Source organism: Ligilactobacillus pabuli (genome assembly GCF_022836475.1).
GTDB classification, from domain to species: Bacteria; Bacillota; Bacilli; order Lactobacillales; family Lactobacillaceae; genus Ligilactobacillus; species Ligilactobacillus pabuli.
This window is the reverse complement of the sequence record NZ_BQXH01000010.1, coordinates 57,672-100,748: the sequence shown is the minus strand read 5'-3', so window position 1 is coordinate 100,748 and position 43,077 is coordinate 57,672. Positions and strand designations below refer to the sequence as shown.

Below are 43,077 nucleotides of genomic sequence, written 5' to 3'. Positions count from 1 at the left end.
GATATCGTCCTCTCATGTTTTGTGTGGTAACTAATATGATAAACGATATTTCGCCACTATGGCGTTTTTTGTGTTAATTTTTTTAACTGGCTAACTTCATTTTAAAATTTCCCTCCCTTTTTTTATTGTGTTTCCCCTTAATTATTTCTTATTTCGCTGATAAATACAACTGTAATCCACTAAATTAACGCATTTTCACCAGACAATTTTTTGCAACATTAATTACTGTATTTGTTAGTTCCCCTAGTAATTTATTTGCCTTATCTTTTGGCCTAAAACTCTTGCTTTTTTTCAGTAAAGATGGTTATTATTATCAATGAAAAGGAGCTATCGGGTGTCGCCGATAACTCCTACCGCAATTCAGAAAAGGTCTAGAATCAGTTAACTAATTTCTAGACCTTTTTAATTAAGCTACTCAAAACAGTTTCTTCCGCCTATCAACACTCGGTCTTCAATATCTAAAACGCATTAAGGGCCAGTTCGCGATTATGCTCATCTCTTAAACGTCTCACTTTACTCTGTTATTTTGCCACCGCTTTAGTCCCCACACTAAGACCCCGACTACAATTACACCTGCAAGAATTACATAGAGCCACTCATCAACCACAACTAACATGTGGCGCCAAGCTTTGCCTGCATAATGCCCAACATTGATCAAAACGAAGTTCCAAATTAACGTTCCAACTAGTGTTAATAGGCTAAATTTGCCCAAGGGATATCTAGTCATGCCAGCCGGGATCGAAATCAAGCTTCTGATAACCGGTAAACACCGCCCTCCTAAAATAGTCCAGCCTCCATATTTGTTAAAGAAAGTGGCAGTTTTATCAATATCACTGGCTTTAATTCGCAAAATTCTGCCACCCTTGCTGGCTGCAAAACGCTTCAACTGGTCAACATTTAAACACCGTCCCACCGCATATAAAATTAATGCTCCTAGATAAGCACCAACTGTGGCCGCAATCGTGGCTCCAATCAGACTAAGGTTCGTCTGTAAAGTTGAGTAGCCCGCAAAAACCAGCACGACTTCGGATGGAATCGGGGGAAAAACATTCTCTAATGCAATCAAGAAGGCGATGCCAACGTAGCCATACTGCTCGATTGCTGCGGTAATCATTTCTGTTTCCAAATGGTTGCCTCATTTCCAAGTTATTTAGTTCAAGCATACCAAGTGCACAGACTGCACGGCAACTTTAACCAGCCAATGCTAGAAATTTTTAAATTTTCTGCTCCAAATCAGCTAGGCCACCCCTCAGTGTACTTTACTGAAACCAAAAAAAGGCCCTGACTCTTTCACTGGAGCCAGGGCCTTAGATTTACAAGATTTCGAGCACGTATTTTTTACCACAATTGGGCTAAGCTAACTTTTCACCTGTACAACCCGCTAGTTAAGGTCAGCAATTGTTTGCTCGCCGTACATTGACTGCCAATCCTTTTTAAAATCGTGAACTGCAGCTGCGATCATTGGTGCATTTAAGCCAGCCGCAATGACATCAGTCCCGATCGTCACTGCCTGTGCACCATTTTTCAGGGCAGAAGTAACTTGGGCAACGTTATGTAAACTGGCAGCTAAAATCTTAGTTTGACTATGACTCATTTCAATGGCTTGGGCCAGTTCAGCAATTACGCTCGCCGCGTCAATGTTCATGTTCATCATCCGGTTATAGTAAGGAGCTAAATAATCTGCCCCCGCCGCAATCGCTAGTTCTCCTTGGAAAACAGTATAAATAGCGGTCGCCGTAATGTGCACATTCTCCTTTTTCAGCTGTTTCATCGCTTCCAGTCCAGCCGGATCAGTTGGGATTTTAATATATACATCGTGATCAATTTCTTGCAAAACTCGGTGTGCATCTGCCACGATTTCTGCCGTGGTCTCACCAACAGCTTGCACATGCAGCGTTTTGTCAGGTCCAATGATCTGTCGAATTGCACGCAAATGTTCAAAGAAATCCACGTGCCCCTCTTTTTTGATAATTGTGGGATTTGACGTTACTCCACTCAGGTTTAACATTTGATGGTACTTTTTGATTTCAGCTAAGTTTACTGTATCAACTAAAATTTCCATTAGGTCAACAACTCCATTTCTAAATGCTTTGTTCCGTTCTTTCAATAATGTCATCCTGGGTTTCTTTGGATAATCCCACGAAGAAGGCCGAATAACCTGCGACTCTAACGATCAAATCTCAATGCTTATCAGGATGCTCTTGCGCATCAACTAATGTTTTTCTATCAACCACGTTGTATTGCACATGATAGCCATGCAGACGATTAAAGAAGGTGCGTAACAACAGAACTAATTTTTCACAGTTAGCAGGACTTCTGAGTAATTGCGGTGACATTTTCTGATTCAACAACACTCCACCCGTGATCGCCTTGGTGTTTAACTTAGAAACACTCTTGAAGACAGCCGTTGGTCCATCGGTATCCATCGAATGCGATGGAGAGCAGCCTTCAGACAATGGTGTTCGCGCAAATCTGCCGTCTGGAGTTGCCAACGTACTATGTCCCTGACCAACATTAGCGGAAATTGAAGACGTTCCTGCATACCGCGTCCCGCCGATTGGTCCTCTGCCATAACGAGTATTCTTATATTTAGAAATTTCATCAATATATGGTTCGTAAGCTTGAACGATCAATTGATCGACTTCATCGTTGTCGTTACCATACTTAGGCGCGTCATTCACTAACATTTGGCGCAGCTTTTCTTGACCTGGTCCCTGGAAATTGTCCGTTAGAGCTTGCCATAATTCCTGTTGGGTGATCTTCTTTTCTTCAAAGACTAGCTTTTTAATAGCAGCTAGCGAGTCTGCCAAATTAGCAATTCCGACCTGTAACCCACTGATAAAGTCGTAAATCGTACCGCCTTCTTTGATCGTCTTACCTCGACCAATACAATCTTCAGTTAGTACCGAACATAAAATATCTGGGTAGTTTTGTTCCAAAGCTAAGTCACAGGTATTTTCGATGATCACACTCTGACGCGTGATTTCCCGCAGCGACTGATCCCAGGCAGTGAACAATTCGTCATAGGACTTCATTTCTGTGAAATGCCCGTAATTTGGCAAAAGTTGCTTGCCGGATTCAGGATCACGCCCGCCATTCATCACGATCAATAGCGTCCGTGGGAAGTTAATAAAACTCATTCCGGTACAACGGTAGCCCCATTTGCCAGGAACTGCGGTTTCGACACAGCCGATCGCACTATAATTATAGGCGTCTTCTTTTTTAACCCCTCTAGCGATGAAGGATGGAATAATGACCTCATCATTATTAAAAGCCGGCATCCCTAAACCTTCTTTAATTACTTCGACACATTGACGCATAAAGTGGTCGCTTAAGCCATGATGATAACGAACGGTCAAGTTTGGCTGCGGCAAGTGAGCCTGGGCGATCGCAGTTAAAATTAAGTAAGACATTGGATTGACCGCATCCTTGCCGTCCTTTGTTTGACCGCCGATCGTAATATTTTGGTAGAGTGGACTTCCTGCAGAAAACTCAGTGTGTGCCCAAGAACGAACTTTGTTGATGGTCAAAGTCTTCATGCACAAATTAGTCAGCAATTCCGTCGCTTTTTCAGCAGTGATCTTCCCTGCTTGTACATCATTTTCATAAAATGAGTTCAAATACTGGTCTAAACGTCCGTAAGAAACTGAGTGTCCGTTAGATTCAATTTGTAAGATCAAATGAACAAACCAGACAGCTTGAATTGCTTCGTAAAATGAGTCGGCTGGCTGATATGGAACTTTCCGCATGATCCGTGCAATTTCTAACAGCTCATCTTTTCTTTGCTGGTCGGTTGCATCTGCTGCTTCTTTTTCGGCTAGTTGAGCATAGCGATCGGCAAAGTCATGGACTGCCTTAATAACGATCAAACCTGCCTGGTAGAAATAAAGTTGTTTCTGCTGGTTAATATCTGTCAGGTCAAGCTGATCCATTTGTTCTTTGATCCGTTTCTCGTAGGAAACCAGACCGTATTTAATGACTGTCTCGTAGTTGACTGCAATATGCCCATCGCCAGAAGTAATATTGCCATCTGCCCCGATCAATCCTAAATCATAAAACAGTCGACTCTTTTCTGGAAATGCCGCATACCCGCGGTCTTCCAAGGTGTTGTGCTGCCAAAATGGCGCGATCTTTCTCAGCTGTTCTTTAGCCTCGTCAGTAATATAAAAGACGTCACCAGAACGTTTTTCAAAAGTATCCAGTTCATCGATCACCCAGTTCATTGAATATTCAGGAAAGACTGGTGCCCACCGGTTATGCTGTGCCTGATTACCAACCAGCAGTGTGTCTTTTTCAATGAAGATCGTCATCTTCTGTAAGATATGTTCCAACACCCGGGCCCGCAAAATGTCCACTTGCTGGTCTTGATATTGCTGATACGCTTCTGTCGTTAATAGCGCTCTTTCTGGGTCAACATAGGGTTTCGCATCAAAAATTTCTTCACGGTAACGTTGCATTTTTGCAGTTAATTTACCAAAATTACCAACAGTTTTTTTAGGTGCAACTTTTGTCATTACCATTTAAATAACCTCCTAAGGTTAAAACAAAACTACAGCAGTAAATTTTCTGTCTTTACCAGCCATTGATCTGTGCAGTGATCCCCGCATCTTGCAGTATTTTTTGATAGTTCAATAAATCTTCGCTATGGAGTTGGGCAACATCTTTCATTTGATATTCCCTGCCCAGATCAGCATACTTTTTTAAACCAAACTGGTGAAATGGCAGCAGTTCGACCCGCTTGACTCCCATTTTGCCAAAAAGTTCGCCAAAATGCTGGGCATCGTTATCCGTGTAATTAAACCCAGGGATCACTGGGATCCGAATACAATATTTTTTGCCTGAATCGATCACCGTTTGCATATTTTTTAAAATCATTTCATTAGTTCCGCCGGTCCCCTGCCGATGCAGCAGCGGACTCCACTGTTTACAATCAAAATAGATCAGGTCCATGTACGGATAAAATTCATTGAAAGTTTCTGGTTTAGTATAGCCAGTCGTTTCACAAGCAAGGTGAATGCCCTTTTCTTTGATGGCTTGTGCAAGTTTGATTGCAAAGGGCGCTTGGAACAAAACTTCCCCGCCAGAAAGCGTGACTCCGCCGCCTGATTCTTCATAAAAATCATAGTCTTGCATGATCACATCCATGATCTCTGCCACCGTCCGATACTCGCCGACCATGATCTGACAACCCTTAGCCTCGTCGTACATTTTCTCTGGCCGACGGGCTTGCGACTCAGGATTAGCACACCAGGCACACTTTAAGGGGCAACCCTTAAAAAATACGACAGTACGAATTCCTGGACCATCATTTAGACTAAATTTTTGAATGTTAAAGATCAAACCCTTGTCGTCATGATTAATTTTTCTTTTAGTTGACATCTTTTACACCTCATTTGGTTGGAACCGTTGCCTTTGACAAATGAATTATATCACATACAATGATAAGAGAACGGAAAAACTGACACTACCGGTTCAATGTAAACTGAATTTACACTTTGCATTTTAAATGGAGAATTAACTATGAAAGAAGATAAACGTGAGCTATTAGTCAGGATCTCTTATCTTTATTACATCAAAGGCTATACTCAACAACAAATCACTCAGGAACTAAATATTTATCGCACGACGATCAGCCGCTTTTTAAAGGAAGCTCAACAAGAACAAATTGTTTCCATTCAAATCGTGGGTTATGATCCCAAGCTGTTTGAATTAGAGTTGCGTATCAAAGCCTTAACAACTCTAAAGAAAGTAGTGATCGTCCCTAATTTTCCAACAGAAACTGAAAAACAAAAGGATGAGAATCTGTCAAAAAAGGCTGCGCAATACTTAAAAAGTACGATCAAGCCTCATTCTACCGTAGGCTTTGCCTGGGGAAAAAATCTAGCTGGGATGGTCGGACAGTTACGAAGTTTCAAAAATACCAATTCCTTATTTGTTCCTTTAGTTGGCGGGCCTAGCCGTTTTAATGCCGGTTACCACCCCAACAGTATTGTTTATAACTTTGCGCATCAGCTAGGCGGCCAGAGTTTATTTATTAACGAAACTGCGATTCAGCCCACTGCTTATCAACGCACTCAGCTGTATGAATCATTGGCTTTCAAAAAAATCTTTCGCGCCTGGGAACAACTGGACATCGCCTTTGTCGGCATTGGCGGCTCCTTGAAATCGAAGGGTAGCCACTGGCGCGACCTATTAACGGCCAAAGACATTGCCGAACTTACTGAGCGTGGCGCAGTTGGCGATTGTTGTTGTACTTTTTTTGATAAGAATGGCGAAGTTTTAAGCGGTCAGCTCTTAAATCGGACCGTCAGCATCCCCATTCAGATGTTGCGAAAAGTTCCCACTGTGGTTGGCGTCGCCCGTTCACTTGATAAAGTTAACTCGCTTGCTGCCATCTTGAAAATGAATTTGTTAGATGTCTTGATCATTGACGAGTTGACCGCTCAAAAACTTGTCACGCTCCTAGCCGACCGCTAACTTGCAACTTTCAGGGGAACTGATTCGCTTTTCGTTCCCTGCTCCTTAAATATACGAAATTCTGCTAGACCATTACAATTCAATCGGGAAATTTAATTTTAAGTTGTTAACAACCCAGGTCACTGAAACCGCGCTGTTACGGGCGCTAATTATCTTTTAGAATTTAAGCGTTGTTAAAAAAGCAGCACATTTGTGCACTTTCCAAAATTTTTAGGACGCAAAAAAATCCCTAACTCCGCAAAAAGAGTCAGGGATTTTTCTTAGTCGAGCTCCGTGTTTCAGATTCTTTTGCTTAACCAACAAAAGGACTACATCGCTAAAAGCTGCGATCTAGTCCTTTTGTCCGTTAATGCTCGGAATCTACCGAAACACTCCGCTCTGTTATTAATTAAAGTTTTTCTTTGTTAATGACGTTTAACTTGTCATCCAAGTCATAGACAACTGGTTGACCTGTAGCCATTTCCAAGTTGATGATATCGTCGTCTGAGATACCTTCAAGATACTTGGTCAAGGCACGTAATGAGTTACCATGAGCTGCGATGATGACATTCTTACCTGCTAAGAGGTCTGGGGCAATGTGGTCTTCCCAGAATGGCATAACACGTTCCAAAGTAACCTTCAAGTTTTCGCCGCCTGGAACAACATGTGGGTCCAAGTTAGCGTAACGACGTTCGTTCAATGCTGAACCTTCGTCATCTGACTTCAAAAGTGGTGGCAAAACATCATAAGAACGGCGCCATGTATGAACTTGTTCTTCACCAAATTTTTCAGCGGCTTCTTTTTTGTTTTGGCCTTGCAATGCACCATAATGACGTTCGTTCAAACGCCAGGTCTTGGTTTCAGGGATCCAGAGTTGGTCGCTTTCTTCCAAGGCAATATGCAATGTCTTGATGGCACGGGTTAAAACTGAAGTATAAGCTTGATCAAATTCGATCCCAGCTTCTTTAAGTTTCTTACCTGCTTCTGTAGCTTCCTGTACACCTTGTTCGCTTAGGTTAACATCAACCCAACCAGTAAAAAGGTTCTTTAAGTTCCATTCACTTTGTCCATGACGGATGAATACTAATTTTGGCATTTAGTACAGACCTCTTTCTTTAATGTATTTATTTTACCTCTTCATTTTACAATGAAATTTGAAAAATTAACAGTCTTTTGTGAAAATTTAAGCTTGATTTTCTTGCAGAGTTTTCACCAATGATGAAACTGCTGCTTGTAGATTTTCAGGTGTTGTCGCTAAATTGACCCGAATGTGCCCCGCACCGCTTTTGCCAAACATTTCACCAAAGTTCACTGCTAAGTGCGCTTCGTCTTGCACAATGTGCTTGAGCTGTCCTGGTTTGACTACTGTTGATAAATCGACCCAGGCCAAATAAGTCCCTTCCTGCTCTGTAAGTTTGATTGTTGGAAAAGCTGCTTGCAGATGTATTTTCAAATATTCGTAGTTAAAGCGGACCAAGTCTAAGAGTCCCTCCAACCAGTCAGCGCCATCGCGATAGGCGGCTTGCCCAGCAACCATTCCCAACAAGTTGCCCGCTGGTGCATGCAACAGATTTTGTTGCTGGTCATAGCGGTCACGTAACTGTGGATTAGGGATCACCACATGGCTGATCAATAAACTTGCCATGTTGAAAGTCTTTGAAGGTGAATCCACCATAATCAGATTATCCCGGTAAAAACCATCCTTGATCGACAGCGCCGACACGAACTTCTTCCCCGTTGGTAATAGGTCATGGTGAATTTCATCGCTGATCACCAGCACTTGTTCTTTGCGACACAATTCCAACAAGTCTGTCAGTTCTTCTTCGCTCCAAACACGCGCGACCGGATTATGCGGACTGCACAACATCAGTAATTTGACGTCGTTAGCGATGATTTCTTCTTCCATTTTATCCAGGTCCATCCGGTATTCATCTTCGATCTCGACCAGCTGATTAGCAACGACCTTGCGTCCTTGATCTTCAATCACGTGTCTAAACGGATGATAAACTGGTTCCATCAACATGATAGCATCCCCTGGTGCCGTCAAAAATTGCACCAAAGTACTCAAAGACTGGACAACGCCGGTCCCAAACCGAAGCCACTCCTTGTGCAATTCGATCCCATAACGCTCTTTTTGCCACTTAAAGTAGGCATCATAATAACCGTCTGGCGTGATCGAATAGCCAAAGGCCCCGTGAGCAACGCGTTTTTGTAAAGCTTGCACCGCACTTTCAGGAAGCTTGAATTCCGTATCAGCGATCCACAGCGGATAAAAGTCAGCTGATCCAAATTCAACTTCCATTCCGTCCCATTTGACAGAGTTTGTATTCCGGCGTTCCACCGCATATTTGGCAAGAAATTCATCCTTATTCATGTACTTTTAACTTCCTTTTCTTCCGTTTTTCCTTAGAACCGGTCTTGATCGATTTAATTCCTAACACCTCTAATAAGAAGATAAAGATCGGAATGCCGACGATCAGGCCCCAGGTCCCAAAAAGATGTTCCGAAACGAACAGCACCACAAAGGTATAAAAAATCGGCAAGTCCGTTTTGCTAGACATCAGCTTGGGATTCAAAACATATGATTCTAGGGTATGAATCAATAATAACATCAATAAAACGTAGGCGACCAGTTTCAAGCCTCCATCGCTATAAGCAATCAGTGCCATCGGAACCGCCGAAATGATTACCCCAGCGACGGGGATCATACTCAAGATAAAGACCATCACGACTAAACTGTCTAGCTGCGGCATCTTCATCAAACTCAGCCCCAGCAAGGTCAAGACCGTGTTGGCGATCGCAATCAAAAACTGTGCTTCTAAAACGACCCCAAAGGTATTCACAAAAATTTTGGCAAAATAATTGATGTCCTGAAAGAACCAGGCATATGGTCCACTTAAGAAATTGCGCGAAAATGAAAACATGCGGTCTTTTTCAATGGTAAAGAAAAAGCTCAATAACAGGGCCACCAACAACGAAACTCCAAATGAACCCAAGGTTGTCAGCGACTGAAGAATGATTCCTGCCCCATTTTTTAACTGGGTGGTGATATCATATTTGCTGAGAAAATCACTAATATATTCAATGACATCATTCGCTCCTTGCGGCGGATGTTGGTAAAAGGTGATCACTGATTTGACCGTTTCTTCAAACTGACCGATGATTTTCGGCGCATACTTGGTGATCACAAAGTAAATGCCGGATAATATCAAGGCGTACACCACCAAAACAATGGCGAGCCCAGGGATCTTGACCTTCCTTTGAATCGCGTTGATCAATCGGACTATCAAAAAGGTAAAGACAAAGGTTAATAAGATAGTGTTCATTAAACCTCTAAACAGGTACAAAACACCAATCACCAGTGCTAAAACAACGGCCCGCCTTAAACGGACATTATTAATAAATTTCTCCCAAATCGTCATTGATCTCTCTCCTCTTTTCTATGGCTGCTCTTATGCTGTAATTTTTAAACAAGCAGTCTCCCTCTCTCACGGACACTGCTCGGGTTTGAAGCTTAGTCGTGCTACTTCCGACTGGCTCCACTCTGTGTTTTTAGTCGAGCTACTCAAACCAGAAGATTCCGCTTAACCTGCTTTCAGTCACGATGCCAAAAGCGCATCATGCCTGGAAGCTTGTTAATGCTCATCCTCTAACCGGGTTAATCCGCTCTGTGTTTAAATTTCTAACAATTGCGCTGGCTGCTCCAACAAATAGTTTGGTTGTTCTGCCTTAATCGCCTGCATGTCATAAGCACCCCAACCTGCTGCAGCTGTCTGGACCCCTGCTCGTTTGCCCATTTGCAAATCAAAAATCGCATCACCAACCATCACTGACTTTTTCTGATTGAAATGATACTTTTCAACCAATTGCAAAATCCCATCGGGTGCCGGTTTGAAATGTTCCACTAAATCCGAGCCAATCAAATCTGTAAAGTACTGGTCGATCCCTAACTGCTCCAGATTTCGTGCTAACGGTTGTGAAGACTTACTGGAGACCACGTACAAGTGATTTCCAGCCTCCTTTAACCCTCGCAAAGCCTGTTCAATTCCTGGAAAGAGGCTCGTATTTTGTTCTTCAATTTCCGCATAGTAATTCCGAAAATTTTCATACATCTGTTCTAATTGCAGGTCATTGTCTTGCAAATTAGCCCAAACTGGGAAAGAAGTCTCAATTGGTAAGCCCATTTCAGTAAAAATCATTTCCCGTGTAGGAATCGTCAAACCGGCATCCGCAAACACCTTCTGGACTGCCAAAATCGAAGTCTCGCCTGAGTTAGCTAACGTATTATCAAAATCAAACAAAAAAGTTTCCATCTATTTCTCCATTCCTTATCTATGCGCTAAGTTCTTAATAGTTAGATTTTAACATTTTCAGCTCTTAAATGTGCAGCAGAATTAAACTTAAGTCAAAAAGACTCCCAACTTCCTAACACCACGTTTCTATGATTAATCTTCATAAGCATCTTTTTTCTCATCACGCACTTTTTATAATACAATTGAGCTAAACGTAAAAACAATTCACGGAGGCGATCAAGTGAGTACAAACGAAAACAAACAAAGTTATCCTTATGTCATTATCGGTGGAGGAATGGTTGCAGGGTATGCAATCAAAGGAATTCGACAAGAAGATCCTACTGGTGCAATTTTTGTCATTTCACAAGAAGCAGACGTTCCCTACGAAAGACCTGCTTTAAGTAAAAAATTGTGGTTAGATGATGAGTTCACAGAAGAAAACATCCGAATTGGTGCGGAAGATTACGCAGATGTGACTTTTAAGTTTAAAACAACCGTTACTAAAATTAACCGTGAGGACCATACCATTGAGTTGAATGATCACACCACGGTGCATTATGATCAATTACTGCTCGCAACCGGGGGCGAACCGCGCAAGATCAAAGGGCCAGAAGATCCACACGTTTTGACCTTCAGAAACTGGTCTGATTACCGCAAGCTCCGCAAATTCAGCGGCAAACAACAGCAGATCGTCATTATTGGCGGCGGCTTTGTCGGGACCGAATTGGCATCATCATTAACTCAAAATAATACTAAGGTCACGATGGTCTTCCCTGAAGAAAACCTTGGAGCTGGCAAGTTCCCAGAAGAAATTCGGGCCGAATATGAAGCAACCTTCAAAAAGAATGGTGTCAAGATTTTGAGTGGTCAACTAGTTGATGGTTACGAACGCGTTGATGATCATTTAGTCGTCACAACCGCCGATGGAACAAAGCTAGAAGCAGATACAATTTTAATTGGCTTAGGTGTCACACCACGCATTGAATTAGCGGAAGACAGTGATTTGGAATTAGCTGATCGTGGAGTTAAGGTTAATGAAAAATTACAAACAAGCGATCCTGCCATTTGGTCTGCGGGTGACATTGCTTCTTATCCTGACCAAATTTTGGGACGACAACGGATCGAACACGTTGACCATGCCCGACTTTCAGGTGAACTGGTGGGTCGTAACATGGCAGGTGCCAACGCCGCTTATACCCACACTCCTTATTTCTACTCGATGATTTTCGATATTTCCTGGCAAGCTGTGGGTAACATTAACCCTAGCTTGACACAAGTCTTTGACAAACGAGCAAGCGGCACGATCGTTTATTTCTTAGATAACGACAAATTAGCCGGCGTGTTAGTCTGGAACGTCACAGTTGACCTAAATGATGTACGCCAGTTATTAGCTAACCCACCTGCAAATGATGCGTTAGTTGGTTCACTTGCAGAAAAATAATAGTTAATCGCTCAGGCCAGTCTCTGTTAATAGGGGCTGGTTTTTTGGTGGTTAGACTAACCCGATAAATTTTTGGGAGACTTTTTTTCGAGCCTAATTTTGAGCGACTTTGGTCCACAAATTCTTTTCTGGACCAAACTTCGAGATACTTCGGTCCACAAATTGATTCCTGGACCAAATTTTGAGATACTTCGGTCCACAAATTGATTCCTGGACCAAACTTCGAGATATTTTGGTCCACAAATTCATTTGCCCGCACAAGTCCATCCAACTTCCATTTGTCAACGCCAGTCTCACTAATTCAAAGACGCAAAAAGCAGCTGCGACCCACCCAACAGGTGAACCGCAGCTGCTTGTTATTTAAACTTTATTTTTGTTCAAATTCAAAGGTAATATGGTAAGTTTTCTTTTCGTTTTTCTTTAAGACAACGTCGCCAAAGTTTTCATTGTTGATCGCATCTGGTAATTGTTGTGCTTCTAAGGCAACCCCTTCACACGGCACAGCGTCTAAGCCATGGTCACGTGAAAGCTTGATTCCATCGTCAATTTCTGGCATGGTGTACATCACTAAGCCAGTTCCTTCACTCTTCAAGGTCAACTGACGTCCACTTTCGTTATCGCGCAAAACTGCGACCGGCTTCGTGGCCATCCCAGGACCGTTCACAACGAAAGCATCGTCAAAGCCTTCATTAGCATCGATGGATTGTTGCAGATTGGTAAACTTCCGGAAATCATAAGGGGTCTCATCTACTTGTAAGACCCGGCCAGTAGGGATCAGTTCATCATCAAGCTGCAAATATTCGTTACTATTGATCATCAAGGAATGCGAAGACAAGTCACGTTTGTCGCTTAAGTTAAAGTAAGCGTGGCAAGTTGGATTAAAGAGCGTTTCACTTTCCCTATTTAAAGCACTATATGAAATGGTGACCCGGTTAGCATTATCTAAAGTATAGATAATGGTTGCTAAATAGTTGCCAGGGAAACCATCGCGACTTTCTTTAATATGTTTCTGGAAAATGACACTGACACTGTTGGCACTCCGGGAAGTGGTGTAACCCCAGTTCAAGAACCGGTAACTGCCTGGGCCGCCATGCAGCGTATTCCCATTTTCGTTGGTTGGCACCTGGTATTGTTTGCCATCGAGAGTAAATTGACCGTTCTTGATTCGCCCGGCAACTCGTCCAATCGACTGACAACAACACAGAGAGTTATCATAGTACCCTTTCGCTGTGTCAAAACTTAGCAATAAGTTATGGTGACCGCCGTCTTCAGTTGGCACCAAGAATTCGTTCCAAGTTGCTCCCATCGTGAGACAAGAAATTTCCGTTCCATTATCATTGACGAGTCTGATCTTAGTGACGACATGTCCTTCAAAGTTTTCTATGACGCTCCGAAATATATCCATTAGATTCCCTCTTCTTTCTGACCTTTTTTATGATTTTCCATCTTCAGTGTACCGCATTTCGCTTCACTTTTAAAGCGGTTACATCAATGTAAATGATTTTGTTTACCATGGTACAAATTGGTATAGTTATTTAAAAATAATCATTTTAATTACTTTAATTTACTGAATAATCCTTACAAATTCGAGATTGCCTAGTTTAAAAGGCTTTTGTTTTAAGCATTATTGATTATTTAACTATTTAATAGCTAAAAAAACTTGCTTTTTACAAATTTATAGAGTATGGTATATTCATCAACGAGAAAAGATAATTGCATTGGAGGACTTAGAATGAATAATACTGTTGTAGAAAAAACAGAAGCACGTCAGGATAAAGATAAAGAATGGACAATTTCAAATGAAGATGGACATTTTCTTCGCGTGACTTTTTCTGTAGCCTTGGAAAATAACATGAAGAACCTGCGGAACTTCTCATTCAACAGATTTGAATCAGAACAGCTGAACAATCTTTCTCCACTTGTTCCAAGCTTGACCGATGATTATGAATTGATCATTGATGATTCTGTGATCGGCAATGCCTTTTTGCCACTCGATGCACAAAAAGCAGAACCACTTTTCAAAAAAGTTAACTAATTATCCCTACGCTATTTAACTAGCGTTTCGGGTCACTAATAATTGAAGCCAAACCGTACTCACTGAATGGGGTACGGTTTTTTCATGCGCTCAAACTAGGCGTGTTCCTCCAGCCCAAACGTCAGACGCGAGCTGCTGAAGTGCGCGGCACACTTCTGCTTGTTTCCCAGCAAAAAAGACACCGCCATCTCGTGACCGTGTCTTTCCTGTTTATCTTTTTTCTGCGATATCAACCAAGGCATCCTTGATATCATCAAGGTCCGTCTTGATTCCTCGCAAAACGTTTGCTGGTTCAACTTGTTCGGGGCGATATTTAACTTCGCCTAAAACTACCCCAGCCTGCCTTTTTTTCGTATGTGGGCGATGTGTCTTGGCGCGACTGGCCAAATGAACTCCTGTCTGAACTAACCCAGCGGCTGCCACTCCGCTTAAAAAAGCTGCTTGATTTAAGTGCTCATGTAATTGACGTCCCATCACTGTTCACCCCTCCTGAGATTTACCTTCATCATAAGTTAAGCTCGCCTTTTTAGCAAGCCAAACGCCTGTTATGCTTCCTTTACTTTCTTAGCAACCATTTACTTTTTGCCTAACTTAAAAAATGGTGAATATGGTGGGTGCTAGTGAAACTAGGTGCTGCAAGTATTTCACCATCTATGTACCCTGAAACGACCCCGTATGAGTTATTCCGAAACAATTTCAGCCACAAAATCAGTACATCACCGGTTCCATTTAAAGGAATGATTTCATTTTTAATCCCAGCTTTGTCAAATAGCCCACTCAAATAGTTCGTGACTTGAACACTCTCACAATTAACAAACTTAATTTTAATTAAATTTCTTAAGGTTTCTAGTTTCTATTCTTTTCCATGATTACTTCGCATCTACTATCTTTAATTATGGTAGATATGAGTTTATTATGTCCGGATTTTACACAGAAAAATAGCTAATAGTCAGTACACACCAGAACAATTATTAGGTTTTATCAATTAGCTTTACTAAAACTTCTAAGACAATTATATGTGGAACAATTCTTCTTTATAATATCTTATGTTTTATATTACCATAGCCTATTGCTTAACGTAATGTAACCGATTACAATAAGGGCGTAAATATTTATGTTAACTATTCCTTTATTGTCATTGGTATTTTTGTTGCTCAATCCACATGTCATCCGGGTTTTAACACTGTTTAAAAATAACGAGGAGTGTATTTCTATGAAAGCGGGAAAATATATTGGTAAAGGTCACGGTTTTGCAGAAGATTTAGAATTTGAGGTTTCAGTTGACGAAGATAAAATTATTGAAATTAAGTTTCTCAGACAAATTCCGGCTAGTGATAATCCCTCACAGATGCAAGAAGTCGCTGTTACAAAACTGTCAAAAAATATTATCGTCGCACAATCGCTAGCTGTCGATGCTATTTCTGGAGCGACTGCCTCTAGCAACGCTGTTAAAGAAGCGGTTAAAGATGCTGTCATACAAGCTGGCGGTGATCCAGCAAAATTTGAAAAATCTGTTACTACAACAAAAGAAATTGAAGTTAAAAATACTACGCCTAGTCTCTCAAAATTACCGGACAAATGGGACGTTACGTATGACGTTGTAACAATTGGCGGTGGTTTTGCATGTTTAGCTGCAGCTCATCGGGCAGCCCAACTTGGAGCTTCGACCGTGGTTGTTGAAAAGATGCCAATGATTGGTGGTAACTCGCAAATCAATGGTGGGGTCTACGCCGCTTATACCAGTAAGTTAGCAGCCGGATTACAGAAAAATTTAAATCTCAAGCCAGATACTGCTGAAAAACACATTAAAGACACTTTAGCAGGTGGTGATTTCATGGGAGATCCTAAATTAGTCAAGAATCTCGTGTATGGTTCACCATTTTACTTGAACCTCCTGTTAGATAATGGCTTAGAAGTTCGCCCATCCTTGACTCGTCCAGGTGGACACTACGGTTATCGAACTTATACCATGAAGCATGGTGTTGGCTCAGATATTGTTAAAATTCAGAAAAAACTTGCTGAAGAAGCTGGCGCTCAAATACTAGTCAACACTAAACTAACTCAAATCTACCGTGAGCCAAACGGTAAAGGTGCTGTAGTAGGCATCCGTGTTGATACTGAAGATGGTCCCAAGACAATTCGTGCACGAAAAGGCGTCATTCTCGCAACTGGTGGTTTTAGTGCCAATGTTGCAATGCGTACCAAACAGGTCCCGTATTTAACTGCAGATTTACCAACAACAAATCACGTTGGTGCTACCGGTGAAGGATTAACGATTGCTCAAGAAATAGGTGCAAACACCATGCAAATGTCTTATATCCAGTTATTCCCATTTGCCGATCCAAACAATGGTGTACTGGACGCATACGCTGTTATTCCTTTCTCTGGTCCGAGCTCCGGGATCATCTATGTCGATATCAATGGTAAACGTTACGTTAATGAGGGTGAACGCCGGGATGTTTGTTCAAAGGCCGCACAAGATAGTGCCGGTTTCCCAACATTTAGTATTTTCGGGCAAAAAATCGTTGATAATGACGGCTTTATTGCTCCTGAGCAGCTAAAAGATGGACTAGCTGCCGATCGTATTTTCAAAGCGGATACCATCAAAGAACTAGTGGACATTATTAATGAACACACGTACAAAGGTCATTCGGTATCAATGAATGCTGATGATTTAAATGCCACCATCAAGCAACACAACGGTTATATTGAACAAGGGCAAGATCCTGATTTTGGTAAAGTTATTGACAAAGAAATTATGATCAAGATCGAAGAAGGACCTTATTATGCAATTCCTCAGTGGCCATCGATCCATCATACGATGGGTGGTATCACTATCAATGAAAAAACAGAGGTTGAAGATATTTGGGGTAAAGTGATTCCTCACTTCTACGCAGCAGGAGAAGTTACTGGCGGTGTGCATGGTACGAATCGTTTGGGTTCAAATGCTATTCCAGACTGTTGTGTTCATGGCTATATCGCTGGTCAAATGGCAACGAACGGTACTTTACCAGATTTTATTCCTCGAGACTAAATAAAAAGATTAGAATCGGGTAGGAGATATTCACCCTGTCGCCCCCACACCACCGTATGTACGGGTCTGTATACGGCGATTCAACAACTTAAGCTTTTAATTGAATAGACTGGTACAGTTTTGACAGATTTATTAGTCCACGCTGTGCCAGTTTTCCATTTGTTATGACTACACATAGTGTCTTACCGTGTGTTGTGCCGGTATTCTTTACGAGTATTGACATAGATTTTCGCTGCTTTAGGCTTCATTCCTAACTGAATCAATACCTTATAACGAGTTCCAATCAATATTCTTCCATTATTTCCAATTGACGAATACGCGAGCGTAGCCAAGCATCTAAATGAAGCCATTTTTTCAATAGGATATTGCTAAATCTCGTCCTACATTTTCTGTTTAGTTTCTTTGAGAATTTCACCTAGGCTACGGCCGCAATTTTTCTTAGTAATTCTCTTCAAGTTCCTGTTTAACTCTTTGTCTTTATTTCCGATGTGGAGTATATAAGCTCCATTACGTCCAACACTCAATAAGAAGCCCAAAAGCTTTAATCTCAATGGCGAGCCGCATTATGTCTTTTTACACCCCCGCTCGCAAGCACTTTACGCAAACGCCTAAATAAAAAAGCAGCCTTTCTGCGGGCTGCTTTTTCTTGCTTAATTAGTCTTGGTCTGCATAACCTTGTGGATGAGTTTCATGCCAGTTCCAAGCAGTTTGAATAATTTTATGAATATCGTCAAATTGCGGCTTCCAGCCCAGGATCTCGCGAGCTTTGTCTGAAGCAGCAATCAATGTATCTGGATCACCGCCGCGACGTGGTGCCATTTCGGCTGGAATCTCTTTGCCAGTTACTTCACGGGCAGCTTCAAGGATCTGCTTGTTAGAAAAGCCGGTCGATGAGCCCAAGTTAAAGGCGTTAGAATCATTGTCGGCCAACAGATATTTGACTGCCAAAATATGCGCGTCAGCTAAATCAGTTGGGTGGACATAATCCCGGACGTTCGTGCCATCTGGTGTATTGTAATCATCACCGAAGATCTTGAGTTGATCACGTTTGCCCATGGCAACTTGCAAAACAATCGGTAACAAGTGAGTTTCAGGATGATGGTCTTCACCGATCGAGCCGTCTTCTTTAGCACCGGCAACGTTGAAGTAGCGCAAAGCGACAAATTTAATGCCGTAAGCTTTGTCAGACCAGCGCATGATTTTTTCCATCATTAACTTGCTTTCACCATAAGGGTTGATTGGCTTTTGCGGGTCGCTTTCCTTAATTGGCATTGTTTCAGGAATACCATAAGTTGCGGCTGTTGATGAAAAGACGATCTTTTTAACACCAACTTCGTTCATGACTTCCAACAGCTTGATCATACCAGCTGTATTGTTGTCAAAATATTTCAATGGATCTGTCATTGATTCTGCGACCAATGAGAATGCGGCAAAGTGGATCACTGCTTGAATGGCCGGATTTTCCGCAAAAACTTTGCGCATAAAATCTTGGTCAGACAAGTCTCCTTGATAGAACTTGGCCTGTGAGTTAACAGCGGCACGATGACCTGTGACCAAACTATCAACAACGACGACTTCTTCACCTTTTTGGATCAAACGATCAACGGTGTGTGAGCCGATATATCCTGCTCCACCTAATACTAATACTGCCATGCAACGATTCCTCCTACATCAATTCTGCTATTTTTGACCAGCGGGCATTTGGAAACGCTTTTAAAAATTTAGCCCGTGATCGCTCATAATTACTTCATTTTCATTCTACCAGTTTTTTAGGTAAATTGAAAAGTAAACTTGAACAAAAATCACAGAGCGAAGTGAGGCGTTTAAAAGACGAACATTATCGTGAACAGGACTTTAATGCGTTTTCGGCATTGAAGGTCTGGTTAGGATAAGCGGAATCTCTTGCCTCACGTAGCTCGACTAATAAAGTGCTGAGCTCCCGGGCCCGTTTAGATACTAACCAATTGTTTTTTGTACTAAACTTTCCAATAGTTTGGTACGTAAGCTAAGGTTTTGTACTAAACTTTGTCACAGTTTGGTACACATTAGTTTGCGATAGTTATGTCTACAGCAGGTTCTGTAGACAGAAGTTTGCGATAGTCATGTCTACAGCAGGTTCTGTAGACAGAAGTTTGCGATAGTCATGTGTACAGCAGGTTCTGTAGACAGAAGTTTGCGATAGTCATGTCTACAGCGTGTTCTGTAGACAGAAGTTTGCGATAGTCATGTGTACAGCAGGTTCTGTACACATAAAATTGCGATAGTTACGTGTACAGCGGTCTTATTCAAAGTTCAGTCTCCCCTGCTCATTTGTCAAAGCAGTTTTCCCGAAAACGAGCAACTCTCTTTGTTTCTTCTGCTAACAAAATCAAAAATAATATTTGCTTACTTTTAGTAAGTGTGATATCTTTATAGTATCAATTAAATTTCGGGAAGGTGACATCATGAAATACTTATATCGCTTAAATTACCCAGAAAACTGGGACGCAGCTACTCCAGTCGCAATTGCTTTACATGGAATGGGAACTGACTATCACGACTTACAGCCAGTTTTAGACGAAATCGCACCAACTGAGATCCAAATCTCAGTCCAAGGCGACTTACCCTTCCAACAAGGCTATATGTTCTTTAAGACGGACTTCGTGCGCGGGACCAGCGCCGAACAAGATACGATCGGTTCGACCGTAAAAAACGTCCACGACTTTATCTGCGAACTATTAGCGCAAGAAGGTCTAAATGACCACCCCTTACACTATCTTGGCTTCAGTCAAGGTGCAATTTTGGGGACTGGTTTAGTTACGGCCTACCCGGATTTATTTGACCAAGTTGAATTATTTAGCGGTCGGCTGCCTCAATTTATTGAAGCCCAGTTAACTTCGGACTTAAGTGGTCAGCATCAGAGTCCACGGATCTTCATTTCGCAAGGACTGCTTGACCCGCTGTTTCACCCGGAAGTTGGCCGTCATCTGAACGAAATTTTCAGCCAACATTTTAGTCACGTTCACTATCATGAATATCAAGTCGGTCACGGGATCGCCCCGCAAACTTTGCGCGACGTCCTGGCCGAAAATCAAAATCACTAAGTATTAACTAGAAGAGAAAGGATCTTTATCAATGGCAAATGCAATTATTCCAGAATTTCAATTAAATGAAAAAACACACCCAGGCAACGTCGCTTTAAAAGTGATGAACCTTGACTACATGGTCGCCTTTTATACCCAGATCATCGGGCTCAAACTGCTGGCAAACGATGGTCAAACAGCCACACTCGGCGCTGGAAACACACCGCTGTTATATTTACTAAAAACTGACGCCCACCGTCCCAGCCAACAAAAGACCGGCCTGTATCACACTGCTTTCCTTTTGCCTAGCAGAAAAGATTTAGGGAACGCCTTGATCCACTATGTTGCCAGCAACGCCCCAATGAGCGGTGCTGCCGATCATATCTACAGCGAAGCCCTCTATTTGACTGACCCCGAAGGTAATGGGATTGAAGTCTACCATGACAAGCCGCGTTCTGAATGGACCATCAACGAAGATGGTGAAATTCCTAGTGACACCTTAGAAATGGACGTTGAAGGTGTCTTAAAGGCGGCAGACCAGAAGTGGAATGGTTTCCCAGACGATTCGATGGTCGGCCACATTCACTTGAGTGTCTCCAACGTTGATACAACCACAGACTTTTACACTCAAGTTTTAGGCCTATCGCTGAAATTTAACTTTGGTGACGCTGCCCGCTTCCTCGCAACAGGCGGCTACCACCATCACATTGGTGCCAATACTTGGATGAGTAAAGATGCCCCTACTTTAGCCGATGATGAAATTGGCTTGAAGTACTACAGCTTTTACGTTCCAGCTCAAGCTGAATTAGACCGGATCGCCGCTCACATGACTGATAAGCAGCTGTCTTTCAAACGAACAAACAACGGTGAAATTTGGTTTACTGATCCAAGTGGTATCACTGGTCATTTTGAATTACAACCTCAGGCTTAAAGCTCTCGCTAATAACTAAAATTTAAACACAATCACAGCTCCCAGAAAGATGCTTAGTTTCGTCTTCCTGGGAGCTGTTTTTTTCACAAAAATTATTTTTCGAAGGCTCACAGGTAATTTAGCTCTTAAAAGCCATTTTAAAGAAAATAAACCCGTTAACGAATGATTAACTGGTTTTGACCTATTCGGGCTAAAACCAGCCTTATTTGGCGTTTAATAACATCATTTTGCCCCACAACCTGCATGCGTTGTTCAAACTGCTTGTTTAAGCAAAAAAAGAGACCCTGAACTTTATTGAAAAGTCCAAGATCTCAGTTAATTATTTGCTAGTTAATTCTCAAGGCAACTTCTCTGCTCCCTTTAAATCAGAAACATCGAAAATTGTCTAGATTACCACCAACCGTTACTTTGATGGAATTGTACGGCCTTTTGAACTGAGCCATAACGTGAGTTTGCATAGTTTACCAAACCTTGAGTTTGATTAGCAACGCTACCACTTCCCCAGCCTTCTTTGGTTTGGCCTAAACCACGGTAACCAGTTGATGATGTAGCATTTGGATTACCACCTGATTCAGGCATAACCACTGTATTCCACAATGCTTCTGTACCACCATTAGCTAAGAATTGATCCTTAGTAGAACCAGAGTTGTTAGTTGATGCGGCATGTCTAACAGGTGCTGCTTGTTGCTGAACTGGTGCTTGGTAGTGCTGAGCTGGTTGAGCAGCCTGTTGTACAGGTGCTTGTTGTGGTACTTGCTGTTGAACAGGTGCTTGAGCAACTGCTTGTGTTTGTGGTTGTTCAACAACCTTAACATTACCCTTCTTGTCGATTTCCAGCTTTTGGCCAGGCAAGATAAAGTTAACGTCAGCTAATTTGTTAGCTTTTTCGATAGCTTTAACTGTTGTGTGATGTGCCAAAGCAATACCTGAAACTGTGTCACCAGCTTTAACTGTGACTGTATCGGCGTTGGCTGCAAGTGATCCGGCTGCGAATAAACCTGCGGCTGCTGTAACTGTAAGTAATGTCTGCTTAAAATTCATAAAAAATATTCACTCCTGTGTGTATTTGGCTATCAACTCTATCAATATTGAAAAATTGATTTTGAGCTGTGACAAACTCAAACCGTGTGTTTGATCTGTTTGTCTCAATGGATTCTAGTTCATCTCCTGAACTGACGATGACTAGTATATGAATTTAATGTTGCAACAACATTGCAGTTCCTTAACGTAAAACGGGGTCTTTCGTCACATTATGTTACATCTGTAATATTTTGTAATATTTGTGTTAAAAAACTAGGGTGCTAAATCGGGACTGAAGCCCAATTTAATCACACTGAGACCTGCCTAATTTTTATATGACAAAATGCCCGTTTTTGTCAGCGTAAAAAAACAAACTTTTTTGAAAATCTGCAACTTTTTTTGAATTTTTCCTAAATCGGCACTTTTTTGAATTTTTTAACCCCTAATTCCGGGTTGATGTAACTTTATTGTAATTTTTCAGCTTATCGTAAAATAAGAGCCGTCTGCCCTATTCTAATCAGTCTTTTTAGTAGTAATAATTCGCGTAAATTTTTTGCAGCTCAAAAAAAGTGATTTTTGGTCCAGGATAAATTTGCCCACTCAACCACTTTTTTTCCACTGGAATTTCAGAATTTTTCAGTCAAAAAGACAAATAACGGCGAATTTCTGAAAATTTCAAGCAGATTATTTTCTATCTTGATCAAGAATAGCTATAATAAATGTCGTACATAATTTGAAAGAGGTGTTATATCTATGTTAAAGGAATTTAAAGAGTTTATTGCCCAAGGTAACGTGTTGGATCTAGCAGTCGGTGTCATTATTGGTAGTGCATTTACAGCCATTGTTAATTCATTAGTTGACTACTTGATCAACCCGTTAATTGGACTATTTATTGGTGGGATCGACTTTTCCGACTGGGTTTTCAAAGTCGGGGATGCCAAATTCAAGTTTGGGTCATTCATTAACTCGATCATCAGCTTCCTCATCATTGCTTTCATCGTCTTCTTGATCGTTAAGGCCGTTAATAAGTTAATGCCTAAGAAAGAGGAAGAAGAAGCAGTCGATGAACAAATTGCATTGCTGACTGATATCAGAAATGCTTTAGCCCCTGAAAAAGCTGCGGCTGAAGAAGAAGCTGCCCGTTTGGAAGCCAGCGAAACAGATCCACTTGATAAATAACTAAATTTAAAGATCCCAACCGGTGTTAAAACCGGCTGGGATTTTTTGTCTACTTCTATAGTAGGTTTTTGTTATTTTTTAACTGTCAGCCCCCCACTGCCTGTAAAATGGTGGAACACTGTGCAGGTGGATTGGGACTTAGAAACAGGCTTAGCCACGGTGAAGCAGATTTCGGGCGAGTGGAGTCGCTCAGTGCTTGGCCGCCTGGCTGACAGACGATTCCGGTCGTTAGTGGGATAGCTGATCCTACTTTTCAAAACTTGGACCGGCGATTGTGATTTGGTCCCACTTGCCCAAAACAGGACCGGCTATCGGGATTGCTGACACTGTTTCACCAAAACAAAGGCAGCTATCTCATTTGCTACACCTGTTTCACCAAAACAAGGGGAGCTATCTCATTTGCTACACCCCTTTCGCTAAAACAAGGGGAGCTATCTCATTTGCTACACCCCTTTTGCTAAAACAAGGGGAGCTATCTCATTTGCTACACCCCTTTCGCTAAAACAAGGGGAGCTATTTCATTTGCTACACCTGTTTCGCTAAAACAAGGGGAGCTATTCCATTTGCCACACCTGTTTCGTTAAAACAAGGGGAGCTATCTCATTTGCTACACCCGTTTCGTTAAAACAAGGGGAGCTATCCCATTTGCTACACCCGTTTCGCTAAAACAAGGGGAGCTATCTCATTTGCCACACCCCTTTCGCCAAAACAGGTGTGGCAATTCTATTTCCAGCCTAAATTTAATCCAAAAAAATAACACCGCCCCGCTTCCTCACATTTGAGAAAAAGGACGATGTCATTTTTTGTACTATATTATAGAAAGAAATCTCTTCTATAAATAAGCGAGTTTTCCGCTCTGTTTTAGTCGAGCTCCGTGAAACAGAAAGCTCCGCTTAGCCAAGCCCGACCTTCAATGCCTAAAACGCATTAAAGGCCTGTCTCTGCTAATGCTCACTTTCTCCCGTTTCACTCCGCTCTGTTTTAGTTTCTGGAGTAGTTTGGTGCTTCTTTTGTAATTTGAACATCATGTGGATGAGATTCTACCAAACCAGCACCCGTAATTTGAACAAATTGTGCGTCATCAGCCAAAGCTTGGATGTTTGGTGCGCCAACGTAACCCATTCCTGAACGTAAGCCGCCCAACATCTGGTAAACTACGTCGCCAACCTTGCCCTTATAAGCAACTTGACCTTCAATTCCTTCAGGAACCAACTTGTTAGCTTCGTTAACGCCGCTTTGGAAGTAACGGTCAGCTGAACCATGAGTTGAATCCATGGCGCTCATGCTGCCCATGCCGCGGTAAGTCTTGAAACGACGTCCCTGATAAATGACAGTTTCGCCTGGGGCTTCATCCGTCCCGGCTAACATTGAACCAAGCATTACTGCGCTACCACCAGCTGCCAAAGCTTTAACGATATCACCAGAGTATTTGATTCCGCCATCGGCAATGATCTTCTTACCATATTGACGCGCAACTTCTGCTGCATCATAAATGGCTGTAACCTGAGGCACACCCACACCGGCAACGACACGAGTTGTACAGATCGAACCAGGTCCGATACCGACTTTAACTACGTCAACACCAGCATCATACAAAGCTTTAGTTGCGGCACCAGTAGCCACGTTACCGGCAATCAATGTTGCTTCTGGGAACTTAGCCCGGATCTCAGCAATTTTACGCAAAACGCCAGCTGAATGACCATGCGCCGTATCGATAACCAAAGCATCGGCACCGGCATCGAGTAAAGCAGAAGCACGTTCGAAGGTATCACTTGTCACCCCAACGGCAGCTGCGACTAACAAACGACCATGAGCGTCCTTAGCTGAGTTAGGATATTCAACGACTTTTTCAATATCTTTGATTGTGATCAAGCCTGACAAACGACCTGCTTCATCCACGATCGGCAATTTTTCAATTTTATTGCTTTGCAAGATGTTTTCAGCTTCATCTAAAGAAGTGCCTTCATTGGCTGTAACTAAGTTTTCCTTAGTCATTACATCTGCGATCGCAACTTTAGGATCACTGACGAAACGAGTGTCACGGTTAGTAATGATCCCACAGAATAGCTTGTTTTCCATTGTTTCAACGATCGGCACACCGCTGATCCGGTAACGATTCATCAATTCTTCTGCCTGACCAACTGTGTCTTGTGGTGTCAAATAGAATGGGTCGATGATCACGCCGCTTTCAGAACGTTTGACCTTGCGGACTGCATCTGCTTGGGCTTCAATTGTCATATTTTTATGAATGACACCCATGCCGCCTTGTCTTGCCATCGCGATCGCCATCTGCGATTCAGTGACCGTATCCATTCCTGCACTAATGATCGGAACGTTTAACTTCAAGTTCGGTGCGAGCTGCACACCTAAATCAACTTCATTCGGCAATACGTGGCTTTCAGCCGGAATCAATAATACATCATCAAATGTTAAACCTTTTTTGGCAAATTTTGTCTCCCAGTTAGACATCAAAAACGCTCCTTTTCTTTTTTTGCATCAAATAAGCCCTTTTGTAGCGACTTGATCAACTTAAATTATTCAACAAAGTCCGATGTTGAGTCAGGCATTGACACCCGCCTCACTTCGCCCTGTTTTTAGTCGGGTTGTTCAAACCAGGACTTTCCGCCTAGTCAAGACCAGCCTTCAATGCCGAAAACGCATTAAAGACTAGTCTCCACTAGTGCTCGAGTCCTCCCGGTTTGCTTCGCCCTATTTTTTTAGTCGGGCTACGTGAGGCAAGAGATTCCGCTTATCCCAACCCAACCTTCAATGCCAAAGACGCATTAAAGATTAGGTCACGATAATTCTCGTCTCTTAGGCGCCTCACTTCGCCCTGTTTTTTTATATTGTTTTCTAATGTACAAAAAAAAACTAACCTTTGCAAGCTTTCTTAGACATTTTTCATAAAAAAGTTAACTATTTCAATTAATTTCTGCAAAGATTTCGTTTTTCAATGTGAATCAACCTAAAATTGGCTAAATTGTTAGGTTATTTCTAATCTTGATTACCAGTCAAATACTTTAGTTCGTGATAAGGCAACGGGTGAGTAAACTTGAGATTCATTCCCACCACCCTTTTAGGTTTCGGCCGGTCAGTCGGCATCGTTTCCTCTGCCACAGTATTGCGGTCGATCGTCGCCGGCCCCAAATAGGTGTACCCCTTGCCCTCAGAATCACTGCGTTTGGCAAAAATATGCAGCTTGACCTGCGGCGTACCATTTGCTTTGACTGCCAATAAACGTTGAACTTCCGCCGACTCCAGCGAGCGCGGACTGCGCGTATACCAGCGGATCGCCGTATTGTTGGCCAGCGAATTCTGGTAGTTGCGGCTGGTCATGACTTTTTCATCTTTTCGATAGGTAATAAAAATCGGACACTCCTGCTCACCGACCCAGTAGCCGTACATCGGCGCGCTGAGATCTTTATCCCAGTTTAACAGCCGACAAACATCTTTGCGAGTGTAGCGTCTGTACAAGGTAAATTGTTGCGTGTTGTCGTATGCTTCACTCAGCTTTAACCCGCATTCGAGCGCATCATTCAACAGGCGTGAAAAGTCGGGTGCATCAGTCAGGGCAGCCTGAAAAGCTGGAGCGAGCTGGTAGTTAAAGCCGTCGTGGTCCACCAAGGCTTGACCGCCGTAATCGTCAGCTTTGAGTTTCTTCCCAGATTTAATGGCAAAAAAGTCGAGGCCTAAAATCAAGTCGAGTGAATTCAACAGCTGCGCATTGTAGTAGTACCCTTTTTCTTCAAAAACGCCCAGTAATTCCTCTTCCGAAACTGTTTGCTGTCGTAAAAGCATGGTCAACAAAATTAACTCATGTGGCCGTTTACCAAGTGCTAACTCCTGCGACACGAATGTCAATAATTGGTCCTGGTAGGTCGTCAATTCGACGGGTTCACGGACCTTTGCCAAAAATTGCGCGTAGTTTTCCACCCGCGAATTAGTCAAAAAGACCCGTGGATCCAGCGAATCTTGTGCCAAATAATCACACAGCAGCGGTGCCCGTCCCAGTCGTTGTTTGCCCGCAGCAAACGCCGCCTTTAGCTCACGCAGACTATCAAGCTTCACGGCATCTAGCGCCGCAAAGATCCGTTCTTTCGCAATTGGACTAAAACTGATCGTCGACAAACCTAAGATCGGTTTGAAAGCCAGCTCTCGTTTGGCACGGTCTTTACTGCTGGAGTGGTCATCATGCAAAGCCAGCGGAATCAGGTAATTATTTTTATAGTTGCCAATAAAATCAAGCACTGTCACGTAATCTTTGCCGGGATACTTCCGTAACCCCCGCCCTAACTGCTGGATAAAGACAATGCTCGACTGAGTGTTGCGCAGTAAAATCACCTGGTCAACACAAGGAATGTCGATTCCTTCATTAAAGATATTCACAGTTACCAAATATTCCAGCTCACCTTGTTCCAACCGGGCAACTGCTTGATCTCGCTGGCTGATCGTTTGTTGGTTAGTCAAAGCTTGACTCGGGTGATGGCGAGCCGTCAACAACTCCGCTAATTCAACGGCTTCATCTTGCCGACTGCAAAAAATCAACCCATGCGGTGCGTGGCTGGAATCGCCATAATAATCCAACTGCTGCAAAATGTACTGGACCCGTTGCGGCGAAACCAGCCGGCTCAAAGTTGAAGTTTCGTCGATCAGTTCACCGTCCGCTTCATAGTCAGTGACCCCGATATAATGAAAGGGACACAGCATGTCTTCGGCCAACGCCTGCTGTAAGCGCACTTCGTAGGCAATGTTATGGTCAAATAATTTGAAGACATCAAATTCATCTGTCCGTTCCGGCGTAGCTGTCATGCCTAACGTAAATTGGGGTTCGAAGTAAGCAAGCAGTCGCTGATAGCTGGCCGCCCCACTGCGATGAGCTTCGTCGATCATCAGATAGTCGAATTCCTGCGGGTCAAACTGCTGCAGCACTTCTGGCTTGCTGATGGTTTGGATCGTCGCAAATAAATACTTCGCATCTTTTTGGTGCATGTTCCCAGAAAGCAAGCCAAAATCCGTTGCTGGTCCGCCTAAAACATTCCGAAACGAATCTCTGGCCGCTTCCAAAATTTGCTCACGATGGACGACAAACAGAAAGCGGCGGGGCGCAAATGCCTGCACATCAAAGGCACCCAAGTACGTTTTCCCCGTCCCTGTCGCTGAGATCAACAACGCACGGCGCGCCTCTTTTTGCCGCAACTCTGCCAAATTAGCCAGGGCTTGTTCCTGCATGTGGTTCGGCGTAATTTTAGGGTGGGCAGCCGGAACTTTTTTAGTTCCACTCACTTGGTGGGGACGCCATTCTGGTTTGACATAGTTCGCCGCATAATCGGCCAGCCAGTCTGTCGTTAGTTCTCCAGCCGTTTGCCACTGACGCTTAAACTGCTGAGAAACCTGTTGGAATAAGGCTCCATCGCTAGTGGAAGTCAACCGCAAGTTCCACTCATAGTTGCTCAACATTGCCGAGCGTGTCAAGTTAGCACTTCCGACAATCATAGTTTGTTGGTCGCCATTATCAAACATGTAGCCTTTGGTATGAAAGCCGCTCACTTCAGTAATTTTCACACTTAAGTTGGGGATTTTCAGCAATTCCGCAAACATCTCCGGCGCGTTAAAGCCAAGGTAATCTGAGGTCAGCAAGTTCCCGCTGACATTTCTGGCCGCCAATTCGCTCATGACCGCTTTAAAGGGTGTCAACATGTCTTGCGTGATAAATGCCACGGCGATACTAAAGGACTGGCACTTTTCAAATTCATCCAGTAAATGTTCCCAAATGGTCCCATGCTCGTCATTGACCAGTAATTTAGGTGCCAACATTTCATTACCGGCATACTGCTGTTGATTTAATAGGCCATGCAAAACAGCCTGTTGTAATTCCTGATTTTCATTCATCAAATTCAATCTTCCTCAAATCCTGCTGTTCCAACCATTCCAAAGCCGGGCGACTCGCTGGCAGCCATTGTAATTGCGCTAATTCTGCCGGGGTCCCCCACTGAAATTCAGTGTGCGCCTCGTGCTCCAGATTCTGTGTCAGCAGTTTGGCACAGAAAAACTGAATGTGGATCTTCGCATAACTGTATTCGTAATCGCCAGGGACCGGCAACTGCGGCCCTAAAACAATTTCGTCGCCTAGTTCTTCTTTAATTTCACGTTTAATAGCCTGTTGGGCAGTTTCGCCCGGCTCGATCTTACCGCCGGGAAATTCATAATAGCCGCCGCCCACCCGGTGAGCTTGACGCCGGCCGGTCAAAATTCGGCCATCTTCGATCAAGACAGCTGCCACAATATTTTGTTCAGGTTTCATTAGTTTCCTCCAATCAATGCTTTCGCTTCGTCAAATTTCCGGACAATCATCTTTCTCTTTATCATACCAGATAGACCAACAAGAGTGGGGACTGGCATCTGCAAAATGCGGCTTTTACTGCTAAATGGTGGTGCACACTGGTGTAGCTGGCGGATAGTCCTCGCTATGCCACACAGTCTTATTTTGGCGGATTGGCGGGAACGCTCAGTGCTGCGAAGAACGATTGCCGGTTCTACTTTGACCAACTAGTGCCAGCTATTACGATTCATGGCCCTACTTTTGCAAACTAGGGACGGCTATCTCGTTTGCTACACCTGTTTCGCAAAAACAAGGGGAGCTTTTCCATTTGCTACACCTGTTTTCCAAAAACAGAGGGAGCTTTCTCGTTTGCTACACCTGTTTTCCAAAAACAGAGGGAGCTTTCTCGTTTGCTACACCTGTTTCACCAAAACAGAGGGAGCTATCCCATTTGCTACACCCGTTTTCCAAAAACAGAGGGAGCTATCTCGTTTGCTACACCTGTTTCACAAAAACAGAGGGGGCTACCTCATTTGCCACACCTGTTTCGTAAAAGTAAGGGGAGCTTTTCCATTTGCTGACGTTATTTCGGCAAAACAACGGCCACATTTCTATTTGCGAACGCCGTTTTAGGCAAACAGCGTTCGCATTTCAACTTGCAACCGTTGTTTTAGGAAAACAGCGTCCGTATTTCCATTTGCCAACGTCGTTTCGACAAAACAGCGATCGCATTTCAACTTGCAACCATTGTTTTAGGAAAACAGCGTCCGTATTTCCATTTGCCAACGTCGTTTCGACAAAACAGCGATCGCATTTCAGCTTACTGACACCTTCCACAAATTTTAGACAGCGTTTTGCTTTTCTTTTGCACTAAAATTGCTTATCATCAAGGTGTTAGGTATTTCAAATAATCTCATGGGGGTCACAAGACATGGCAACAGAACGAACATTGATCTTGATCAAACCGGACGGCGTCAAAGCTCATCATATTGGGCAGATCATCACACGGATCGAAGACAAAGGTTATTCGATCGATGGCTTGAAGGTCACAATGGCTACACCTGAATTACTGAAGAAACACTACGTCGAAAAAGTGGACAAACCTTACTTTTCCGAAATTGAACACTATATGCTAGAAGGACCGATCGTGGCAATCATCGCCAGCGGTTCGCGCGTCATCAAGGGGATCCATACCTTGGCCGGCGACACCAGTCCTAATCAAGCGGCACCCGGTACGATCCGGGGCGACTTTGGCCGCATGTTTGACGATGGAATTTTACGCAACGTCATCCATAGTTCCGATAATCCACAAAACGCTGAAAAAGAAATTAGACTCTGGTTTCCCGAACTAATTCCACAACCTTAAGCCAGCAAAAAAACGGCCTTCATGTACAAATGAGGATCGTTTTTTTAGTCGAGCTACTTGAGGCAAGAGATTCCGCTTATCCCGACCCAACCTTAAATGCCAAAAGAGCATTAAAGGCCAGGTCACGATCATGCTCGTCTCTTAAACGCCTCACTTCGCTCTGTGTTTTTAGTCGAGCTACTTGAAACAGAAAACTCCGCCTATCCAAGCCCAACCTTCAATGCCGAAAGCGCATTAAAGGCCAGGCTCCGATAGTGCTCATTTTCTCCCGTTTCACTCCACTCTATTTTTATTGCATATCTTCGTATGCCTGGGCAAAATTCAGCACGGTTTGATCCGCCCCATATGCTCCCACCAGTTGCATGCCAATTGGCTTGTCATAATCACTAAACTTACATGGTACCGAAATTGCCGGATACCCTAAGGCATTGAAAACTCCCAGGTTGGTATCCATTCCCATCGAGCCCGTGACCAGTTCCGGCAGCGGTCCATCCAAGTCTGGCAGTTTGGTCGCTGTAAATGGTGTGGCCGGCATTGCCAAAATGTCGTAGTGTTCCATCACTTGGGCAAACTTCTCTTTTAAATCGATCAACAAGTTCTGTGCCCGACCGTAATAGTCAATTGGCGAATGATCAGCCAACATTCCGCTATACACTAAGACTTGGACAATTGGCGGCAGTTGCGTGTAATTTTCCGGCAACAACTGATGGTTAAGAGCCTCACTGAGATCGACTGGGTAGTAATTACCGCTGCCGATACTGCTGCCGCCCGCCTTGATCAACTGGCGGTAAGTTGAGATCGTGTTGAGCGTATCGACCACCGTCCGCGCTTCATCAAATTCTGGGATGGAGATTTCTTCGACTGTCGCTCCCAGTTTTTCAAAGGCCAAAATATTTGCCCGAACCGTTTGATCAACGACCTTTTCCGAGCGTTTCAATCCAAAACATTCCCGAACTAAGCCAATTTTTTTACCTTGCAGATCTGTCGACAAGTTGTGCGCAAACTCAAAAGTCTGCTCCATTTCTGCTTGACGGCTATCCAAACCATCCGGACCAGCCAGGGCATCCATCGCTAAAACAATATTATCCATCGTTTTAGACATTGGTCCCACATAATCTAATAACTGGTCAACTGACCCGATTCCTGTGTAGGGCACAACTCCACGGGATGGTTTAAAGCCATAAATACCGCACCAGGAAGCGGGGATCCGGATCGAACCCGTTTGATCACAGCCCAAGGCGAAATCGACTTCTCCTCCGGCAACCAAAGCAGCCGACCCACTAGATGAACCGCCAGCTGAATAGCCTGGTAAACGTGGATTTTGAACTAAACCAGTGTCCGCCGAAAAGCTGCTGCCAGCAACAAACAGATTTTCACTAACTGCCTTACCAACTAAGTCAGCTCCAGCAGTTAACAAACGAGTGATGACTGTCGCATCCGCCTGTGGTTGGTAGCCGTTGAGCAGCTTGGTCCCAATTTGCATCGGCACATCAGCGACCGTAATATTATCCTTAACTGCAAATGTTTTACCTAGTAATGGTCCGCTCGCTGCATGTTCAACTTGAGTTTTAACGTACCAGGCATTAGATTTGTCATCCGCAAACGGACGCTCCTGATAGCTGCGTTTGCCAGTTGCTTTCACGGTTAACACCGGTGAATATTCCATGACGTCCCGAAAAGTTGCTAAAAAATCTTCATCTAACATTTTCCAGTACATTTCTTTTTGTTCCTGGGGCAAATTAGCGTCTGAGATTTGTTTGAAAAAATCTTCCTTATTAAAATCCATCTTGTGCCTCCGCTCTCTTTTTTCTTTTATTATAGCAAACTCTCCCCGCAAATTCTGCCAGTTATGTTTACCCAAAACAGCCGTCCAACAATTACTAACTTTGAACGACTGTTGAACGACTATTAAATTTATCTGCTGCTATTAAACTATTCCTCAACAGCTTTCAATTCAAAAACAGCACTAGCAAAATCACCTTCATTTTGCAGTAACGGATAAATCCCGATCTGCATCAGTTCGCTGCCATAAGCAGTATATTCGCCATTCACACTATACTTCTGTTTCGGTTCTAAACCGACAAAATTCAACATGTGTAATGGCGTAGAAGCCTCTGAAAAAATATCAAAGTACATCGCAACTGCTTCTTTTCGATCATCTGAAACAAACATCCAAGCTGTGCGGGTAGTTTCAAATGGATTTTGTAAACGGTAAAACTTGCCAAATTGGATCAACCGGCGGTGAGCCTGATACCACTTGACTTGCAGTTTGATTTCTTGCCGTTCATTTTCCAACAGGTCCAAGGGGTTCAGCTCATAACCTAAATTACCGCTTGAAGCAACTAACCCTCTAGTTTTCAGTGATGTCATTCGCCCAGTCTGCTTATTCGGTACTGCGGAAACGTGCGCCCCCATCGAAACGACCGGATAAACTAAGCTAGTTCCGTACTGGATCTTCAACCGTGCGATCGCATCAGTATTATCAGATGTCCAGGTTTGCGGCATATAATAGAGCATTCCGGCGTCATAACGCCCGCCACCCCCTGAACAGCTTTCAAACAAAATCTCAGGATATTTATCCGTTAAACTTTCTAAGAGAGCATACAAGCCTAAAATATAACGGTGAGCGACCTCTCCTTGCTCCGAAGCCGAAAGCTGGGCATCATAGACTTCAGTTAAGTTGCGGTTCATATCCCATTTGAGATAGTCGAGTTCAGCATGGTCAATGATATAAGACATTCGTTCCAGCAAATAAGCACGAACTTCCGCCCTGCCTAAATTCAGTACGAACTGACTGCGGTCGATCGAACGCAGTTGTCCTGGGACCTCCAAGACCCAATCGGGATGAGCTTGATAGAGTTTAGATTTGACAGAAATCATTTCCGGCTCGAACCATAAGCCAAATTTCATATCCAACTGATGACAATAATCACTCAGAGGTTTTAATCCATTTGGCAGTTTCTTACGGTCAACGACCCAATCTCCCAGTGAGCTGTTAGCCGCATCTCGTTCACCAAACCAGCCATCGTCGAGCACAAACATTTCGATTCCTAGTTCATGAGACGATGAAATAATCTCTTGGAGCTTTTTTTCATCAAAGTTGAAATAGGTAGCCTCCCAATTATTCAACAAAATTGGCCGAGTTTGGTGCGCATACTTGCTTTTCATCAAATTGTTCAAGAATAAGTCATGCAAACTTTGCGACATCGCATTTAAACCGTGATCACTATATACTAAGACTGCTTCGGGTGATTGAAATGACTGTTGCGGTTCCAGCCACCACTCAAAGTTCTGGTCGTTGATTCCCATTTGAACGCGGACCTGGTTATAGCCGTCCATTTGAATCACCGATTTATGACTTCCACTATAAATCAACGCAAAGCCAAAAACTTCACCAGAAAATTCCGTGGTATGCGGGTCAACCAGTGCACAAAACGGATTTTGCGTATGGCCTGAAGCTCTGCGTTTGGAGTCCAAGATTTTGATTCCGGTGTTCAGTGGTTCAATCGTCACGTTTCTTTCTTGGGCATACCGTCCATTTAGCTGCAGCAAATTTAACTCATTATCCGGCGAGTCCAAGCTAAATGAAACTAGGCGCTCAATTTGCACTGGCTGGTCGGTTAAATTCTTGACCCGACTACTACGCGTGATCACTGGTAAATCACGAAAAATCGTGTAAGACAAATCAAGTTCCAAGTGCGCATCGTTTTCAACCAATTTGACTGTTAACGTCTGTGCTTCATCTTCCTGGGCAAATGTTGCGGGTAAGCCAGTGAGCTGCGGTTTGCCAGCTGTGATCGTGTAGGAATCATAGGTGAAATTAACGGTCCGAGAGCCATTGGGAAACTGGACGACGATGCCCGGTTCACGGTAATCAGCCCCTCCAGCTCCGGGAAATTCTTGTGGTAAGGTGCTTAAGGAAAAGTCCCGGGTCTCTATTTCTTCAGGACTGGGGGCAAAATGTCGCATCAAGCGCGGATAGCGGCGTAAATTAGAATAATGTTCAACTGCCTTACCATAGTAATGGTGTGCCAGAATTTTTTCATTTTCGACTCCCAAGACATAGCTGACCTGAGAATTATGCAAATGAAAAGTTAACGGCTGCGAACTAACTTCGATCAAACTTGATTTTGCGGATGTTTTTCCCATTAGAAATACCTCCTATTTAAAAACAGAGCGGAGTGAAACGGGAGAAAATGAGCACTATCGGAGCCTGGCCTTGAATGCGTCTTCGGCATTGAAGGTTAGGCTTGGATAGGCGGAGTTTTCTGTTTCACGGAGCTCGACTAAAACACAGAGCGGAGTGAGGCGGTTAAGAGACGAGCATTATTGCGACCTGCCTTTAATGCGATTTCGGCATTGAAGGTTAGGTCGGGATAAGCGGAATCTCTTGCCTCAAGCAGCTCGACTAAAACACAGAGCGGAGCAAACCGGGAGAACTCGAGCACCATCGGGACCCAGGAGTTAATGCGGTTTTAGCATTGACCCTGGGTTTGGATGGGCGGAAAGTTCTGGTTTGAGTAGCTCGACTAAAAAACACAGAGCGGAGCAAACCGGGAGAACACGAGCACCATCGGGACCCAGGAGTTAATGCGGTTTCGGCATTGACCCTGGGTTTAGATGGGCGGAACTTTCTGTTTCACGCAGCTCGACTAAAAACACAGTGTGGGGTCCCCTTCCAAAAGTTCAACAAATCTTATCGTAACCATCTACCAGCATAACGATTTATTCCAAAGTTTCTTTTCAAATATGTTATAGAGAAAACTGTAAGCGGTCAACATTTCAGCTCATTTGCTTCACAGAGCGGAGCAAAGCGGTTAGCTCCCGAGCATATCGGTGGCCGGTCTTTAATACGGTTTCGGGATTGAAGGTTGGACTTGGATAAGCGAAAGAAGCTGCTTTGTGGAGCTCAACTAAAAAAGCCAGTCGGAGAATCTCTAAATTCAAAAAACAGAGTCTCCTGAAACAATATTTCCGGTTCGAACAAATTACCCAGGCAGCCGCTTCCTTAACAAATTACTAAAGAATTTGTTTAAGTATGCACGATAGTAACTACAATTTGCCCAAATTACCGTTAGATGAACAATCCTTCCACAAAGTTAGAATTTTTTGAAAACTATGTAAGCGTTATTTTCTGAAAACTAATGAAAACATTAGCCCATTTGCATGTAAATTCACATATTTTGCTTGTTTTTACTCGTAAAAAAAGATAAAATAATGACGTGGATGAATGTCAGTGAATTCATCAAAAAAATTTTCTTGGATCAGTGAAATTGCTAAACCCAGTTTCACATGAAAGAGAGGAGCTTATTAATGTCTGTTTATATTGAAAAGGTTATTGCTCGTGAAATTTTTGATTCCCGTGGCAACCCAACCGTTGAGGCCGATGTCATTTTGTCAGACGGCACAATGGGTCGCGCTGCTGTTCCATCAGGTGCTTCTACAGGTGAAAGAGAAGCTGTTGAATTACGTGATGGTGGCGACCGTCTTCAAGGTAAAGGTGTTTTGAAGGCTGTTGAAAATGTAAATACTGAAATCAATGACGCTTTGCATGGTGTTGACCCACTTAACCAAGCAAATGTTGATCAAATCATGATCGACCTTGATGGTACAGAAAACAAGGGTCGTTTGGGCGCCAACGCTATCTTGGGTGTCTCAATGGCTAACTGCCGTGCCGCTGCTAACTATGAAGGTATTCCTTTATACCGTTACCTTGGTGGTACACATGCAGAATTACCTCAATCATTCCATAACGTTATCAACGGTGGGAAGCATGCCGATTCAGGTATCGACACACAGGAATTCATGATTTCTCCAGTAAAGAAAGAATCATTCCGTGACGGTATCGAAAAAATCGCTAATGTTTACCATACATTGAAGAGCGTTTTGGCTGAAAAAGGTTACGAAACAGGCTTGGGTGACGAAGGTGGATTCGCTCCTCGTTTGAGCTCAACTGAAGAAGCAATCGAAATGCTTGTCGCAGCTATCAAACAAGCTGGCTACGAACCAGGCGAAGAAATTGCTATTGCTTTGGACCCTGCTTCCTCAGAATTCTACGACCATGAAACTGGTAACTACAAATTCGAAGGAACAGAAAAAACTCCTGATGAAATGATCAAGTATTACGAAGGTTTAGTTGACAAATACCCAATCATTTCTATCGAAGATCCATTTGGCGAAGACGACTGGGAAAACTACGCTAAGTTCACTGCAGCTGTTGGCGACAAAGTTCAAATCGTTGACGATGACTTAGTTGTTACAAACCCTGCAATCGTTCGTGAAGCCATCAAGAAAGGCTGCGGTAACGCTGTCTTGATCAAACTGAACCAAATCGGTACAGTTTCAGAAACATTGCAAACAATTCGCATGGCTAAGAAGAACGGCTGGACAGTTATGATGTCACATCGTTCTGGTGAAACTGGCGATACATTCATCGCTGACTTCGCTGTTGCCACAGAATCTGGCGAAATTAAGACTGGTGCTATGGCACGTTCAGAACGTGTTGAAAAGTACAACCAACTTCTCCGGATCGAAGAAGAACTCAAAAATACAGCACCTGTTGCACGTTTCCCACACAGTGTTGACTTTGACTAATAAATAAAATAACAGAGTGTAGTGCAGCGTTTAAAAGACGAGCACTAACTGGTAAAAGAACTGCAATGCGTTTTTAGCATTGTGGTTCTTTTATTGTTAGGCGGAATCTTTTGCTGCACGGAACTCGACTAATAATAGCGTTTAAAAAATGAGCACTAACTGGTAAAAGAACTGCAATGCGTTTTTGGCATTGTGGTTCTTTTTTTGCTATAAATCATGAAAATTTCATAAAATTTAGTTTCAAACTTGAACAACGTCCAAAAAATAGCTATGATAGTTTTTGTTACTAACAACAAGCGTACATATTTCACGCAGGAAAGGATCAATTTCTTTTGGATATTATTAAATCAATCATTCTTGGCATCGTTGAAGGAATTACAGAATTTCTGCCGATCAGTTCAACGGGCCATTTGGTTTTGGTGGATGAATTCATCAAAATGCAACAACCCAAGGAATTCACGGATATGTTTAACGTCGTGATCCAGTTGGGTGCCATCTTGGCAGTGGTCGTTTTGTACTTCCACAAACTAAACCCCCTCTCTCCAAAAAAGACGAGCCGGGAAAAGAAAAACACCTGGAGCCTGTGGTTTAAAGTGATCGTCGCTATTTTGCCTTCCGCAATTATCGGCTTGCCGTTAAACGACTGGATGGACGAACATTTGATGAACTGGGCGGTTGTTTCAGCCACACTGATCATCTATGGGATCTTATTTATCTTAGTGGAAAACCACAACAAGAAAAATCACACTGACTTGCATGCCAGATACTCTAACCTAGATACCCTGCCTTACAGCATCGCCCTATTTATCGGGATGTTCCAGGTCTTATCTTTGATTCCTGGGACTTCACGTTCAGGTGCAACGATTTTAGGAGCCATCTTGATTGGTGCTTCCCGCTATGTTGGGACTGAATTTTCATTCTTCTTGGCAATTCCAACCATGTTTGGGGCTTCCTTACTAAAGATCGTGAAGTTCTTTAGTCATGGCAGCACGATGGGCGGCGAACAAGGCTTGATCTTGTTAGTCGGTATGGTCGTTTCCTTCGTAGTGGCTTACTTGTCAATTCGTTTCTTAATGAATTACATTAAAAACAACGACTTCAAGGCCTTTGGCTGGTATCGGATCGTTTTAGGTGTGTTAGTGATTGGTGTTAACCTCCTAATTTTTTAAGAAGCAAAATTAAAAGGACTTGCCTTCAAATGTGGGCAAGTCCTTTTTGACGTTAATTGATATCAATCCCTTGGCTGCGACTGTTGTTCAAACTTCAACAGGGCTTCTTTTCGCCACAGGCCGCCGGCATATCCAGTTAGTGCACCATCGCTGCCAACGACCCGATGACAGGGGATAAACAAGCTGAGCGGGTTATGTCCCACTGCTCCGGCAACCGCTCGCGCATAGCGGTTCGCATTCGCTTGACCAACTACCTGCGCCGCTAACTCTCGGTAAGAAATCGTCTGGCCTTCTCCTACTGCCTGCAACGCCTGTAAAACGCGCTGACGAAACTCAGTGACGTGTGCTGTCAAACTCACAGTGTCGGTGTCTGGGTGTTTTCCCGCAAAATACTGGTCCAACCATTCCACCGCTGCTTGCAAAATCGGGTCCGAAACTTCCTGGGACGGCTGGTCCTTGATTCCCGCCGCATAATACTGCTGGTCTTCAAACCAGCACCCGACCAGTCCCTCCTGGTCACTGGCCAACAATAACATTCCCAGTGGCGAGTGATACTTTTGCAAATGGATCATCGCGCCCTCCTATTTGTCTTGCAAATACAAGCGATTCAATTTTTCCAAATCACGGTCCGACAGCTTCATCTTGTCTTGCAGGTAATTTTCCACCGAACCCGAAATCGCATTGGCCGTATGGTAGAGGACGTCAAAGTTTTCGCTGGCAACTGCCAAATTAGAGTTTAAAGCATTCGCCAAACTGTCCTGATCATCATCGGTCAAGATCCCGTCGATCATGTCCACCGATGCATTGGAATAGTACAGGTTCGTCAACAAATAATCCTTTAAAATCGCGTCTGGTTTCACCTGCAGGGCATTTAAGATCAAAAAGCCGCCGACTCCTGTCCGGTCTTTTCCCGCGGCACAGTGAAACACTAGACTTTCATCTACCTGGTCATTTTGTAAGAGTAACTGGAACAAGTTCCGAAAAACGTGCTGGGCATGCGGATCCGCCAACATCTGAGCGTAGGACTCATCCACAAAGGATAAGTCTTGACTGTGCAACTTCATCGAACCCGCCACACCTAAGTTTTGGAATAATGAGGATGCGAATGGATAGACTGACAAATTGTAGTATTGCGCACCAGCGGGAACTTTATCAGGAAAATAGCCTGACTCCGATTCTGACCGCAAATCGACAATATATTTCAAACCATAGTCTTGCAAATAATTAACATCCTGGTCCGTCAGCTCGCCTAAATTTCCACTTCGAAGCAGCTTACGCCACCGGGTCAGCTGACCAGTTTTAGTTGGATACCCACCCATTTCACGAAAATTAACCCCAAATTTCACTGCTAGCATTCTTTTATTTTCCAATTCAAGTCACCCTTTCAGTCGGCCTGCTCTCTAAACATTGGTCATAGTTAAAAAAAAGACGGGCAGCTGCTATGCTCCCGTCTTTTATTTGCGCATTAACTGTCACTCACTAAACTACTCTGTCGGAGTTTCCGAACTTTCGTCAGTTTCTGTCTCAGTTTTTTCTGGCAATTTCTCAACGGTCATCCACTCAATATAGTTACGGTTAAACTCAGTTACTTTAATGTTTAACTGGCCGATTTGAAACTCACTGCCCAGCGTGATCTTATAATTTTCCAAGAGATAACCCGCCACCGTCACCGATTCGGACTCCTGGAAATATTTATCTTTAAAATCAAAATAACGTTCAAAGTCATACAGTGTCGTCTTCCCTGAAACACTGTAGGTGCCATCGTTATTTTCAATAATATCATCAGCTGACACATCGTCGGCCTCATCTTTAACGGTACCAAATAGTTCTTCGTAAATATCACGGTCAGTCACGATCCCACTGGTCCCGCCATATTCATCCAAAATCACGACCATCGGCACATGTTTTTGAATCATTTGTTTTAACAAATTCTGAATTGGTGTTACTTCCGGTGCAGTACTTAAGGTCCGCATTAACTTCGCGACCCGGACTGACCCGTCGATCCGTGCTTGCCGCACTAAATCGTAAATATAAACATAGCCTAAGATCTTATCCTTATCGTTATTCGCAACGACTGGGAAACGGCTAAATTTCTCCTGCAAATATAAGCTGCTGACTTCATCGACAGTTTGTGTCACATCGACCACAGTCAAACTAGTCCGGTCGACCATGATATCCTTGGCGACTTTATCATTAAATTCAAAGGCCCGTTCCATATAAAGATAATCATTTCGGTCGATCGATCCGCCTGTCACGGCGTTTTTCGAAATATTCAAGATTTCATTTTGCGACAAGACATCTTCGTCTTCACCAGCAGGCTTCAATCCAATCAACCGGACCAAACCAGTAGCGGAAATGTTTAACAACCACACAAACGGATAAAAGGCGATATGGAAATAATGCAACGGAGTGACGATAAACATCATCATATTCATTGGCATATCGATACTAATGTTCTTAGGCACGATTTCTGTGATAACCACTTCCAAGTAAGTCAACAAAACGACCCCTAAGATCGCACTGATGGATACTGCCGTCGCATGACTAACTGGCAAGACAGCAAATAAATCTGAGAAGAGCTTGGTTAATGAATCAGCCCCGATCCACCCTAAAATGATCCCTGTTAACGAAACCCCAACCTGGGTCGTTGACAGATACTCATTCATCTTATTGACCATTTGTAACGCCAATTTTAATTTCCGTTCATTACCAGATTTATTCTCGAGTGCGCTTTCGATCGCACTTTTCCGAATTGTAACAATGGCAAATTCAGACGCCACGAAAAACGCCGCAAAAAAGAATACAACTACAACGATGATCAAATTCGTGATCGCTTGACCACTAGACATTCAGTCATTCCTCATTTCTAAAGTTCATAAATTTTTCTATAATCTTATCATAGCACCTTTTGCTTAAATTATATAGGAACTTAACTGCTGAAGGCTCAACAAATTTTGTCCAGTCAAACAGACAGCCAACACGCTAGTTCTTCAGCTAGTATTTGTTGGCAGGTTAGTTTGAGCAGAGCTGCCTTGCAACTTAACTGACGTTTTGGGGTATAGGCGGGGGCGAATTTTGCAGTTATTGACCTTGTTTTGGTGGATCAGCATTTGAATTGGCAGTTGCAACCGTTGTTTGAGGGAAACAGCGGCCGTATTTGTGGTTACCGACGTCGTTTTAACGAAACAGCGGTCGCATTTGCGGTTGCGGACGTCGTTTTGACGAAACAGCGATCGCATTTCACTTTGCGGACGTCGTTTTGGCAAATTAACGTTCGTATCCCGCTTTACTAACGCCAGTTCCACCAAATTAGCTTTGATCCCCCGACATTGCAGCAAAATAAAAAGACTGCTGCTTTAACTGCAACAATCTTTTGATAGTCGAGTTACTCACCCCAGAAGATTCCGCCTAACCTGCTTTCAGTCACAATGCCTAATGCGCATTATGTCTGGAAGCTTGTTAGTGCTCACCTTCTAACCGGGGTGCTCCACTCTGTGTTCATAGTCGAGCTCCGTGAAACAGAAAGTTCCGCCCATCCAAACTCAGGGTCAATGCCGAAAACGCATTAACTCCTGGGTTCCGATGGTGCTCGCTTTCTCCCGTTTCACTCCACTCTGTGTTTTTAGTCGAGTTACTCACCCCAGAAGATTCCGCCTAACCTGCTTTCAGCCACAATGCCTAATACGCATTATGGCTGGAAGCCTGTTAGTGCTCACCTTCTAACCGGGGTGCTCCACTCTGTGTTTTTAGTCGAGCTCCGCAAAGCAGCTTCTTCCGCCTATCCAAGACCACCCTTCAATGCCAAAGCCACATTAAAGGCCGGTCTCCGATATGCTCAGAAGCTAACCGCTTTGCTCCGCTCTGTGTTTATTTGGCTGGTAAAACTCCGCCCTTATATTCTTTCTTGATCCAGTCTTGGGTGTCCTTTGATTGTAAAGCCTTCATTAATTTCTTAATTGCTGCTTTCTTAGTATCACCCTTGCGCACAGCCACAATATTTACATATGGAGAAGATTTCTTTTCCAAAGCTATACTGTCTTTTTGTGGATCTAAGCCAGCTTGAACAGCATAGTTAGCGTTGATCACTGTAGCTGCAGCTTCATTTGCTTCATAAAGTTTAGGCATTAACTTAGGTTCATAAGTATGCTTAAACTTCAGATGCTTCTTGTTGGTTGCAAT

Annotated in this window: 30 protein-coding genes and 1 pseudogene (1 of these 31 cut by a window edge); 10 read left to right on the top strand and 21 right to left on the bottom strand. The window is 43.3% G+C overall.

Features of this window, described 5'->3' with window-relative positions:
* Positions 1–508 precede the first annotated feature (508 nt).
* From LPAF129_RS06435 to LPAF129_RS06420, 4 genes and pseudogenes are all read right to left on the bottom strand, one after another.
* Positions 509–1,126, bottom strand: a complete 618-nt coding sequence (locus LPAF129_RS06435) for a DedA family protein (protein WP_244055335.1) — start codon at positions 1,124–1,126, stop codon at positions 509–511.
* Positions 1,127–1,381: 255 nt separating this feature from the next.
* On the bottom strand, positions 1,382–2,062 hold the full coding sequence (locus tag LPAF129_RS06430) for a fructose-6-phosphate aldolase (RefSeq protein ID WP_244055340.1): 681 nt from the start codon (positions 2,060–2,062) through the stop codon (positions 1,382–1,384).
* 19 nt (positions 2,063–2,081) lie between these two features.
* Positions 2,082–4,520: pseudogene (locus LPAF129_RS06425) on the bottom strand (glycyl radical protein).
* Positions 4,521–4,572: 52 nt separating this feature from the next.
* Positions 4,573–5,379, bottom strand: a complete 807-nt coding sequence (locus LPAF129_RS06420; protein WP_244055334.1) for a glycyl-radical enzyme activating protein — start codon at positions 5,377–5,379, stop codon at positions 4,573–4,575.
* Between the two features lie 141 nt (positions 5,380–5,520).
* Here LPAF129_RS06420 and LPAF129_RS06415 point away from each other — a divergent pair, with 141 nt between their 5' ends.
* On the top strand, positions 5,521–6,477 hold the full coding sequence (locus LPAF129_RS06415; protein WP_244055333.1) for a sugar-binding transcriptional regulator: 957 nt from the start codon (positions 5,521–5,523) through the stop codon (positions 6,475–6,477).
* Between the two features lie 388 nt (positions 6,478–6,865).
* Here the strand turns inward: LPAF129_RS06415 and LPAF129_RS06410 are convergent, their stop codons facing one another.
* From LPAF129_RS06410 to LPAF129_RS06395, 4 genes are all read right to left on the bottom strand, one after another.
* Positions 6,866–7,552 (bottom strand): 2,3-diphosphoglycerate-dependent phosphoglycerate mutase, encoded by a 687-nt coding sequence (locus LPAF129_RS06410; RefSeq protein WP_244055332.1) that lies wholly within the window; start codon positions 7,550–7,552, stop codon positions 6,866–6,868.
* A gap of 87 nt (positions 7,553–7,639) precedes the next feature.
* Entirely contained in the window at positions 7,640–8,830 is a 1,191-nt protein-coding gene (locus LPAF129_RS06405) for a MalY/PatB family protein (protein ID WP_244055331.1), read from the bottom strand.
* A complete protein-coding gene (locus LPAF129_RS06400; RefSeq protein WP_244055330.1) occupies positions 8,823–9,878 on the bottom strand; it encodes an AI-2E family transporter in 1,056 nt (351 codons plus the stop codon). Before LPAF129_RS06400 ends, LPAF129_RS06405 begins: the two co-directional genes overlap by 8 nt.
* A gap of 252 nt (positions 9,879–10,130) precedes the next feature.
* Positions 10,131–10,769: an HAD family hydrolase gene (locus tag LPAF129_RS06395; protein WP_244055329.1), complete on the bottom strand. Its 639-nt coding sequence runs from the start codon at positions 10,767–10,769 to the stop codon at positions 10,131–10,133.
* 220 nt (positions 10,770–10,989) lie between these two features.
* Here LPAF129_RS06395 and LPAF129_RS06390 point away from each other — a divergent pair, with 220 nt between their 5' ends.
* Positions 10,990–12,189, top strand: coding sequence for an NAD(P)/FAD-dependent oxidoreductase (locus LPAF129_RS06390; RefSeq protein WP_265747310.1), 1,200 nt, complete (start codon positions 10,990–10,992; stop codon positions 12,187–12,189).
* 367 nt (positions 12,190–12,556) lie between these two features.
* On the opposite strand, the gene LPAF129_RS06385 is transcribed toward LPAF129_RS06390, so the two are convergent.
* Complete coding sequence (locus LPAF129_RS06385; RefSeq protein WP_244055328.1) at positions 12,557–13,594, bottom strand: aldose epimerase family protein; 1,038 nt, start codon at positions 13,592–13,594, stop codon at positions 12,557–12,559.
* 327 nt (positions 13,595–13,921) lie between these two features.
* Between LPAF129_RS06385 and LPAF129_RS06380 the strand changes: the two genes are divergently transcribed.
* The gene (locus LPAF129_RS06380) at positions 13,922–14,224 is read left to right on the top strand and encodes a hypothetical protein (protein ID WP_244055327.1); all 303 of its coding nucleotides are present in this window, start codon (positions 13,922–13,924) and stop codon (positions 14,222–14,224) included.
* 210 nt (positions 14,225–14,434) lie between these two features.
* On the opposite strand, the gene LPAF129_RS06375 is transcribed toward LPAF129_RS06380, so the two are convergent.
* On the bottom strand, positions 14,435–14,698 hold the full coding sequence (locus LPAF129_RS06375; RefSeq protein ID WP_244055326.1) for a hypothetical protein: 264 nt from the start codon (positions 14,696–14,698) through the stop codon (positions 14,435–14,437).
* A 739-nt stretch (positions 14,699–15,437) separates the two neighbouring features.
* Between LPAF129_RS06375 and LPAF129_RS06370 the strand changes: the two genes are divergently transcribed.
* Positions 15,438–17,258: a flavocytochrome c gene (locus LPAF129_RS06370; protein ID WP_244055325.1), complete on the top strand. Its 1,821-nt coding sequence runs from the start codon at positions 15,438–15,440 to the stop codon at positions 17,256–17,258.
* Between the two features lie 654 nt (positions 17,259–17,912).
* Here LPAF129_RS06370 and galE read toward each other — a convergent pair.
* Entirely contained in the window at positions 17,913–18,911 is a 999-nt protein-coding gene (gene galE / locus LPAF129_RS06365; protein ID WP_244055324.1) for a UDP-glucose 4-epimerase GalE, read from the bottom strand.
* A gap of 791 nt (positions 18,912–19,702) precedes the next feature.
* On the opposite strand from galE, the gene LPAF129_RS06360 reads away from it, so the two are divergent.
* Positions 19,703–20,341 carry an alpha/beta hydrolase gene (locus LPAF129_RS06360; RefSeq protein WP_244055323.1) on the top strand — a complete coding sequence of 213 codons (639 nt, stop codon included), beginning with the start codon at positions 19,703–19,705 and terminating at the stop codon, positions 20,339–20,341.
* 31 nt (positions 20,342–20,372) lie between these two features.
* Positions 20,373–21,251 (top strand): VOC family protein, encoded by an 879-nt coding sequence (locus LPAF129_RS06355; protein ID WP_244055322.1) that lies wholly within the window; start codon positions 20,373–20,375, stop codon positions 21,249–21,251.
* 390 nt (positions 21,252–21,641) lie between these two features.
* On the opposite strand, the gene LPAF129_RS06350 is transcribed toward LPAF129_RS06355, so the two are convergent.
* Positions 21,642–22,292, bottom strand: coding sequence for a LysM peptidoglycan-binding domain-containing protein (locus tag LPAF129_RS06350; RefSeq protein WP_244055321.1), 651 nt, complete (start codon positions 22,290–22,292; stop codon positions 21,642–21,644).
* Between the two features lie 732 nt (positions 22,293–23,024).
* On the opposite strand from LPAF129_RS06350, the gene mscL reads away from it, so the two are divergent.
* Positions 23,025–23,450 (top strand): large-conductance mechanosensitive channel protein MscL, encoded by a 426-nt coding sequence (gene mscL / locus LPAF129_RS06345; RefSeq protein ID WP_244055320.1) that lies wholly within the window; start codon positions 23,025–23,027, stop codon positions 23,448–23,450.
* A 981-nt stretch (positions 23,451–24,431) separates the two neighbouring features.
* Here the strand turns inward: mscL and guaB are convergent.
* The 3 genes from guaB to LPAF129_RS06330 all read right to left on the bottom strand — a co-directional run bounded on the left by guaB (position 24,432) and on the right by LPAF129_RS06330 (position 29,751).
* Positions 24,432–25,919 (bottom strand): IMP dehydrogenase, encoded by a 1,488-nt coding sequence (guaB, locus tag LPAF129_RS06340; RefSeq protein WP_244055319.1) that lies wholly within the window; start codon positions 25,917–25,919, stop codon positions 24,432–24,434.
* A gap of 525 nt (positions 25,920–26,444) precedes the next feature.
* Positions 26,445–29,339 carry a DEAD/DEAH box helicase gene (locus tag LPAF129_RS06335; RefSeq protein WP_244055318.1) on the bottom strand — a complete coding sequence of 965 codons (2,895 nt, stop codon included), beginning with the start codon at positions 29,337–29,339 and terminating at the stop codon, positions 26,445–26,447.
* Positions 29,332–29,751: a (deoxy)nucleoside triphosphate pyrophosphohydrolase gene (locus LPAF129_RS06330; protein ID WP_244055317.1), complete on the bottom strand. Its 420-nt coding sequence runs from the start codon at positions 29,749–29,751 to the stop codon at positions 29,332–29,334. Before LPAF129_RS06330 ends, LPAF129_RS06335 begins: the two co-directional genes overlap by 8 nt.
* A 949-nt stretch (positions 29,752–30,700) precedes the next feature.
* Here LPAF129_RS06330 and ndk point away from each other — a divergent pair.
* Positions 30,701–31,135 (top strand): nucleoside-diphosphate kinase, encoded by a 435-nt coding sequence (gene ndk, locus LPAF129_RS06325; RefSeq protein ID WP_244055316.1) that lies wholly within the window; start codon positions 30,701–30,703, stop codon positions 31,133–31,135.
* Positions 31,136–31,424: 289 nt separating this feature from the next.
* On the opposite strand, the gene LPAF129_RS06320 is transcribed toward ndk, so the two are convergent.
* Together LPAF129_RS06320 and LPAF129_RS06315 are read right to left on the bottom strand one after the other, a co-directional pair.
* Entirely contained in the window at positions 31,425–32,921 is a 1,497-nt protein-coding gene (locus LPAF129_RS06320) for an amidase family protein (protein ID WP_244055315.1), read from the bottom strand.
* A gap of 146 nt (positions 32,922–33,067) precedes the next feature.
* Positions 33,068–35,284: an alpha-galactosidase gene (locus LPAF129_RS06315; RefSeq protein ID WP_244055314.1), complete on the bottom strand. Its 2,217-nt coding sequence runs from the start codon at positions 35,282–35,284 to the stop codon at positions 33,068–33,070.
* A gap of 1,164 nt (positions 35,285–36,448) precedes the next feature.
* Between LPAF129_RS06315 and eno the strand changes: the two genes are divergently transcribed.
* Both eno and LPAF129_RS06305 read left to right on the top strand, forming a co-directional pair.
* Entirely contained in the window at positions 36,449–37,729 is a 1,281-nt protein-coding gene (gene eno / locus LPAF129_RS06310) for a phosphopyruvate hydratase (protein WP_244055313.1), read from the top strand.
* A gap of 332 nt (positions 37,730–38,061) precedes the next feature.
* On the top strand, positions 38,062–38,898 hold the full coding sequence (locus LPAF129_RS06305) for an undecaprenyl-diphosphate phosphatase (RefSeq protein WP_244055312.1): 837 nt from the start codon (positions 38,062–38,064) through the stop codon (positions 38,896–38,898).
* Between the two features lie 62 nt (positions 38,899–38,960).
* On the opposite strand, the gene LPAF129_RS06300 is transcribed toward LPAF129_RS06305, so the two are convergent.
* The 4 genes from LPAF129_RS06300 to LPAF129_RS06285 form a co-directional block, all read right to left on the bottom strand.
* Entirely contained in the window at positions 38,961–39,470 is a 510-nt protein-coding gene (locus LPAF129_RS06300; protein WP_244055311.1) for a methylated-DNA--[protein]-cysteine S-methyltransferase, read from the bottom strand.
* A 9-nt stretch (positions 39,471–39,479) separates the two neighbouring features.
* Positions 39,480–40,268: a tyrosine-protein phosphatase gene (locus LPAF129_RS06295; RefSeq protein WP_244055310.1), complete on the bottom strand. Its 789-nt coding sequence runs from the start codon at positions 40,266–40,268 to the stop codon at positions 39,480–39,482.
* A gap of 114 nt (positions 40,269–40,382) precedes the next feature.
* Positions 40,383–41,747, bottom strand: a complete 1,365-nt coding sequence (locus LPAF129_RS06290) for a hemolysin family protein (protein ID WP_244055309.1) — start codon at positions 41,745–41,747, stop codon at positions 40,383–40,385.
* Positions 41,748–42,765: 1,018 nt separating this feature from the next.
* Positions 42,766–43,077, bottom strand: the final stretch of a protein-coding gene (locus tag LPAF129_RS06285; protein ID WP_244055308.1) for a MetQ/NlpA family ABC transporter substrate-binding protein. It continues 522 nt past the right edge of the window; 312 of the gene's 834 nt are visible here — the last part of the coding sequence; its start codon lies beyond the right edge, outside the window; the stop codon is at positions 42,766–42,768.

Excerpts from the sequence above, each read along its gene's own strand:
- LPAF129_RS06430 (WP_244055340.1), bottom strand. The coding sequence starts at position 2,062 with ATGGAAATTTTAGTTGATACAGTAAACTTAGCTGAAATCAAAAAGTAC.
- LPAF129_RS06420 (WP_244055334.1), bottom strand. The coding sequence starts at position 5,379 with ATGTCAACTAAAAGAAAAATTAATCATGACGACAAGGGTTTGATCTTT.
- LPAF129_RS06415 (WP_244055333.1), top strand. The coding sequence starts at position 5,521 with ATGAAAGAAGATAAACGTGAGCTATTAGTCAGGATCTCTTATCTTTAT.
- LPAF129_RS06410 (WP_244055332.1), bottom strand. The coding sequence starts at position 7,552 with ATGCCAAAATTAGTATTCATCCGTCATGGACAAAGTGAATGGAACTTA.
- LPAF129_RS06405 (WP_244055331.1), bottom strand. The coding sequence starts at position 8,830 with ATGAATAAGGATGAATTTCTTGCCAAATATGCGGTGGAACGCCGGAAT.
- LPAF129_RS06400 (WP_244055330.1), bottom strand. The coding sequence starts at position 9,878 with ATGACGATTTGGGAGAAATTTATTAATAATGTCCGTTTAAGGCGGGCC.
- LPAF129_RS06395 (WP_244055329.1), bottom strand. The coding sequence starts at position 10,769 with ATGGAAACTTTTTTGTTTGATTTTGATAATACGTTAGCTAACTCAGGC.
- LPAF129_RS06385 (WP_244055328.1), bottom strand. The coding sequence starts at position 13,594 with ATGGATATATTTCGGAGCGTCATAGAAAACTTTGAAGGACATGTCGTC.
- LPAF129_RS06380 (WP_244055327.1), top strand. The coding sequence starts at position 13,922 with ATGAATAATACTGTTGTAGAAAAAACAGAAGCACGTCAGGATAAAGAT.
- LPAF129_RS06375 (WP_244055326.1), bottom strand. The coding sequence starts at position 14,698 with ATGGGACGTCAATTACATGAGCACTTAAATCAAGCAGCTTTTTTAAGC.
- LPAF129_RS06370 (WP_244055325.1), top strand. The coding sequence starts at position 15,438 with ATGAAAGCGGGAAAATATATTGGTAAAGGTCACGGTTTTGCAGAAGAT.
- galE (WP_244055324.1), bottom strand. The coding sequence starts at position 18,911 with ATGGCAGTATTAGTATTAGGTGGAGCAGGATATATCGGCTCACACACC.
- LPAF129_RS06360 (WP_244055323.1), top strand. The coding sequence starts at position 19,703 with ATGAAATACTTATATCGCTTAAATTACCCAGAAAACTGGGACGCAGCT.
- LPAF129_RS06355 (WP_244055322.1), top strand. The coding sequence starts at position 20,373 with ATGGCAAATGCAATTATTCCAGAATTTCAATTAAATGAAAAAACACAC.
- LPAF129_RS06350 (WP_244055321.1), bottom strand. The coding sequence starts at position 22,292 with ATGAATTTTAAGCAGACATTACTTACAGTTACAGCAGCCGCAGGTTTA.
- mscL (WP_244055320.1), top strand. The coding sequence starts at position 23,025 with ATGTTAAAGGAATTTAAAGAGTTTATTGCCCAAGGTAACGTGTTGGAT.
- guaB (WP_244055319.1), bottom strand. The coding sequence starts at position 25,919 with ATGTCTAACTGGGAGACAAAATTTGCCAAAAAAGGTTTAACATTTGAT.
- LPAF129_RS06335 (WP_244055318.1), bottom strand. The coding sequence starts at position 29,339 with ATGAATGAAAATCAGGAATTACAACAGGCTGTTTTGCATGGCCTATTA.
- LPAF129_RS06330 (WP_244055317.1), bottom strand. The coding sequence starts at position 29,751 with ATGAAACCTGAACAAAATATTGTGGCAGCTGTCTTGATCGAAGATGGC.
- ndk (WP_244055316.1), top strand. The coding sequence starts at position 30,701 with ATGGCAACAGAACGAACATTGATCTTGATCAAACCGGACGGCGTCAAA.
- LPAF129_RS06320 (WP_244055315.1), bottom strand. The coding sequence starts at position 32,921 with ATGGATTTTAATAAGGAAGATTTTTTCAAACAAATCTCAGACGCTAAT.
- LPAF129_RS06315 (WP_244055314.1), bottom strand. The coding sequence starts at position 35,284 with ATGGGAAAAACATCCGCAAAATCAAGTTTGATCGAAGTTAGTTCGCAG.
- eno (WP_244055313.1), top strand. The coding sequence starts at position 36,449 with ATGTCTGTTTATATTGAAAAGGTTATTGCTCGTGAAATTTTTGATTCC.
- LPAF129_RS06300 (WP_244055311.1), bottom strand. The coding sequence starts at position 39,470 with ATGATCCATTTGCAAAAGTATCACTCGCCACTGGGAATGTTATTGTTG.
- LPAF129_RS06290 (WP_244055309.1), bottom strand. The coding sequence starts at position 41,747 with ATGTCTAGTGGTCAAGCGATCACGAATTTGATCATCGTTGTAGTTGTA.